69 protein-coding genes and 1 tRNA gene (1 of these 70 cut by a window edge) are annotated in these 52,543 nt (G+C 58.4%); 28 read left to right on the plus strand and 42 right to left on the minus strand.

The window, feature by feature from the left end:
* Positions 1 to 70: 70 nt before the first annotated feature.
* Positions 71 to 1,261, minus strand: coding sequence for an elongation factor Tu (gene tuf / locus D1224_RS00005; protein WP_119377896.1), 1,191 nt, complete (start codon positions 1,259 to 1,261; stop codon positions 71 to 73).
* A gap of 197 nt (positions 1,262 to 1,458) precedes the next feature.
* On the opposite strand from tuf, the gene pgl reads away from it, so the two are divergent.
* Both pgl and pgi read left to right on the plus strand, forming a co-directional pair.
* On the plus strand, positions 1,459 to 2,163 hold the full coding sequence (gene pgl, locus D1224_RS00010; RefSeq protein WP_182482102.1) for a 6-phosphogluconolactonase: 705 nt from the start codon (positions 1,459 to 1,461) through the stop codon (positions 2,161 to 2,163).
* Between the two features lie 14 nt (positions 2,164 to 2,177).
* Positions 2,178 to 3,725: a glucose-6-phosphate isomerase gene (pgi, locus tag D1224_RS00015; protein WP_119377898.1), complete on the plus strand. Its 1,548-nt coding sequence runs from the start codon at positions 2,178 to 2,180 to the stop codon at positions 3,723 to 3,725.
* A gap of 23 nt (positions 3,726 to 3,748) precedes the next feature.
* Here pgi and nusG read toward each other — a convergent pair whose 3' ends face one another.
* From nusG to D1224_RS00035, 4 genes are all read right to left on the minus strand, one after another.
* On the minus strand, positions 3,749 to 4,294 hold the full coding sequence (gene nusG, locus D1224_RS00020; RefSeq protein WP_119377899.1) for a transcription termination/antitermination protein NusG: 546 nt from the start codon (positions 4,292 to 4,294) through the stop codon (positions 3,749 to 3,751).
* A 24-nt stretch (positions 4,295 to 4,318) separates the two neighbouring features.
* The gene (secE, locus tag D1224_RS00025; RefSeq protein WP_119377900.1) at positions 4,319 to 4,534 is read right to left on the minus strand and encodes a preprotein translocase subunit SecE; all 216 of its coding nucleotides are present in this window, start codon (positions 4,532 to 4,534) and stop codon (positions 4,319 to 4,321) included.
* A gap of 138 nt (positions 4,535 to 4,672) precedes the next feature.
* A complete protein-coding gene (locus D1224_RS00030) occupies positions 4,673 to 5,548 on the minus strand; it encodes an SMP-30/gluconolactonase/LRE family protein (RefSeq protein ID WP_119377901.1) in 876 nt (291 codons plus the stop codon).
* A 124-nt stretch (positions 5,549 to 5,672) separates the two neighbouring features.
* Positions 5,673 to 5,846 carry a DUF1328 domain-containing protein gene (locus D1224_RS00035; protein WP_119377902.1) on the minus strand — a complete coding sequence of 58 codons (174 nt, stop codon included), beginning with the start codon at positions 5,844 to 5,846 and terminating at the stop codon, positions 5,673 to 5,675.
* A 144-nt stretch (positions 5,847 to 5,990) separates the two neighbouring features.
* On the opposite strand from D1224_RS00035, the gene D1224_RS00040 reads away from it, so the two are divergent.
* Positions 5,991 to 6,134: an entericidin A/B family lipoprotein gene (locus tag D1224_RS00040; protein WP_119377903.1), complete on the plus strand. Its 144-nt coding sequence runs from the start codon at positions 5,991 to 5,993 to the stop codon at positions 6,132 to 6,134.
* Positions 6,135 to 6,211: 77 nt separating this feature from the next.
* Here D1224_RS00040 and D1224_RS00045 read toward each other — a convergent pair whose 3' ends face one another.
* On the minus strand, positions 6,212 to 6,478 hold the full coding sequence (locus D1224_RS00045; RefSeq protein ID WP_119377904.1) for a hypothetical protein: 267 nt from the start codon (positions 6,476 to 6,478) through the stop codon (positions 6,212 to 6,214).
* 100 nt (positions 6,479 to 6,578) lie between these two features.
* Here D1224_RS00045 and D1224_RS00050 point away from each other — a divergent pair, with 100 nt between their 5' ends.
* Genes D1224_RS00050 through D1224_RS00060 form a run of 3 tightly spaced genes read left to right on the plus strand, consistent with a single transcriptional unit; the run spans position 6,579 to position 8,502 of the window.
* Positions 6,579 to 6,845 carry a DUF7218 family protein gene (locus D1224_RS00050; RefSeq protein WP_119377905.1) on the plus strand — a complete coding sequence of 89 codons (267 nt, stop codon included), beginning with the start codon at positions 6,579 to 6,581 and terminating at the stop codon, positions 6,843 to 6,845.
* Positions 6,842 to 7,696 (plus strand): diacylglycerol/lipid kinase family protein, encoded by an 855-nt coding sequence (locus D1224_RS00055; RefSeq protein ID WP_119377906.1) that lies wholly within the window; start codon positions 6,842 to 6,844, stop codon positions 7,694 to 7,696. The genes D1224_RS00050 and D1224_RS00055 overlap by 4 nt, the downstream gene beginning before the upstream one ends.
* Positions 7,696 to 8,502, plus strand: a complete 807-nt coding sequence (locus D1224_RS00060; RefSeq protein ID WP_119377907.1) for a metallophosphoesterase family protein — start codon at positions 7,696 to 7,698, stop codon at positions 8,500 to 8,502. Before D1224_RS00055 ends, D1224_RS00060 begins: the two co-directional genes overlap by 1 nt.
* Here D1224_RS00060 and D1224_RS00065 read toward each other — a convergent pair.
* The 3 genes from D1224_RS00065 to D1224_RS16365 form a co-directional block, all read right to left on the minus strand.
* A complete protein-coding gene (locus tag D1224_RS00065) occupies positions 8,499 to 10,130 on the minus strand; it encodes a sensor histidine kinase (protein WP_182482103.1) in 1,632 nt (543 codons plus the stop codon). The two genes, D1224_RS00060 and D1224_RS00065, sit on opposite strands and share 4 nt — an antisense overlap.
* 61 nt (positions 10,131 to 10,191) lie before the next feature.
* Positions 10,192 to 10,800, minus strand: coding sequence for a sigma-70 family RNA polymerase sigma factor (locus D1224_RS00070; RefSeq protein WP_119377909.1), 609 nt, complete (start codon positions 10,798 to 10,800; stop codon positions 10,192 to 10,194).
* A gap of 8 nt (positions 10,801 to 10,808) precedes the next feature.
* The gene (locus D1224_RS16365) at positions 10,809 to 11,006 is read right to left on the minus strand and encodes a NepR family anti-sigma factor (protein WP_119377910.1); all 198 of its coding nucleotides are present in this window, start codon (positions 11,004 to 11,006) and stop codon (positions 10,809 to 10,811) included.
* Between the two features lie 138 nt (positions 11,007 to 11,144).
* On the opposite strand from D1224_RS16365, the gene D1224_RS00080 reads away from it, so the two are divergent.
* Positions 11,145 to 11,933, plus strand: a complete 789-nt coding sequence (locus D1224_RS00080) for a response regulator (protein WP_119377911.1) — start codon at positions 11,145 to 11,147, stop codon at positions 11,931 to 11,933.
* A gap of 433 nt (positions 11,934 to 12,366) precedes the next feature.
* Here the strand turns inward: D1224_RS00080 and D1224_RS00085 are convergent, their stop codons facing one another.
* The gene (locus D1224_RS00085; protein WP_119377912.1) at positions 12,367 to 13,140 is read right to left on the minus strand and encodes a Crp/Fnr family transcriptional regulator; all 774 of its coding nucleotides are present in this window, start codon (positions 13,138 to 13,140) and stop codon (positions 12,367 to 12,369) included.
* 129 nt (positions 13,141 to 13,269) lie between these two features.
* Here D1224_RS00085 and D1224_RS00090 point away from each other — a divergent pair, with 129 nt between their 5' ends.
* The 4 genes from D1224_RS00090 to D1224_RS00105 all read left to right on the plus strand — a co-directional run bounded on the left by D1224_RS00090 (position 13,270) and on the right by D1224_RS00105 (position 15,173).
* Positions 13,270 to 13,614 (plus strand): DUF883 family protein, encoded by a 345-nt coding sequence (locus D1224_RS00090; RefSeq protein ID WP_119377913.1) that lies wholly within the window; start codon positions 13,270 to 13,272, stop codon positions 13,612 to 13,614.
* A gap of 12 nt (positions 13,615 to 13,626) precedes the next feature.
* Complete coding sequence (locus D1224_RS00095) at positions 13,627 to 14,025, plus strand: phage holin family protein (RefSeq protein ID WP_119377914.1); 399 nt, start codon at positions 13,627 to 13,629, stop codon at positions 14,023 to 14,025.
* Positions 14,026 to 14,084: 59 nt separating this feature from the next.
* Positions 14,085 to 14,741, plus strand: coding sequence for a hypothetical protein (locus tag D1224_RS00100; RefSeq protein ID WP_119377915.1), 657 nt, complete (start codon positions 14,085 to 14,087; stop codon positions 14,739 to 14,741).
* 102 nt (positions 14,742 to 14,843) lie between these two features.
* Positions 14,844 to 15,173 carry a hypothetical protein gene (locus tag D1224_RS00105; protein WP_147372291.1) on the plus strand — a complete coding sequence of 110 codons (330 nt, stop codon included), beginning with the start codon at positions 14,844 to 14,846 and terminating at the stop codon, positions 15,171 to 15,173.
* Between the two features lie 18 nt (positions 15,174 to 15,191).
* Here the strand turns inward: D1224_RS00105 and D1224_RS00110 are convergent.
* From D1224_RS00110 to D1224_RS00130, 5 genes are all read right to left on the minus strand, one after another.
* Positions 15,192 to 15,278 (minus strand) — tRNA-Leu (locus tag D1224_RS00110).
* A 69-nt stretch (positions 15,279 to 15,347) separates the two neighbouring features.
* On the minus strand, positions 15,348 to 16,562 hold the full coding sequence (locus D1224_RS00115; RefSeq protein WP_119377917.1) for an acetyl-CoA C-acetyltransferase: 1,215 nt from the start codon (positions 16,560 to 16,562) through the stop codon (positions 15,348 to 15,350).
* A gap of 96 nt (positions 16,563 to 16,658) precedes the next feature.
* Positions 16,659 to 17,207, minus strand: a complete 549-nt coding sequence (locus D1224_RS00120) for a hypothetical protein (RefSeq protein WP_119377918.1) — start codon at positions 17,205 to 17,207, stop codon at positions 16,659 to 16,661.
* Between the two features lie 36 nt (positions 17,208 to 17,243).
* A complete protein-coding gene (locus D1224_RS00125; protein WP_147372292.1) occupies positions 17,244 to 17,591 on the minus strand; it encodes a hypothetical protein in 348 nt (115 codons plus the stop codon).
* Positions 17,592 to 17,689: 98 nt separating this feature from the next.
* A complete protein-coding gene (locus D1224_RS00130) occupies positions 17,690 to 18,466 on the minus strand; it encodes an enoyl-CoA hydratase (protein WP_119377920.1) in 777 nt (258 codons plus the stop codon).
* Positions 18,467 to 18,547: 81 nt separating this feature from the next.
* On the opposite strand from D1224_RS00130, the gene D1224_RS00135 reads away from it, so the two are divergent.
* Positions 18,548 to 20,233, plus strand: coding sequence for an FAD-dependent oxidoreductase (locus D1224_RS00135; RefSeq protein ID WP_119377921.1), 1,686 nt, complete (start codon positions 18,548 to 18,550; stop codon positions 20,231 to 20,233).
* Here the strand turns inward: D1224_RS00135 and D1224_RS00140 are convergent.
* From D1224_RS00140 to D1224_RS00150, 3 genes are all read right to left on the minus strand, one after another.
* The gene (locus D1224_RS00140; protein WP_147372293.1) at positions 20,220 to 20,711 is read right to left on the minus strand and encodes a hypothetical protein; all 492 of its coding nucleotides are present in this window, start codon (positions 20,709 to 20,711) and stop codon (positions 20,220 to 20,222) included. The genes D1224_RS00135 and D1224_RS00140 overlap by 14 nt on opposite strands.
* Positions 20,708 to 21,475: a competence/damage-inducible protein A gene (locus D1224_RS00145; RefSeq protein ID WP_119377923.1), complete on the minus strand. Its 768-nt coding sequence runs from the start codon at positions 21,473 to 21,475 to the stop codon at positions 20,708 to 20,710. Before D1224_RS00145 ends, D1224_RS00140 begins: the two co-directional genes overlap by 4 nt.
* A 70-nt stretch (positions 21,476 to 21,545) precedes the next feature.
* Positions 21,546 to 22,901: a serine hydrolase domain-containing protein gene (locus D1224_RS00150; protein ID WP_147372294.1), complete on the minus strand. Its 1,356-nt coding sequence runs from the start codon at positions 22,899 to 22,901 to the stop codon at positions 21,546 to 21,548.
* A 155-nt stretch (positions 22,902 to 23,056) separates the two neighbouring features.
* Here D1224_RS00150 and D1224_RS00155 point away from each other — a divergent pair, with 155 nt between their 5' ends.
* Positions 23,057 to 23,491, plus strand: coding sequence for an OsmC family protein (locus tag D1224_RS00155; protein ID WP_119377925.1), 435 nt, complete (start codon positions 23,057 to 23,059; stop codon positions 23,489 to 23,491).
* Between the two features lie 53 nt (positions 23,492 to 23,544).
* Here the strand turns inward: D1224_RS00155 and D1224_RS00160 are convergent, their stop codons facing one another.
* Entirely contained in the window at positions 23,545 to 24,396 is an 852-nt protein-coding gene (locus tag D1224_RS00160; RefSeq protein WP_119377966.1) for a TauD/TfdA dioxygenase family protein, read from the minus strand.
* A gap of 119 nt (positions 24,397 to 24,515) precedes the next feature.
* On the opposite strand from D1224_RS00160, the gene D1224_RS00165 reads away from it, so the two are divergent.
* Together D1224_RS00165 and map are read left to right on the plus strand one after the other, a co-directional pair.
* A complete protein-coding gene (locus D1224_RS00165; protein ID WP_119377926.1) occupies positions 24,516 to 24,728 on the plus strand; it encodes a hypothetical protein in 213 nt (70 codons plus the stop codon).
* A 96-nt stretch (positions 24,729 to 24,824) separates the two neighbouring features.
* On the plus strand, positions 24,825 to 25,646 hold the full coding sequence (gene map / locus D1224_RS00170) for a type I methionyl aminopeptidase (RefSeq protein ID WP_119377927.1): 822 nt from the start codon (positions 24,825 to 24,827) through the stop codon (positions 25,644 to 25,646).
* A gap of 4 nt (positions 25,647 to 25,650) precedes the next feature.
* On the opposite strand, the gene D1224_RS00175 is transcribed toward map, so the two are convergent.
* Complete coding sequence (locus D1224_RS00175; protein WP_182482104.1) at positions 25,651 to 26,322, minus strand: cupin domain-containing protein; 672 nt, start codon at positions 26,320 to 26,322, stop codon at positions 25,651 to 25,653.
* A gap of 115 nt (positions 26,323 to 26,437) precedes the next feature.
* Between D1224_RS00175 and D1224_RS00180 the strand changes: the two genes are divergently transcribed.
* The 11 genes from D1224_RS00180 to rnhA all read left to right on the plus strand — a co-directional run bounded on the left by D1224_RS00180 (position 26,438) and on the right by rnhA (position 38,474).
* Positions 26,438 to 26,887 (plus strand): GIY-YIG nuclease family protein, encoded by a 450-nt coding sequence (locus D1224_RS00180; RefSeq protein ID WP_119377929.1) that lies wholly within the window; start codon positions 26,438 to 26,440, stop codon positions 26,885 to 26,887.
* Complete coding sequence (radC, locus tag D1224_RS00185) at positions 26,884 to 27,621, plus strand: RadC family protein (protein WP_119377930.1); 738 nt, start codon at positions 26,884 to 26,886, stop codon at positions 27,619 to 27,621. The genes D1224_RS00180 and radC overlap by 4 nt, the downstream gene beginning before the upstream one ends.
* Positions 27,622 to 27,773: 152 nt before the next feature.
* Positions 27,774 to 29,759, plus strand: coding sequence for a DEAD/DEAH box helicase (locus D1224_RS00190; protein WP_119377931.1), 1,986 nt, complete (start codon positions 27,774 to 27,776; stop codon positions 29,757 to 29,759).
* Positions 29,760 to 29,858: 99 nt separating this feature from the next.
* The gene (locus D1224_RS00195; protein ID WP_119377932.1) at positions 29,859 to 30,329 is read left to right on the plus strand and encodes a hypothetical protein; all 471 of its coding nucleotides are present in this window, start codon (positions 29,859 to 29,861) and stop codon (positions 30,327 to 30,329) included.
* A gap of 87 nt (positions 30,330 to 30,416) precedes the next feature.
* Positions 30,417 to 31,391, plus strand: coding sequence for a glutathione S-transferase family protein (locus D1224_RS00200; RefSeq protein ID WP_119377933.1), 975 nt, complete (start codon positions 30,417 to 30,419; stop codon positions 31,389 to 31,391).
* A gap of 77 nt (positions 31,392 to 31,468) precedes the next feature.
* Complete coding sequence (locus tag D1224_RS00205; protein ID WP_119377934.1) at positions 31,469 to 32,416, plus strand: cyclase family protein; 948 nt, start codon at positions 31,469 to 31,471, stop codon at positions 32,414 to 32,416.
* 132 nt (positions 32,417 to 32,548) lie between these two features.
* Complete coding sequence (locus tag D1224_RS00210) at positions 32,549 to 34,063, plus strand: spinster family MFS transporter (protein ID WP_119377935.1); 1,515 nt, start codon at positions 32,549 to 32,551, stop codon at positions 34,061 to 34,063.
* A gap of 192 nt (positions 34,064 to 34,255) precedes the next feature.
* The gene (locus D1224_RS00215) at positions 34,256 to 35,740 is read left to right on the plus strand and encodes a spinster family MFS transporter (protein ID WP_119377936.1); all 1,485 of its coding nucleotides are present in this window, start codon (positions 34,256 to 34,258) and stop codon (positions 35,738 to 35,740) included.
* A 10-nt stretch (positions 35,741 to 35,750) separates the two neighbouring features.
* Positions 35,751 to 36,716: a homoserine kinase gene (thrB, locus tag D1224_RS00220; RefSeq protein ID WP_119377937.1), complete on the plus strand. Its 966-nt coding sequence runs from the start codon at positions 35,751 to 35,753 to the stop codon at positions 36,714 to 36,716.
* Positions 36,717 to 36,805: 89 nt separating this feature from the next.
* The gene (locus D1224_RS00225; protein ID WP_119377938.1) at positions 36,806 to 37,390 is read left to right on the plus strand and encodes a hypothetical protein; all 585 of its coding nucleotides are present in this window, start codon (positions 36,806 to 36,808) and stop codon (positions 37,388 to 37,390) included.
* 631 nt (positions 37,391 to 38,021) lie between these two features.
* Positions 38,022 to 38,474 carry a ribonuclease HI gene (gene rnhA, locus D1224_RS00230; protein ID WP_119377939.1) on the plus strand — a complete coding sequence of 151 codons (453 nt, stop codon included), beginning with the start codon at positions 38,022 to 38,024 and terminating at the stop codon, positions 38,472 to 38,474.
* A 66-nt stretch (positions 38,475 to 38,540) separates the two neighbouring features.
* On the opposite strand, the gene D1224_RS00235 is transcribed toward rnhA, so the two are convergent.
* Positions 38,541 to 39,536 (minus strand): NAD(P)H-dependent flavin oxidoreductase, encoded by a 996-nt coding sequence (locus D1224_RS00235; RefSeq protein ID WP_119377940.1) that lies wholly within the window; start codon positions 39,534 to 39,536, stop codon positions 38,541 to 38,543.
* A 234-nt stretch (positions 39,537 to 39,770) separates the two neighbouring features.
* Here D1224_RS00235 and D1224_RS00240 point away from each other — a divergent pair, with 234 nt between their 5' ends.
* A complete protein-coding gene (locus D1224_RS00240) occupies positions 39,771 to 40,499 on the plus strand; it encodes an alpha/beta fold hydrolase (RefSeq protein ID WP_119377941.1) in 729 nt (242 codons plus the stop codon).
* A 69-nt stretch (positions 40,500 to 40,568) separates the two neighbouring features.
* Entirely contained in the window at positions 40,569 to 41,777 is a 1,209-nt protein-coding gene (locus D1224_RS00245) for an acyl-CoA dehydrogenase family protein (RefSeq protein WP_119377942.1), read from the plus strand.
* 78 nt (positions 41,778 to 41,855) lie between these two features.
* Here the strand turns inward: D1224_RS00245 and rplQ are convergent, their stop codons facing one another.
* From rplQ to rplV, 21 genes are all read right to left on the minus strand, one after another.
* On the minus strand, positions 41,856 to 42,284 hold the full coding sequence (gene rplQ / locus D1224_RS00250) for a 50S ribosomal protein L17 (protein ID WP_119377943.1): 429 nt from the start codon (positions 42,282 to 42,284) through the stop codon (positions 41,856 to 41,858).
* A gap of 36 nt (positions 42,285 to 42,320) precedes the next feature.
* Positions 42,321 to 43,340 carry a DNA-directed RNA polymerase subunit alpha gene (locus D1224_RS00255; protein ID WP_119377967.1) on the minus strand — a complete coding sequence of 340 codons (1,020 nt, stop codon included), beginning with the start codon at positions 43,338 to 43,340 and terminating at the stop codon, positions 42,321 to 42,323.
* 63 nt (positions 43,341 to 43,403) lie between these two features.
* Complete coding sequence (rpsK, locus tag D1224_RS00260) at positions 43,404 to 43,793, minus strand: 30S ribosomal protein S11 (protein ID WP_119377944.1); 390 nt, start codon at positions 43,791 to 43,793, stop codon at positions 43,404 to 43,406.
* A gap of 12 nt (positions 43,794 to 43,805) precedes the next feature.
* Positions 43,806 to 44,174: a 30S ribosomal protein S13 gene (gene rpsM, locus D1224_RS00265; protein ID WP_119377945.1), complete on the minus strand. Its 369-nt coding sequence runs from the start codon at positions 44,172 to 44,174 to the stop codon at positions 43,806 to 43,808.
* 137 nt (positions 44,175 to 44,311) lie between these two features.
* Positions 44,312 to 44,881, minus strand: coding sequence for an adenylate kinase (locus D1224_RS00270; protein ID WP_119377946.1), 570 nt, complete (start codon positions 44,879 to 44,881; stop codon positions 44,312 to 44,314).
* Positions 44,878 to 46,251, minus strand: coding sequence for a preprotein translocase subunit SecY (secY, locus tag D1224_RS00275; protein ID WP_182482106.1), 1,374 nt, complete (start codon positions 46,249 to 46,251; stop codon positions 44,878 to 44,880). Before secY ends, D1224_RS00270 begins: the two co-directional genes overlap by 4 nt.
* A gap of 86 nt (positions 46,252 to 46,337) precedes the next feature.
* The gene (gene rplO / locus D1224_RS00280) at positions 46,338 to 46,817 is read right to left on the minus strand and encodes a 50S ribosomal protein L15 (protein WP_119377948.1); all 480 of its coding nucleotides are present in this window, start codon (positions 46,815 to 46,817) and stop codon (positions 46,338 to 46,340) included.
* A gap of 44 nt (positions 46,818 to 46,861) precedes the next feature.
* Positions 46,862 to 47,059: a 50S ribosomal protein L30 gene (gene rpmD / locus D1224_RS00285; RefSeq protein WP_182482107.1), complete on the minus strand. Its 198-nt coding sequence runs from the start codon at positions 47,057 to 47,059 to the stop codon at positions 46,862 to 46,864.
* A 17-nt stretch (positions 47,060 to 47,076) separates the two neighbouring features.
* Positions 47,077 to 47,664 (minus strand): 30S ribosomal protein S5, encoded by a 588-nt coding sequence (gene rpsE / locus D1224_RS00290; RefSeq protein WP_119377949.1) that lies wholly within the window; start codon positions 47,662 to 47,664, stop codon positions 47,077 to 47,079.
* Between the two features lie 9 nt (positions 47,665 to 47,673).
* Positions 47,674 to 48,036, minus strand: coding sequence for a 50S ribosomal protein L18 (gene rplR / locus D1224_RS00295; protein WP_119377950.1), 363 nt, complete (start codon positions 48,034 to 48,036; stop codon positions 47,674 to 47,676).
* A 4-nt stretch (positions 48,037 to 48,040) separates the two neighbouring features.
* Positions 48,041 to 48,652, minus strand: coding sequence for a 50S ribosomal protein L6 (gene rplF / locus D1224_RS00300; protein ID WP_119377951.1), 612 nt, complete (start codon positions 48,650 to 48,652; stop codon positions 48,041 to 48,043).
* Positions 48,653 to 48,669: 17 nt separating this feature from the next.
* On the minus strand, positions 48,670 to 49,065 hold the full coding sequence (gene rpsH / locus D1224_RS00305; RefSeq protein WP_018146803.1) for a 30S ribosomal protein S8: 396 nt from the start codon (positions 49,063 to 49,065) through the stop codon (positions 48,670 to 48,672).
* 16 nt (positions 49,066 to 49,081) lie between these two features.
* A complete protein-coding gene (gene rpsN, locus D1224_RS00310) occupies positions 49,082 to 49,387 on the minus strand; it encodes a 30S ribosomal protein S14 (RefSeq protein WP_119377952.1) in 306 nt (101 codons plus the stop codon).
* A gap of 19 nt (positions 49,388 to 49,406) precedes the next feature.
* A complete protein-coding gene (rplE, locus tag D1224_RS00315) occupies positions 49,407 to 49,961 on the minus strand; it encodes a 50S ribosomal protein L5 (protein ID WP_119377953.1) in 555 nt (184 codons plus the stop codon).
* Positions 49,954 to 50,271, minus strand: a complete 318-nt coding sequence (gene rplX, locus D1224_RS00320; RefSeq protein ID WP_119377954.1) for a 50S ribosomal protein L24 — start codon at positions 50,269 to 50,271, stop codon at positions 49,954 to 49,956. Before rplX ends, rplE begins: the two co-directional genes overlap by 8 nt.
* 2 nt (positions 50,272 to 50,273) lie before the next feature.
* Positions 50,274 to 50,642, minus strand: coding sequence for a 50S ribosomal protein L14 (gene rplN, locus D1224_RS00325; RefSeq protein ID WP_018146799.1), 369 nt, complete (start codon positions 50,640 to 50,642; stop codon positions 50,274 to 50,276).
* Positions 50,639 to 50,884 (minus strand): 30S ribosomal protein S17, encoded by a 246-nt coding sequence (gene rpsQ / locus D1224_RS00330; protein WP_119377955.1) that lies wholly within the window; start codon positions 50,882 to 50,884, stop codon positions 50,639 to 50,641. Before rpsQ ends, rplN begins: the two co-directional genes overlap by 4 nt.
* Positions 50,885 to 50,894: 10 nt before the next feature.
* On the minus strand, positions 50,895 to 51,098 hold the full coding sequence (gene rpmC / locus D1224_RS00335) for a 50S ribosomal protein L29 (RefSeq protein ID WP_119377956.1): 204 nt from the start codon (positions 51,096 to 51,098) through the stop codon (positions 50,895 to 50,897).
* Positions 51,099 to 51,100: 2 nt separating this feature from the next.
* On the minus strand, positions 51,101 to 51,517 hold the full coding sequence (rplP, locus tag D1224_RS00340; protein ID WP_119377957.1) for a 50S ribosomal protein L16: 417 nt from the start codon (positions 51,515 to 51,517) through the stop codon (positions 51,101 to 51,103).
* 3 nt (positions 51,518 to 51,520) lie between these two features.
* Positions 51,521 to 52,255 carry a 30S ribosomal protein S3 gene (gene rpsC, locus D1224_RS00345; RefSeq protein ID WP_119377958.1) on the minus strand — a complete coding sequence of 245 codons (735 nt, stop codon included), beginning with the start codon at positions 52,253 to 52,255 and terminating at the stop codon, positions 51,521 to 51,523.
* Positions 52,255 to 52,543, minus strand: the 3' portion of a protein-coding gene (gene rplV / locus D1224_RS00350) for a 50S ribosomal protein L22 (protein WP_119377959.1). Its footprint extends 101 nt past the window's final position; the window shows 289 of its 390 coding nt (coding positions 102-390); its start codon lies off the right edge, out of view — the gene reads right to left on this strand; its stop codon occupies positions 52,255 to 52,257. The genes rpsC and rplV overlap by 1 nt, the downstream gene beginning before the upstream one ends.

The following is a 52,543-nucleotide window of genomic DNA, read 5'->3' on the forward strand; positions in this document are numbered from 1 at the left end:
AAAAAGGGCCGCCTCTTCCGAGACGGCCCTTCTTGTCTGTTTTCCAGCCTCTTCTGAGAGGCTAGAGGTCTTAGTTGGAGACGCTGGAGACGACGCCTGCACCGACGGTGCGGCCGCCTTCGCGGATCGCGAAGCGAAGACCCTGGTCCATGGCGATCGGTGCGATGAGCTCGACTTCCATTTTGACGTTGTCGCCCGGCAGGACCATTTCCTTGTCCGCTGGAAGCTTCACAACACCGGTGACATCAGTCGTACGGAAGTAAAACTGTGGACGGTAGTTGGTGAAGAATGGCGTGTGACGGCCACCCTCTTCCTTGGTCAGGATGTAGGCTTCTGCCTCGAACGTGGTGTGCGGGGTGATCGAACCTGGCTTACAGAGAACCTGGCCACGCTCAACGCCTTCACGGTCGATGCCGCGGATCAGTGCGCCAATGTTGTCGCCTGCCTGGCCCTGGTCGAGCAGCTTGCGGAACATCTCAACGCCCGTAACGGTCGTCTTCTGCGTGTCGCGGATACCGACAATCTCGACTTCCTCGCCAACCTTGACGATGCCCGTCTCGACGCGGCCGGTCACAACCGTACCACGGCCGGAGATCGAGAACACGTCCTCGACCGGCATCAGGAACGGCTTGTCCAGTGGACGGTCAGGGGTCGGGATGTACTCGTCGACAGCCTTCATCAGCTCGAGGATCTTCTCCTTGCCGATGTTCTCGTCGCGGCCTTCGACAGCTGCGAGCGCAGAACCGGAAACGATCGGAATGTCGTCGCCCGGGAAGTCGTAGGAGGACAGAAGCTCACGGACTTCCATCTCGACGAGCTCGAGGAGCTCTTCGTCGTCGACCTGGTCAACCTTGTTGAGGAACACGACAAGGGCAGGCACGCCAACCTGGCGGGCCAGCAGGATGTGCTCGCGGGTCTGCGGCATCGGGCCGTCAGCTGCGTTCACAACCAGGATCGCGCCGTCCATCTGGGCAGCACCGGTGATCATGTTCTTCACATAGTCAGCGTGGCCCGGGCAATCGACGTGCGCATAGTGACGGTCGTCCGTCTCATACTCGACGTGCGCGGTGTTGATGGTGATGCCGCGTGCTTTTTCTTCCGGCGCGTTGTCGATGTCCGCATAGGACTTCGCTGCACCGCCATAAACTTCTGCAAGCGTCATCGTGATCGCTGCCGTCAGCGTTGTCTTGCCATGGTCAACATGGCCGATCGTGCCGATGTTTACGTGCGGCTTGTTCCGCGCAAACTTCTCTTTGGCCATAACACGGCCTCCTCTCGCTACTGTCCGGCCCGCCGGACGGGGGTGATGCTTCCTTTTGCCAGCGGGCCTTTGATTCCCGTTGAAGCGGGCGACATACACATGCGCGCGCGCGCTTTCAAGCACCCATGACAATTCAAGCGCAGGAGCCTGGCTTTGGTCTTGACAGCCAGCGGCTCAGGCAGTCTCCCTTCCCGCATATGAGCCAGACAACAGCCTTTCACACATTCGGCACGGCAGAGACGCTTCACGTCGATGCGGCGCACTGGATCGAAACCCGGCTTGCAGACGCGCTTACCCGGCGCGGCAAGGCCAGTCTCATCTGTTCAGGCGGGTCAACGCCGGGGCCGGTCTATCGCGAACTCTCGGAGATTGACCTTGACTGGTCCAGGGTCAGCATTGGGCTGGCCGATGAGCGCTGGGTAGACGCCTCTCATGAGGCCTCCAACGAGAAACTGATCCGCGAAACATTGATCCAGAACAAAGCGGCGGACGCGACTTTTATTCCGATGAAGACCGACGCTCCTTCGCCTTTCGATGCTGTCGACGACGTCGATACGCTGTACCGCCCGATCACCTCACCTGTGGACATCATGGTGCTCGGCATGGGCACCGACGGCCACACACTTTCATGGTTTGCCGACGCAAAAGGTCTCGACGAGGCGATGTCGCCTGATACCAGCCGCAATGTGGCCGCAATCGAGGCCCCGAAATCCAAGACGACCGGCGATCACACTCTGCGCATGACTCTGACCTTGCCGGTTGTGGCGCGTGCCCGCTACGTTCTGCTCTTGATGAGCGGAGACAAGAAGCGCACCGTTTTCGAACGTCACAACAGCGCTCATCCCGTCACCCAGATGCGCAGGGCCGCAGGCGATGCGCTGACTATCTTTTCCTGCTCCTGACCCGAGGCTGACCAATGACACTGCATGACCACGCCGAACGGCTGAGGGCCCTGCCCTTCCGCACGATATTGAGCGTCAGGGCCGCCACCAAACCGCTTGCTGCGGCAGGCTGGAACGTCGATCTGTCGCGCCATTATCTCGACACTGACGCTAACGCTGCGCTCTTCGCCTTCGCTGATGACATGAAGTTGAAAACAGCCATCGATCAGCTTTTCGAAGGCGACATGGTTAACCCGTCTGAAGGCCGCGCTGCGCTTCACTGGGCCTTGCGCGCAAGCGAGCCGCAAGACGAGACAGTGCGCGAAGTTCGCCAGAGTGTCATCGACGCAGAAACCCTCGCACAGGAAATCGCCTGGTCCAGTCGCAAGGGCGCCACCGGAGAGCGCTTCAAGGCGGTCGTCCATATCGGTATAGGCGGCTCTGACTTCGGCCCCCGTCTCATCGCGGACGCGTTCGAGGACCGGCGCCGCGACGATATCGAGCTTCGCTATTGCGCCAATCTCGATCCGCTCGACCTCGACCTCGCGCTAAAGGGTCTCGATCCGGCGCACACGCTCATTGTCGGCGTTTCCAAATCCTTCGGCACCGAAGAAACCCTCTACAATCTCAGCCGCGCCCGCGCCTGGGTAAAGACATCAGTTCCAAAGGGTTGGAGCAAACACTTCGCGCTCATTACCGCAAATCGCGAACGTGCCATTGATTGGCTGGACGGGGCGGACGGCCTCATCCTTCACCTGCCCGAAACGATCGGCGGGCGCTTCTCGATCTGGTCAGCGGGTTCGCTCGCCTGCTCCATCGCGCTGCAGTCCGACGTCATGGAAGATTTCCGTGCAGGCGCAGAAGCCATGGATCAGCACGTTGCCACTGCCGAGGTGGCCGACAATCTGGCAATCCGGCTTGCCCTGCTCGACTACTGGAACGCGACAATCCTCGGCTTTGGCGCACGTGCGCTGCTCGCCTATTCGCGCCGCTTACGACTCCTGCCTGCCTATCTGCAGCAACTCGAAATGGAATCGAACGGAAAATCCGTTCGACCTGATGGCCGCCCTGTTGCTGGTCCGACCGCCCCACTCCTCTGGGGCGGCGAAGGCACGATCGGCCAGCATTCCTATCACCAGTGGCTACACCAGAGCCCGTCCATGGTGCCTGCAGAGTTTATCCTCGCTCCCGGCGAGACGTCTGATTCGGATGGCGTCACGGGTCTCACCGCGCACGCGCTTGCCCAGGCTGAAGTGCTGGCCAATGGCCGGTCGCTGGCTGATGTACAGGCTGACGAGCCGGACCTGCCGTTGGAGATCGCTGCGCAGAAGGTGCACGCAGGCGGGCGTCCATCGACCATTCTGCACGCACCGCGCCTGAACCCGTATCGTCTGGGCAGCCTGATCGCCCTGTTCGAGCACCGCACCTATCTGGCGGGCAAGCTCTGGGGCCTCAACAGCTTCGACCAGTGGGGCGTGGAGCGCGGCAAGACGATGGCCGGACGGCTGAAACCAGCCCTGCGGGGTGAACGTCAGGCAAGTGACGCCATCACGGCGAAGCTGATCGCCGCAATCCGTTCATAGAGCTAGTTGTACGGAGAAGTCCGTTAGTTGATCTTGTCGACCTGCGAGTATTCAAGGTCGACCGGCGTCGCGCGCCCGAAGATCGAGACCGACACTTTCAGGCGGCCAGCTGCTTCGTCGACTTCTTCCACACCGCCTTCAAAACCCTGGAACGCGCCTTCGTTGACGCGGACCTGTTCGCCGATCTCGAATGAGATTTGCGGACGCGGACGTTCAGCAGCCGGCTCATCTGCCGTGCCGAGAATACGGTCGACTTCGCGCTGTGGAACAGGAAGCGGACGTTTGCCGCCTTCCGCACCAAGAAAGCCTGAAACCTTCGGCGTGTCGCGAACGAGGTGATAGACATCATCCGTCAGGTTCGCTTTGAGCAGGACGTAGCCCGGGAAGTAGCGCTTCTCGACGGTCTTCTTCTTGCCGCGAACAACTTCGACGACTTCCTCGGTTGGAACTTCGATTTCTTCGATCAGCTCGGACAGGTTCTTGAGGTTCGCCTGGTCGCGAATGGTCTGGGCGACCTTCTTCTCAAAATTCGAGTAAGCGTGAACGATATACCATTTGGCCTCGGCCATGGGCGGGGCACTCCTTGAAAACTGTTAGGCGCCGAGACCGGTAATGAGGCCGATCAGGATAGCGATGACCTGGTCTGACAGGAACAGAAACAATGCCACGATGATCGACATGATCACGACCATGATGGTCGCCTGCACCGTTTCCTGCGGCGAAGTCCACGTCACCTTGCGGCCTTCCGCCTCAACCTGGCGGGCGAAGGTCACAGGGTCCACGCTTTTTTTCTTGTCCTTATCGGCCATCAAATACGTCCTGAAAGTCCGGGGAATTGTTACGGTCTCGACCGTATCGATGCACCGCCATACTCTTCCTTGCGCTGATTGTGAAGGCATGTGGGTGCAGGAAGTTCTGCGGACAAGTCCACAAGGCCCGCCGACAATCTATTCTCCACGCCAATTGGGGGTGTTCAGGCCCGGGCAGTCCGATCGCATGGCGAACAGTCCGCCCGCAAAGGGTTGGGTGTCCATCTGAAAGCCTGTGAGCCCTGTACGGGCCGTCGTAATGTAAAGTGTCTTGAGGTCGCTATCGCCGAAACAGAGGCCCGTCGGGCGCACGGTGGGAAGCGTGACTACCCTGTCGATTGCGCCATCCGGCCTGTATCGGACGATGCGAGCCCCGTCCCATTCTGCGTTCCAGACAAAGCCTTCCGCATCGACAGCGCAGCCGTCAGGATACCCCCCTGTACTCGTCGTCGCGAACACCCTGCGCCCCGCAAGCGCCCCATCAGCGCGTACATCAAAGGCGAGGATTTCCTGCTCCGTCGTGTCCGCGGTGTAGAAGACGCCGCCATCGGGAGAGAAACACCCAGTCGAGGGTATGACGACAGGTCTCGCGTCCAGCTTTTCCAGCTCGCGACTGCCGCGAAGCCTGTACCAGCAAGACTTTGCCTGCTGTTCGCCGCTATCCATGACAGCGAACCAGAAGCTGCCATCCGGCCCACAACCACCGCAATTTATTCGCAGGTCTGAGACGGCGCCATCAAGCTTGGTAATCTGACGATACTCTTCGGTCTCGATGTCGAAGAAGCCGACCTCAAGCCCGCCTGCCATGAGCAGCTGTCCACCAGCCAGCGCAAGGGCACTAGCCTTCAGCGGCAGGTCATAGCGGCGTGTATTGCCCGTTTTTGGCTTGAAACGGTGGAGCTTGGCCCGGTTCGGGTCGACCCAAAAGAGCAGCCCTTCACTGGCGCTCCAGATTGGGCTCTGGCCGAGAAGGCAGCTTGTGGGGGCAACGCATTGCGGATCAGCAGGCTTCATGCGTCGGCTGTAGCTGCGTTTGTGACGTTACAAAAGCCACTCCCTCGATTTCTGCAGCGCGCAAAAGAAAAGCGGCACCTGTTAAAGCGCCGCCTCTCATTGAATGTCATGTCTCTCTGACCGTCTACATCACACTTCGGCCACGGACTGCGCGGGCGATAAAGCTAATCACCAGCAGTGCGAGGAAAACGAAGAAAAGTATCTGCGCGATACCAGCGGATGCACCGGCAATACCACCGAAACCGAAAACTGCGGCGATAATCGCCAGAACGAAAAATGTAAGTGCCCAACCAAGCATGATTGATCTCCTTAGTTACGTGTTACGGCCCGATGCCGTTGTGGGGAAAACGGGCATTGGGCCGAACCGGTTCCGCAAATAAATTTTGGAACCCCGGCCGATAGACCTCGTTGAATCAAGTCCGCGACAAGAAAGGATACTGTAATGAAAAAGAACCCAATCATGATCGCAGGGATCAGCCTGGTGGCGCTTCTGGCGGCAGGTTGCAACACTGTCGAAGGCGCAGGCGAAGACGTGGAAGCGACTGGCGAAGAGATTGAAGAAACGGCGAACGAAGCCGGCGCCTAGTCAACCCTGAAACAAGAAATTTGAAGCCCGGCCAATCGCAATTGGCCGGGCTTTTTCTAACAGCAGATGATTTGTGCTCAAGCAGCTTCGGTCATTTGTTTCTCTGCTGGCATGTGGGCCAGCAAGTATACTGTCGGACGGATGGTCGCATTCATTGCTTTCGTCTTCCCCGTCCGAAGGCACGACCAGAAGGCAACACACGCGACCCCGATCATCGAGCAGACCACATCGAGTCTGGAGATCCCGCCCAGGCGGCGAAATACATAAGCGACATCACCAAGAGGCCCGATCGCCGGATCATAGGGTGTTGTTGCTGCTGGTTTTTGAACGGCTGCGTTTTCCATTCTCACTCTACGCTATGGGCCGAAGTCGGTTCCCGGCGGGAACGAAATTCCCCCGCTAACGTTCGAAATTTACGCAGTTATAAATGACTTCGAGGGCAAAATGGCAAAAGACCACGGATCATCCATCAAGGATGATGAAACCTATGAAGCGCTTCGGGACGATGGCTATTCGAAGTCCACAGCGGCGCGGATCGCCAATGCGAAGGCGAACTCTGATCAAGAGCCGTCCAAGAAAGGTGGGCAATCACCTGCATATGAAAAATGGAGTAAGGACGAGCTGTATGACCGTGCTCAGGAACTCGATATTGAAGGTCGCTCAGACATGAACAAGGACGAGCTGATCAAGGCGCTCTGGGAGAGCCGATGAGCAGGATCTCTGCGCTGGTCAATCCACACTCGGGTAGCGTACCGGAAGACGGCGCTGAAGTCCTGCGCGTCGCGCTCGAGGAGAGCGGCCACACTGCCGACATCGTAGAAATCGAGATCGACAATCTGGTCGATCAGATCAAAAATGCGATCGCGGACGCGCCCGACATTCTGATCGTCTGGAGTGGGGATGGGACGATTGCCTGCGCTTTTGAAAATGCCGGCCCCGATGGCCCGCTAATACTGCCCTTGCCCGGGGGCACCATGAATCTGTTTCACAAACAGATACATGGCGGCGCCTGCGACTGGCAGGATTGTCTCAATCGCGCTCTCACGGACGGAAAGGTGATTGATGTTCCCGCCGGCAAGGCCGGTGAACGGACTTTCTATGTCGCCGCAATGGCTGGCAACCTCACTGATCTTACCGGCCCGCGAGAGGCCATCCGCAAAGGTCATGTATTCAAGGCACTCGAGACCCTTTCAGGTAGCGATGTTCTCGACCTGCGAACCAACATGACCTTTCAGATCGAGAAAAGCGACGGCAAACCGGTGTCCGGTTTCGCGACAGCGGCGTCCATTTTCGTCGGCACACAGCAGGACGACACGCTTGAGTTTGCCTATATCGACCCAGACAATCCTCTTGAGCTTGCCGCGGCCGGCTTCGGCGCCCTTTTCGACGACTGGCGCAATGCCTCTGGTGTCAATTGCGAAGACATACGATCTGGAAAGCTCGAGCATGATCGCGGGCTCGACCTGAGGATAACACTCGATGGCGAACCGGTTCGTCTCAAGTCAGGCACGAAAATTACGAGGATCGCAAAAGCGGGACGCGCCCTTAGCGCGAATTTGTAATGTCAAAGATAATTCAAGTTGCAGACGTCCATTTCGGGACGGAAAACCCGCGCGCCATTTCGGCGTTCAAGGCCACGGTAGACGCACTCGAAGCCGATGCACTCGCCGTGTGCGGTGACCTTACCCAGCGCGGGAAACATGAAGAATTCGAAGCAGCCCGCAAATGGCTGGACACTTTTACAATCCCGAAGCTCGTTGTCGCCGGAAATCACGACACACCGCTTCTAAATCTGTACGAGCGCGTTGTGTCGCCGTTTGAGCGACATGACGATTACTTCGACGAATTCAGCGCGCCTGTCGAACTCGATAATGCAGTCCTTGCAGGCATTAACACGGCCCGTGGCTGGCAGACCCGCAAGAACTGGGCTGAAGGATCGGTCAATCTTGAGGATCTCGATAACGCGATTGCTACTGGCGATGGTGTGGGAAGGAAGACCGCGTTCCTGATCTGCCACCACCCTTTCCTGTCGCCGCCCGATGCCCCCATGCGGACATCCACGCGCCGCGGCCGGCGGGCGAGCCGGCGTCTCGCGCAAAGCGGTTTTCGCTATCTGCTGACGGGACACGTACACGTGCCATCCGTCACAGTCGTGGACCATGAGCAGGACGCGTATATCGCCGTATCCGCGGGTACGCTGTCGACCCGCCTGCGTGCCAGCCCGGCGAGCTTTAACCTGATTGATATCTCAGGTGAGAACTGCGCGGTGACGATATTCAATCTTCATGGTGACCGGTTCGTACCGCAGAAGCCGCATGTGCTGACACCTGACTTCGAGCTGAAAGAAACGCATCTCAGCGCAGACTAGAAGTCGGTCGCCTTCATCTCACGCTCAGACCGCGGCATTCTCAGCTCTACCGTATACCCTTCCCCGGGTTCCGAATGTGAGCTCATCTCGGCGCGCAACTGCTTGGCAAAAGCGGTCATCAACCTCGCGCCAAGCCCTGTCGACTTCGGCGCATCCTCCTGCTCTTGCTCGCCGACACCATCATCGATGACGGAGAGGACGATATCCTCGCCATCTTCCTGCAGCTTCACCAGTATTGTTCCGCCATTCTCATCGAAAGCGTACTTCATCGCATTGGTAACAGCTTCGAGGAGGAATAGTGCAATCGGAATTGCGTCATCGGCAGGCCTGTCAATGTCGGCGATATCCTGCTCAATCGTCACGCGGATCTCATCCATGCCGAGCGCCCCCGAGAGGTGCGACAAGAGTGCATCGAGAAATGGATGCATATGCACCGTTTCCAGTCGCTCGTGCTGGTAGAGTGTCTGGTGGACGATCGAGAGCGCATCGATCCTGTGGCGCGCTGCCGAAATGACATTTCGCGCGGCCGGGTCTGACACCTGGCGTCGCTGCAAATTCAGGAAGCTCGCGACGATCTGAAGATTGTTTTTGACCCGGTGATGAATTTCTTTGACCGCAGAATCGCGCGTCGCAATAGCGGTGCGAAGGGAGCTGTCGCGCTCCGCGATCCGGTTCGCCATCCGGTCGAACGTCCGCGCGAAGGATTGAATTTCATCAGGCGCGTTATCGAACTCATTGCCAATGCGAAAATTGTAGTGCCCCTCGCCGTAAATGAGCGCGAGCCGGCGCAACCTTGCCAGCCACTTCAGCACGAGACCATCTACGGCAAGCCACGCCGCGATGAGCGCCAGCGTAAATGAAAGAAGCGGAATGCCGATTGATTCCAGAGGCCGCAGTGTGAACTCACTAAAGAGGCCCGGCGAAGGCCTTGAAATGACTGCATAGATCCGATTGTCGACAATCGCCCGCACGACAACATCGACAGAGCCCTGATCATCGAGGTTCAGCACGAACAGTTCACCATCATCATCGCCGGTCGCGCTTGAAATCCAGTCGGGATCGACATTAGCGATACGTGCGCTACCGAAAACCTGCCCGCTGCTATCTGAAAGAGCCAGTTCGACATCCTCGGGCAAATTCGTCAGCCGGATCGTTCGGATGAGTTCATCGGTACGAAGAGGAAACGCGATCGCACCGCGGAAGGCTCCATCGGGCCCCTCCACGCGGCGCATCACTGAGAACAACCATGCTTGGCTCAGTGGTCCGAAAAAGGCGTCCGTACGCACTTTTGTTTGCCCCTGACGCAAGAGCTCAAAGGCTTCCACCTGAACGAGACGCGCCCCGGTCGCCTGCAAGGCAGAGCATTCTGCGCCGGCGTCTGAATTGAAGAATATGATATTGGAGAGCTGCGGTACGCGCGGCGAGAGGGTGGCAAATACGCCCCTGCAGTCGCCGTTCAGAATATCTGCCTCATAAATCTGCTGCAACGTATCAACAGTTGAGAGGATCTGCTCAACTTCATCGATTGCCCGGTCCGAGATTTCAACAAGGTTGTTTCGCCTCTCCGCGCGAGCATCCTGTGCGTTCAGATAGGACCGAAAACCAGCAAAGATCAGAATGGGAGTCAAAGCGGCTGCGATTGTGATCAACAATCGCAGCCTAAGTGAGCCCCGTTTGGAGGGCGCTCTACTAGTTTGTGGCGTCTGCGGTTGATCCACTGGAAAGCTCGTCAGCCTGTTTCATGATATCGTCGAATGCTTCCGAAGCGCGCAGCTTGCCATCACCGGAAAACCCGCCTTGGGTATTGTCGATAATTTCGGCGAGCGCCTTTCGAGCCCGGCTGACCCGGCTCTTGATCGTGCCTACAGCACATCCACAGATCTCAGCGGTCTCTTCATAGGAAAGACCGCCTGCACCCACCAGGATCAGGGCTTCGCGCTGATCTTCGGGCAGGAATGTAAGCCCTGTCCGCAACGCAAGCAGGTCCATCGCGGAAGATGGATCATCGTTCGCGATTAGCGTTGCCTCTGCAACTTCCGGGTCGAGTTGCTGACGGCGCCAGCTTCTGCGTTTCTCGGAATAGAAGAGGTTGCGAAGAATCGTGAAAGTCCACGCTTTCAGATTCGTACCGCTTTGATAGCTTGCGCGCGCTTTCCACGCCTTAAGCATGGCCTCTTGCGCAAGATCATCAGCTGCAGTGGCATTCCCGCAAAGACTGCGCGCAAATGCACGCAAATGTGGAATAAGTCCGGCGAGCTCTGCTTTGAACGCCTCATCATCGAGTGTCGGCTGGGTCAAAACAGTCTCTATTGCTTGTTCTTGGAATTGTCAGCCTGCTCGAGAAGATTCAAGAATTCCTCAGGAACAGATTCTTCGGTGACCTCATCGTAGAGGCGGCGGAGCTGATCGCCGATCCGTTTCTGACGCAACTTACGTGCACGGTCGTCGTCTGCGCTCCCTCCTGTCTGGTGGTCCATCGGTGTATGACTCGCTTTTTCGCTCATAAGTCCCCGGCGCTTATCTGAACAGCAGTAAAGCCTTCGGAAACGCAAAGTTCCATTCAACACAAACTTTTTTTCATTGGGTTGCAACTTTCTTGCTGAGCATAAGTTATAGACCGAACATAATGCGCGAGGGTTAGCATGAGTCTTGTTGAACAATTTGGTCCACACCTACCGTTTTTGCGCCGCTATGCGCGCGCACTCACTGGTAGTCAGGAAAGTGGCGATTCGTATATCCGCGCCTCTTTGACGGCGTTGGCCGAGGATCCAAGTCAGGTCAGTGACGAGCTGCCAGCACGTCAGGCGCTTTACCGCTTCTTCCACGTCATCTGGGGCTCTACTGGCGCACGACTGGAACGTCCAGGCGGCGCGATGACGCCAGAAACACGTCTGCAGGCGCTCGCGCCAATTGAGCGACAGGCTTTCCTTCTCACAGCACTGGAGGGATTTCAGGTCAGTGAAGCTGCGACGATCCTCGGAAAGACAGTCCAGCAGGTCGAGGAGCTGATCGCCAAAGCTCACACCGACATCGAAGATACGCTCTCGACCAAGGTGCTGATCATCGAAGACGAACCTGTCATTGCAGCCGATCTTGAGAGCCTTGTCGAAGAACTCGGCCACGAAGTGACCGGCAATGCGACCACGCATACTGAAGCGGTCGCCATGGCTCGTGCCAACCCACCTGGGCTGATCCTTTGCGATATTCAGCTGGCCGATAATTCTTCAGGTATTGAAGCCGCGCACGAGATCCTCGAAGAACTCGATGTGCCGATCATCTTCATCACCGCCTTCCCTGAGCGGCTGCTGACAGGTGAGCGTCCTGAACCGACGTACCTCATCCCGAAACCGTTCCAGGAAAATACGGTGAAGGCGGCAATTGGGCAGGCTCTGTTCTTCCACCCATCTTCGGAATCTGTGGCCGCAGAATAGCATCTGTCGCCAGACGAGTTCAGTCGCTCCAGCAAGGGTGACATATGACTGGCTTGCTTGAGTACGCGGTCCACCGACTGGACCGTGTCACAAGAATTGGTAAGGAGCTGACAGACATCTGTCGGCTCCTTCAATTTTCAGCTGAACTCGTTCACCTCAAGCCCGCCATCAGCCGGTTCAACGGCGAGACGGACTTTAGACGGGCCTGACCGCCTCGAACCTCGAACAGCTCGCTCACCGCAAAGGCGGCGAAGACAAGCGACATCAACACTTTGCGGCAGGACCGTCTGTCTGTCGCTGCCGGCTCGATGGTATTTCCAATTCAGGAATGCGAAGAAAACGGGCGCGACGCAGCTGTGCAATAAGCCCTGCCAGATCTCAACTCTTTAGCGAGCGGCGAGGCCCGTTGAAGACTTGAGACTTTGCCGACCAGTTAGTCCGCCAGCCCTCTCTGGGCTTCGCCTACTTCCAATAACCGCCGACCAGCACCGATCCGCAACTTTTTGAGGTGAAGATAGTCAGTGTCGAAATGTGACAGACGGGCGAGCTTGTTACGATCAACGATCGTGATTTCGCCGCCCTTTCCTTCCGTTATGAGGTCTGCCCGTCGCATTGCGGACATCGTTCGCGAAACATGTACTGGCGTCAGGCCAAGCGCATCTGCAATGTCGGCCCGAGTGAGGGGTACGGTGAGCCGCTCGGCGTCTATTCCCGTGGCACCTACGAACCGGCGCTGCAACTCGAGAAGAAGATGCCCAATACGTTCACGTGCCGATCGCCGACCGATCCTGACAATCTGTTCGCGGAGAATAGATTCTTCCTGCACTGCCGACCACCAGAAGGCAGAAGCAAGACGCGCAGAACACTGAAGCATGTCGACAAAGACGTCTGACGCGCACACGAGTACCTTGCATTCAGTGATAGCTGTTAGCGAATGGTCGGCCTTCAGATCGGCCAGTGACTGCAGGTCGAACACATCGCCTGGCAACATGAAATTGACAATCTGCCGGCGACCGTCCTCAAGCAGCCTGTAACGGATCGCCCAGCCTTCCATGACGATGAACACGTGGCGGATTGCATCCCCTGCTCGCACGATATCGTCACCCGCCAGAAAGACTTGTTCCTTCTGCTCGAGCGCATCGAACGGCCCCCACTCCCCATCGTCGAGGGTCACGTACTGTCCCAGCCGCTTCTTGAAAACGCTCATGAAAACAGCTTTCTCCCTAACAGTCTTGAAGCCCAGAAACTCAAACAGGCAAAATCCATGGGTCTCGGAACGTTTGCAAGGACTTGGCGTTGAATAAATGAGATTAATTAAAAATGCCGGGAGTTACCAATGGCTGGACGAACTGCAACTAAGGCAAATGGCGTAAAAGACGCAACCGCGGACGCTGCCGCCAAAGCGGCAGAATCTGACTTCGAATCCCTCAAGGAAGATGTGTCGAAGCTGCGCTCAGACATTCAATCGCTTGCTACGAATTCAGGCAAATATATCCGCGAACGCACATCCAAAGAATATGACCGCGGCGTGCAAGTGTCGAAAGAATACGCCGACAAAGCTGGTGGAGAGGCAGAAAAGGCGCGCGACTATATCGAAGAAAAAGTCCGCGCAAATCCGCTGGCCTCAATCGGCATTGCATTTGGTAGCGGCGTGCTGCTTGCCATGCTTAAGCGTAAGTAACACCTTACCTTCATGGATGTTGCAAAACTTAGAATAATCGCAGGCGCTGGCGCAGTCTTTTTCGGCTTCGCCGGCGTCACTACGTTGACGGTTGCCGCCGTCATCGCCCTTATGTCGGTCATAGGAATCCTATGGGCGACTGTGTGCGTCGCTAGCCTATTTCTATTCATCGCCTGTATTTGCACAGTCGTATTCCTTAAACCTGGCAAATCGACAGAAGAGGAGCTCGACCAGTTCGAGTCAGCGACCGCCGACATGCTGGCTGATCTGCCTTTCGACGCTATTGAGGCGTTGGTCGAGAAGCGCCCGGTTGTGGCAGCCACTGTAGCGCTCGCAGCAGGGTACTTTCTTATATCGAGCCCCGACAACGCGTCGAAAAGCTTGCAAAAACTGTTCGATCAACTGATCTAGCGGCCTATGGCCCGTCCCTTTCGAATTAAAATCAGGCCGCAATTCAGGTCCGCCCTCACATGTTGAGGACGGCCTTTCTTGTCGTGTCGGCACTTACGACAGGCGTAAGTCTGGGCCGCAAGGCGATTGGCGATGCTGTCAGCCGCAAGAAGCAGAAGCTTATTCGCCAAACTGCCATCGAAGCGCGCGAGCGGATCAGGAGCCATGCAGTTGCGTTCTTTCAGGAGAACCTGATCCACTTCGTGCAATCGGTGTTCATCAAGGCCCTGCTGCTCGTTCTGACATGGCTCGGCTTCCGTGTTGGTCTCTATTCCCACACGTTCATGTCGGTCGCGACGGTCCTGCTGTTGATGGTCTTCATTGTTCGCGATGCGATCGTCATTTTCCCGACCGCCAAGCTGGTGCTCAGCAAGTTGCACGAACACCACTGGCGCCCGAAACGGGCGCTGGGGGAGACCGTGGCCGCCCTTGTCTTTGAACAAGTTCTTGAAGAAGCCGACTCTTTCGATGCCAAACGTACGACAAAGATCATCCTGTCCCTGTCAGGGCACAAGATGGACAGCGTGACCCGCGAAATCGCGTCCGAAGTCGCTGATATTGCCCGCCAGACAAGCTGGCAGGATCTCCGCCCCTTCGTACTGGCGGCGGTTGGCAAGTTCGCGATCCTGTCCGCACTCTACTCGTTATTCGTCTTCATCCTGGTGAATACGGGTTAGCCGAACAGCAAATCTACACTTCCTATGGCCTGTTCGGCAGCCGGTGCGGAACCGCTCTCGCGCGGCGGCGTTTTTCTCTCATTAGAGGAAAGCGGACACATCATGCGCACACCCATCAGATCACTGGCAATCGTCGCAGCAACCGCGCTCTTCGCCGCACCTGCAATTGCAGACCGCGTGCATCTGACTGCCGGAGAAATGTCTGATGCGGAGACAGCATGCCGTTCAGGTTTGCCTATCATTCCGGTTGAAGTCGATTCGGGGGTGGAGACCGGCCAGTATGCGCTTCCGCTGAAAGGCGAAGGCGGCGAATTCAATTCTGCGCTCATCCTCGACGAAGAAACTCTCGACGCGCTTCCCGAATGCCGCGCACGTGTCGAGCAGGCTGACTTCCTGCCAGAGCGCCCGACGCGCCACACGGCGCTCTCCTAGACTTCGCAGTAAGGAATATGGTGCGGGCGGCCGGGCTTGAACCGGCAAGACCATACGGTCGAGGGATTTTAAGTCCCTTGCGTTTACCAATTTCGCCACGCCCGCGAGGCGCGTCTCAGCTGTTTAGTTTGCACCGGCAGCTTGAGGCAAGCACGCTTGCCCGTCAGCTACACTCTAGTCAGTGACGCGCTCAAAGATGGCAGCAAGCCCCTGCCCGCCGCCAATACACATTGTTTCAAGACCATAGCGCGCTTCACGGCGCTCCATCTCATACAGCATCGTGGTGAGAATGCGCACGCCTGTCGCGCCAACCGGGTGACCCAGCGAGATGCCGGATCCGTTCGGGTTGAGGCGCTCATAGTCTTCTTTCTCAAAGCCAAGTGCCTTGGTGCAGGCGAGGACCTGCGAGGCAAACGCTTCATTGAGTTCGATCACATCGAGATCAGAGATTTTCAGGCCCGCACGGTCCAGCGCCTTCTGGGTTGATGGCACAGGGCCGATACCCATAACTTCCGGACCAACACCAGCCACCGACCATGAGGTAAGGCGCGCCAGCGGCTTCAAGCCATACTTCTCAGCCGCCTCTCGCGTACACACGATGCAGGCCGCCGCGCCATCATTCTGACCAGAAGCATTGCCCGCCGTCACGGTCGCATCCGGGTCGACCTTGCCGCGTAGCGCGCGCAGCGTGGAGAGCTTCTCAATCGAGGAGTCGGCGCGAATATGCTCATCCTTCTCGACGACCGTGTCGCCCTTGCGACCCTTGACGGTGAACGGCACGATTTCCTGGTCGAACTTGCCAGATTTCTGCGCCGCCGCCGCCTTCATGTGAGAGTTGTAGGCAAACTCATCCTGCGCTTCGCGCGTGATGCCATAGTCGCGGCGCAGATTCTCGGCCGTCTCGATCATCCCGCCTTCAACCGGGTAGAACTTGCCGCCCGCCGTATAGCGCCCGCGTGTCAGGCCATCATGCAGCATCAGCCCATCGCCCTTGATCTGCCAGCGCATATGGGTGGAGAAGAACGGCGCATTCGACATGCTCTCTGCGCCGCCCGCGATCATCACATCGCTTGCGCCCGTCGCAATCTGCATGATCGCGTAGATGACGCCCTGCAGGCCCGAGCCACAACGACGGTCGATCTGGATGCCGCCAGTCCCTGTGGTGAGGCCAGCGTCCAGCGCAACCACGCGGCCAAGCGCAGGCGCTTCCATTGAAGGATAGCACTGCGCGAAAACACAATCGTCGACCGCTTCAGCCGGCACGTCATTGCGGCTCATCAGTTCGCGGACGAGAAAGGACGCAAGGTCGTGCGCCTGTTCTGATTTCAGGCTGCCGCCAAAGCCGCCGACAGGCAGGCGAAGGGGTGAACAGATGACGACATCACGCATGGTATTTCCTCCCGAAACTGGTTCCGCCATACAGCCAATCTCGGCTCTGCGTGCAACCCATGCCGTGGAGAAATGCGAGATTGAGGCTGCGCGTCGCTAGCCAGTGACGACCACACGTCCGCCTTCGACCTGGAACCGGTCGCGCGTTAGCTGGACAAGGTCCGTCGCTGTGCCGGTCGTGATACGCACCCAAACGGCGTCGATCTTGCCGTCGTCCGATTGGATCATTGCCACTGAACCCATGTCATCGCCATAGGTGTTCTCGACGCGCATTCCTGCCTTCGGTCCAGTTGCCTTGACAGGGGCGGCAACGCCGACCCTTTCCGCATCAGTTCCCGCATTTGCAAGCCGCAGCGCAGGGCGGATCGTTCCGGCCTCCGCTACCGCTGCCCCGCCGAAGCGCGGCTCGCCCGGCTTCGCCACAGGCCCGCCGAGCAGCTCGTCGGACGCCATGTATTGTTGTTCGAGATAGTTCGTCTGGCGTGCGCGGTCGCTATCGGCCCAGGTGCCAACTTCATAGTCGCTCGCATAGCGCCCATTCGCGACATAGGTCTGCGCATTCTGCGCCAGAACCGGGGTGGTAACAGCGAAACCGGCAATGAAGGCCAGCGTGATTTTAGTGAGACGGAAACGCGGAACAGACATGCCCGAACAACGGCATGCTGGTCGCCAGGGTTCCCTTTAGTCTTCGCCGCGCTCGACGTCGCTATCAGCGAGGTCTTCTTCAGTGATCGGATCCGGTAGACCGGTATCGATCAGCGTGCCGGTTTCCTCGGCGCTTTCAGTGTCGCGCATGCGCTGCTGACGTTGGCGCAGGCGCTCTTCGGCTTCGCGGTCGCGGTCAACATTGGCGCGCAGATCATCAAGCGCACTGCGCGGGCCGAAGCGGCTCTCGGACGTAAAGGACGAGTCGATATCGTTCGAATACGCGCCCGTCGCCCCATTCTCGTTGCTGGTCGCAATCTGACCGGTCGCCGCCAAAGACAGGGCGAGCGGAAGTGAAGCAAGAACAAAAATACGGGCGAGCATCTGTAACTCCGAAAAAGAACCTTCACGCAGGAACTGGAGCATTTGCAGCATTTTCCAAGACAAAGCCAGCAATTTTGCCCTGCCCGCCCGTTTGTGGCCTAGCCGTTCTGCCCGCGGCCGCGTTCGGTCACCGCCTTGCGTGCCTGCTCGACACTGTCAGCTGTGACCGACTGTGCATGCTCAGCAGAGCGTTTGACTTCCATCTTCATGGCGTCGCCAAACGTCGAGGCGAACCCGTCATCAATCAGCGCTTTGTACTTGCGCAGCAGTACGGCATCACAGCTCGCCATCTCGTGGCCCATCTTGATCGCCGCAGGCAGCAGCGCGTCAGCCTTGTAGACGCGGTTGACCAGCCCCCAGCGCTCCGCGGTCTCTGCATCGAGGAAGTTGCCGGTGAATGACAGTTCCTTGGCGCGGCTCATGCCGATCATGCGCGGCAGTTTCTGGCTAAGCCCCCAGCCTGGGACGATGCCAACGCGCGCATGCGTGTCGGCAAACTTTGCATTCTCTGATGCCAGTAGGACGTCACACATCAAGGCGAGCTCAAAGCCACCGGTAATTGCAAACCCGTTGATCGCGCCAATGATCGGCCACGGGAAGGCGGCAAGACCTTTTGAAAGGTCGATGTCGCCGCCATCAGCACCCAGCGCGAAGCCGGTCTGGCCCGCTTCCTTGAGATCGACGCCAGCGGTGAAGGCGCGGCCCTCCCCCGTCAGCACGGCCGCGCGGACGGTGTCGTCCTGGGCCAGCTCCGTGAACACTTTCACGAGCTCGGCGCGCAGCGCGCGGCTCAGCGCATTCAGTGCATCCGGCCGGTTCATCGTTACAATGGCCACTGGGCCGTCTCTCTCCACGCGCACGATATTCTCGGACATCTCGTTTCCTCTCCATGGTCTTTGTTCTGCTTCGTCGCTAGAGACTTAAACTGCCCCACCGACAAACGCCAAGGCCAGACCATGGGTAAGCCCCCTGCCGACATTAACTTCACCTTTTCGGACGAGGAACTCGAAGCGCTGAAGCCTTTTGGCGACGTGCGCAAACATGCAGCAGGCACGCCTCTGGTGGACGAGGGCGATGCAAATGTGGATTGCCTCATTACCCTCTCAGGTCACACCGACATCCTCGTCGAAACGCCAGACGGCGAGAAGCGTCTCGGCTGGATGGAACGCGGTCAGTTCGCTGGCGACATTTCGATTCTGACCGGTCAGGCCTCGCTGTCGCGCGTCGTCATGGGAAAGGATGGGGAGGTCCTGCACATCACGCATGACAGCTTTCAGCGTCTGCTGGTCGAGAACTCGCACTTTTCTGATATTTTTGTACGTACGCTGACGGCGCGGCGGATCTTCTCGCACAATGCCGCCCATGGCGCCGTCATCGTGATTGGAGATGCGCATGACCGCGATGTGTTCGTTGCCCGCGATACCCTTTCCAAACACATGATTGCGCATCGCTGGCTGGACCCGGACAAGGACCCGCTGGCAAAACGCATCATGGAGGCGCGGGACATCGAGGCGGCCGACCTGCCTGTCGTGATCCGGGGGCGTTCGCGTATCATGTCGCGTCCCGGCGTCAGTGAACTGTCCGAAGCTTTCGGCCTCGACCTGGTGCCCGATAATAGCTGCACAGACCTCGTCGTTGTTGGCGCCGGCCCCGCCGGACTTGCCGCATCTGTCTACGCTGCCTCTGAAGGCCTGACCGTCGTCACGCTCGACAGTGACGGCCCCGGCGGACAGGCGGGCACATCCTCCAAGATCGAGAACTATCTCGGTTTCCCGATGGGCGTGTCGGGCCGCGAGCTTGCTTCGCGCGCCTCCATCCAGGCGCAGAAATTTGGCGCACGCATCGCCTCGCCTGCTACGGCTGTCGACCTGGCCCGCGACGGCGACAATTACTGCCTGTCCATGAAGGACGGCCGCCGCCTGAAGGCCCGCGCTGTCGTTATAGCGACCGGCGCGCAGTACAGCCGCCTGCCGATCGAAAACCTCGAACGCTTTGAAGGGCGCGGCATCTATTACGGCGCAACGCCAATGGAGGCGCAACTCTGCGGCGGCCAGGATGTCTGCATCGTCGGTGCAGGCAATTCGGCTGGTCAGGGCGCAGTCTTTCTCAGCCAGGCCGCCCGTAATGTGCACGTCCTTTTCAGACGACCCAATATTCGCGACACCATGTCGGAATATCTCGTCCGCCGACTGGAAGAGACCCCCAACATCCACCTCCACGCGGAAACAGAAATCGATACACTTCACGGCACGGGCAGTGAAGATCAACTCAATGACCGGCTCACTCGTCTTAGCCTTCGTCACCGCGCGACAAAGAATGTGAGCGAGCACGATATCGGCTTTGTCTTCCTCTTCATCGGCGCCCAGCCTTTCACCGACTGGCTACCCCAGCATATGAGCTGCGATGAAAAAGGGTTCGTGAAGACGGGTCCGGACCTCTCCAATCTCGACCTTGTGCGCGCAGGCTGGACGCTCGACCGGATGCCGACCCGCTATGAAACCTCATGGCCGCGCGTCTACGCCGTCGGCGATGTTCGGATCGGATCGGTCAAACGGGTCGCTTCGGGGGTCGGTGAAGGCTCTGTCGTTGTCAGCGACATTCACAAAGCTCTTGCCGAAGCTACCCCGCCTAGCGGTTCCTGAGTGCGAACCGCGCAAGCGCAACAAGGCCAAGGACACCGGCAAGAAGGGCTGCAAAGGCGAACATGCCAAACTTCGCTGGCGTAAGGTAAGTCTTCAGCCAAAGGTAATTGCCTGCCTCCTGTAGCGCGACCATCTGGACCGTGTTTTCAGCAAGATCCAGAAGCACGATCAGGAAAGCCGGAATCATGGCGAGCCTCGAAAACCGCAGCGGTGCGAAACGCGCTGCCAGCCCGGCCAGAAATGCGCCATAGGCAAGCGGATACGCCGTATCGATGATCAGCGTCGTCCAGAAATGCGCCGTTCGGGCATCTGCGTCCATTTCGGCAAGGCGGGCTTCTGCCGCCGGGCCAGACCAGATCATGTCGAGAAGCTCACCATCGACAGCCGGCGCGACAAGGCTGAAACAAAAACCGATGGCGACCATGGCGATCCCCGACAGGATGATCACCGGCGTCCTTGAGAGAGTGGGCCTGCTCAACTTGCTTCTCCTTCTATGATTTCGCCGTCGCCGCCAACCGAGGCGGCAAGTTCGACAAGCTTTCGCGCAGCAGTGGTCAGCGCGGCTTCATCAGTAGAGCGAGCGATCAGCGACACACCATGATCGTTCACTGACCTGAACCAGGGATAGGACCCGAAGCTCACCTCTTCATAAGACTTGTCGAGGTCGCTGAGCGCCTCGGCGATATCGCCTTCGCGCGGGCCCGGCACACGGACCGTTCGCGCATGGACCACCCTGCCATGCTCAAGCCTGTGACCGACATCCTGGAGCATGCCCTGAACGATGGACGGTACACCCGCCAAGGTGAAGACATTCCCGGTCTGAAAGCCTGGCGCCCCCGATACCGGGTTCTTGATCAGGCTTGCGCCGTCGGGAATGCGTGCCATGCGCTGGCGTGCCTCGGTGAACTCGGTGCCGATCTCGTCATAGCGATCCTGTAACATCGCCATCACGTCGGGATGCTTGTCGATCCCGACGCCAAAGGCAGCAGCAATCGCATCCGCCGTAATATCGTCATGCGTCGGCCCGATACCGCCCGTCGTGAAGACATAAGCATAGCGTTCCCGAAGCGCATTAACTGCCTCGACGATGCGCGCCTGAACATCAGGTACGATCCGTACTTCTTCGACCGGAATGCCGAGCGGGCGCAGATATCCAGCAATCTGCTGGACGTTTATGTCTCGCGTGCGTCCTGAAAGAAGCTCGTCCCCGATGAGACAGATAGCGGCGGTAGGTGCTTTCATGGATATGTCCTGCAAAGGCTGCTGTTTCTCTCTGATGCATCACGGCGAGAGAACCAGCTGGATTGTAATACTATTCCTGCAAAGTCTGGTAGACCAGCGCCATCGACTGGGCACGCGGCTCGAACGGCATGCCGGGATTATCACCGAACCGCTGGATCATGCCAATAAAGTACAGATCGTTCACCGGGTCGATCCAGAACCATGTTCCGGCGGCCCCGCCCCAATAGTAGGTGCCAGCCCCTGCAGGGCTCGCCATAGCGTCAGGGTCTGAGATAACGCCCCAGCCCAGACCAAACTTGTGCGGCTCCGCCGTCATGGTCGCCCGCGCCGTACCGTTGAAACCAATGCCGAGATCTTTGGGCAACTGATCCCTCGTCATCAGGTCGACTGTCTCTGGCGAAATGATCTCTGCGCCATCGAGGCTCCCTCCATTCAGCATCATCTGGCTGAAGCGGGCATAGTCATCGATTGTCGAGACAAGTCCGTGCCCACCGGACTCGAACGGTACGGTCTCCTCGCGATAGAGGTATGGCAGTGCCCCCTGGCTATCACCGTCTTCGGGCACGGGCACGAACCGACCCGCTTCAGCCGACCAGACCATCAAATCTGCAAAGCGCTCATAATCACTGTCCGGAACAAAGAAGCCGGTGTCATTCATTCCCAGCGGGGAAAAGATCTTGGCGTCGAGATACTCGCCAAGGCCCATGCCCGAGAATTGCTCGATCAGGTATCCCTGAATATCGACGCTGACCGAGTACGACCATTGCTCACCAGGCTGAAACAGGAGTGGCACGTCGGCGACCTTGTCGACCAGCATATCGAGATCCTGCGATCGAAGGATGCCGGTCTCGCGGAACTGCCGGTTCGCATAGTCCTGCCCAAACAGGCCATAGGCGAACCCTGCCGTATGGCGCATAGCATCGCGAATAGTCGGCTCACGCTTGAGCGGCTCGAGGACAGGCGTGCCATCCTCATTCTCACCGGCAAGCACCTGCAGGTTCTCGAACTCGGGGATGTAATCGCTCAACGGGTCGTCGAGTTCGAACTTGCCGTCTTCATAAAGCTGCATCAGAGCCACGCTGGTGACCGGCTTCGTCATGGAATAGATACGCCAGATCGTGTCCTCTCCGAGAGGGGTCTGCTCTTCGACATCGCGCAGACCATGGGCAGCGGAATAGACGACCTCGCCATCCTGAACGAACAGGGCTTCGATGCCAGCCACCTGCCCTGCCTCAACATAGCCTGCGAGAAGCTCATCGAGCGCGGCGAGCCCCTCTTGGCTAAACGAAACGCCCGCTTCTGCGCTTGTCGGCGAGCTGGCAACTGTGTTTTCAGCAGGATCAGCTGCATTTGTGCAGGCCGCAGCTAGAAACACCGCCAGTACACCGCCCATGCACCGTGACTGCACCATGATTTCGTTCTTCACGACGAATTCCTCCCAAGGATTTTCCGACTGTACCAAGCGCTAGTTTCCGCCTGCAGGCAACCTCTTCGGTCGGCCCAACGTTTCAGACTTGATCCGACACCTCGCCGCTCAAGGTGAGAGGTATCAACAGCTTCCCCAAAGGAAAGGATTTCAGAATGAAACGTCACGCTACAGCCCATTGGTCAGGCCCCCTCAAGGATGGCAAAGGCAGCATCGACACCCAGAGCGGCGCGCTCTCAAGCCATGGTTATTCCTTCAAGGCACGCTTTGAGGACGACAGCGGCAAGGCCGGCACCAACCCGGAAGAGCTATTGGGTGCAGCCCATGCAGGCTGTTTCGCCATGCAACTTTCGGCTTTCCTCGCCATGAACGACACGCCGGCCGAAGACCTCGAAGCTAAATCCGTCGTCACGGTTGAAGAGGTCGATGGCGGCTTTGAAGTAAAGTCGTCCGCCCTGACCCTCACCGGCAAGGTGCCGGGGATCGAGGAGGCAAAATTCCAGGAGCTTGCAAACAAGGCCAAGGAAGAATGCCCACTGTCCAAGGCCCTTGGTGCCATTGAAGTTACGCTGGACGCCAAGCTCGCCTGATCCTTTTCCAGGGATAGTACAGCGGAAAGCGGGGCTCTTTGCGCCCCGTTTTCTTATGTCTCGAAGTATGGCCGGTCGCCCGCAATCGTCACGCGCTCCATGACGCGCACGTCCGGGAAATAGTCGCTCGCCGCATAGTGCTGGCAGGCCCGGTTATCCCAGAAAGCGATGGAGCCGACTTCCCAGCGAAAGCGGCATTGATACTCAGGCACCGCGGCCTGGCTGTAGAGGTGCTGAAGGAGCCAGTCGCTCTCCTTCTCGGACAAGTCCTTGATGTGACTGGTAAAAGCCGTGTTCACATAGATCAGGCGCTCACCCGTTTCAGGATGCGTACGGATCACCGGGTGCTCTTGCGGTGGGAACTTGGCGTGCAGCTCTTTCGGGTCTTTGCCGAGACGCTTTGCGAAGACGCGCGCAATGTCATGAACGGCCGTCAGGCCACAGCAGAAATCCTTCATCTTTTCTGACAATCCCTCATAGGCCAGCACCATGTCAGAAAACAGCGTGTCACCGCCGACCTGTGGAAGCTCGACGGCCCGCAGAACCGAGCCAAGCGAAGGCTCTGTCCGCCAGGTGACGTCAGAATGCCAGGCGTTTTCCTGGCCTTTGTTACTAGCGTTATGAGTGATGCGAAGGACCTCTGGATTGTCCTGGCCCTTCGGCGTCGCCGGGTGGATTTCGAGCTCTCCGAACTTCCGGGCAAAAGCGATATGCTGCTCGCGCGAGATATTCTGATCGCGGAAAAAGATCACCTTGTAGCGTAGCAGCGCCTTGCGGATATCGGCCACCAGCGCATCGTCCATTGGCTTGGTCAGGTCCACGCCGTGCAGCTCCGCGCCAATCGCGGGCGACAGGCGCCGCGCCTCGAAACGCGCAAACGCCTCCGCTCCAACATGTATATTCATTCCGCGTCCTCCCGGTTTTTTTGTTTCAGCCAGTCTACGCTCAAAGCGGCGAAAGCGGAAACGAGCGGAACGCGAAAGCCCCGCCAGCATTGTTTCCTGACACATACTGGAGACCAAAAATGGGTATCGAAATTCTGTATTTCATTGGCGCGATCATTCTGTTCGTCGTCCTGATCTGGGCCGTCACGCGGTCCAGGCTCAAATCACCAAAGGCGCGTGCAATTCGCGAAGAGGCCGCTCGCGAAGAGTACAACAATCCGGAACAATTCGAAAAGGACCGGGACAAGCTCGCCGCAAAAGCCGAGCAGGCAGAGAAAGAAGCACGCAGATAACGGCTACGTAGACGCTGCAGTCTGGCAACCCGGCGAGGTGGAAACTCGCGCGGAACACTGCCATATTGCGGGCCTAGTTAGTTTTGAGGCCGTACCATGTCCGAAGCAGACCTGATCACACCCGTGCGCAACGGCGAAATCCGCATCCATGATGAGGCGGGCTTTGAAGGCATGCGCAAGGCGGGGAGACTGGTCGCCGAGTGTCTCGACATGCTGGTGCCAGAGGTCAGACCGGGTGTTTCGACGGCCCGGCTTGACGATCTCATCCAGGAGTTCGTCTATGACAACGGCGCGCAGTCGGCAACGATTGGTTATCGCGGCTACCGTCACGCCTCATGCATCTCGCTCAACCACGTCATCTGTCACGGCATCCCGGGCGACCGCCCGCTGAAGGATGGCGACATCGCCAATATCGACGTAACGGTCATCGTAGACGGCTGGCATGGCGACCATTCACGCATGTACGCCGCTGGCGCGCCGAAGCGCAAAGCTGAGCGTCTGATGGATGTAACCTATGAGTCGCTCATGGCTGGCATCGCTGCCGTAAAGCCTGGCAATCGGTTTGGTGACATCGGCGCAGCCATTTCAAAAGTTGCTGCCAAAAATCGCCTGTCCGTTGTTGAGGACTTCTGCGGCCATGGCCTCGGCCAGCTCTTCCATGATGAACCAAACGTGGTCCATTCAGCCCGCGCAGGCACAGGCCCGGAGCTGAAGCCCGGCATGTTCTTCACGATTGAACCGATGCTCAATCTAGGCCGTAAGGATGCAGCAATCCTGCCTGATGGCTGGACCGCGGTGACACGCGACCGTCAGCTTTCGGCTCAATTTGAACACTCTGTTGGTGTCACTGAAAACGGCGTTGAAATCTTCACGAGCTCACCAAAGGGTTGGCACACTCCGCATACCGTAGAGCTTTAGAAACCTACTCCGGTTCGGGCGGGGCGTAATAAGGCGCTGCGGCCGCTGGCATCATGTCCATTGAAATCTCAATCCCGTGTTCAGCGGCCAGCTGTCCGATCACGGCTCCCGCCGCCTCAGGCGATGTCGGCTTTTCTTCAGCGAGGCGCGGGCTCACACTTTGCAGAAACTGCTCGAATGAGGCCCCGGTGGTGATCATGAGGAGCTGGGTCTCAGTGTCAGAGCCGTTCCAGAACATGTGAGCGTTGCCGCGCTTCAAAGCCGCAAAGTCACCGTCAGAGATGCGTTTGACAGAGCCGTCAGAGAGAATATCCAGCGTACCTTCAAGCACATAGAAGTACTCATCTTCCTGAGAATGCGTGTGCGGCGGAGACCCAGGACTTTGGGGTGGCAGGATGAACTCATAAATCGTCACTTCGCCCATGCTTTCTTCAGACGATAGCAGCAGACGCACTGGGTGAAACGGGTTCTCTACCGCCGCACCGGTTTCCGCCAGCACGAGCTTGTCCGTGTGGTGATGCTGATGATGGGCCGCGTGCCCTTCATGTTCACTGTGCTCGGCATGCTGGCTATGCGCGCCTTGCGGCTGGTGCTGAGCATGCGCGCTATGGTCCTGCGCTGCTGCGGACATGGTGGCCCCAAGCGTAAGCACACAGCCTAGAATGATCCTGAACATAACTCCCCCCTGTTTTTTTATAGTGCGCTCGGTTTTATCCGGCTTCCAAAACCAGACAAGCTTGACGAGTTGGTGCGATGGGAACATTATAAGAACAAACCAGAAGAGCGGGCAGATGGCTTTCTACGTCTACATCGTCACGAACCAGCGGAACGGCACGCTCTATATCGGCCATACCGACGATATCGAACGCCGTGCGCATGAACATCGAAATGGCGTTTTGCGCGGCTTTGCGAGCAAATATGGCTGCAGGCGCCTTGTCTGGTACGACACATTCGATACGAGGGACGCCGCGCTGACACGTGAGCGGCAGATGAAGGCCTGGCGCCGCGACTGGAAGATTTCCCTGATCGAGAAAGATAACCCGGGCTGGCGGAATCTGGCTGACGATTGGCACCCATTGGGCGCGCGTCACTATCGAATGCCTTATCACCCAGCCGCCATGGATCCTGACTTTCGTCAGAAGGGCGGCCAATCTAACACTCAATCCAAAACCATAACCGCCGCCCCAGCGAAAGCTGGGGCCCATGGCGGCTGGGGTGACACGCCAGAGGTGGCGAGATGAAACGCGTTGAGGAAGCCCCGCTATTCGGACTGACGGCGCCAGCCCGACCTTTCGTTTCCGACAAGCCGCACTGGCAAGGCCATCGTGACCGGCTGCGGACAAAGCTGATTGAGCGCGGCGCGATTGCGCTGGAGGATTATGAGCTTCTGGAAACGCTTCTTTTCGCTTTCATCCCTCGGCGGGACGTCAAACCGATATCGAAAGCACTGCTGGCGCGTTTCGGGTCGCTGAGCGCAGTGCTGTCCGCCAGGCCAGCGGACCTCATCAAGGTTTCGGGTGTCGGCGAAACCGTCGCTGCCTATCTCAAAGCTACTGCAGAGATTGGCGCGCGCGCTTCGCGGGAGACGCTGGCTTCACGAACCATAATTTCGAGCTGGTCCGCCTTGACCGACTATGTGAAGCGCGAGCTCCAGCATGAAGGCCGGGAGCAATTCCGTGTCCTCTTCCTCGACCGAAAGAACCAGCTGATCGTCGATGAGATCATGGGGCACGGAACGGTCGATCACGCCCCTGTCTACCCGCGCGAGATTGCGCGGCGGGCGCTGGAGATGCAGGCTTCAAGCCTGATACTTGTCCACAATCACCCGTCAGGCGACCCGACGCCATCGCGCGCAGATATCGACATGACCCGTGCAATCATCGATGCGCTCGACGCGCTGGAAATCACCGTTCATGACCATCTCATCGCCGCCAGGGGCGGCGTTACCAGCTTCAAGGCGCAGGGTCTAATCTAGAGCGCTTGCATCCATGCTGCTGCAAGGGATGGCTGTTGTTGCCAAAATCCGCTATGAGTGCCCATCGGCCCGTCATGTGCATAAGGTACTTTCGACTGCGGCCGGGCCGCAATTTGGTTGCGGCCGACGATATTGACCGAAAGCCCCCCTAAATGACCGACCAAACTGCCATTGTCCCTGCGCTGGGCCAGGCTCTTGCTGCGCGTGGATATGACCAGCTGACCCCTGTGCAATCTGCCATGCTCGATCCGGAGATCGCGGCGGCAGACCTACTCGTCTCCGCACAGACAGGTTCTGGCAAAACGGTGGCTTTCGGTATTGCCATGGCCCCATCCCTGCTGATGGGCGCCGAGAAGCTTCAACGTCCCGGGTCCCCGCTCGCACTGGTCGTTGCGCCGACACGCGAACTCGCCGTTCAGGTTCACCGGGAACTGAACTGGCTATATGCAGAGGCAGGCGCGCGTGTCGTGTCCTGCGTGGGTGGTATGGATCCGCGCGAAGAGCGTTCTGACCTGTCAAAGGGCGCCCATATCGTTGTTGGCACGCCTGGTCGCCTCGTCGACCATCTCAATCGCGGCAGTCTCGTGCTCGACGACATTCGCGTCGTTGCGATGGATGAAGCTGACGAGATGCTGGATCTTGGTTTTCGCGAGGAGCTGGAAACCCTTCTGAGCGCCGCGCCGGAAGATCGCCGCACGCTTCTTTTTTCGGCTACCGTTTCAAAGCCGATCGCGCGCCTCGCAGCGACGTTCCAGCGCGACGCGATCCGCATCAATACCATTTCAGATTCAGACCAGCACGCCGACATCGATTACCGCGCGCATGCCATCGCGCCATCCGATGTCGAGAATGCGATCATCAATGTGCTGCGCTTTCACGAAGCCAAGAACGCGCTCGTCTTCTGCAAGACCCGCGCAAATGTGAACCATCTTCTCGCGCGCTTTCATAACCGGGGTCTGAGCGTCGTTGCCCTGTCCGGTGAGCTGAGCCAGAGCGAGCGTACGCATGCCCTGCAGGCACTTCGCGACGGCCGCGCCAATGTCTGTGTCGCGACCGATGTGGCCGCACGTGGCCTGGACCTGCCAGACCTCGACCTCGTCATCCATGCAGACCTTCCAACCAATCGCGAAGCTCTTCTGCACCGTTCTGGCCGAACCGGACGCGCGGGCCGCAAGGGCGTCAGCGTCCTGATCGTCCCGTTCAAGGCCCGCCGCCGCATTGAGCGCCTCTTGCAGGACGCACGCGTTGATGCGAGCTGGACAGATGCGCCGGGCGCCGACGATATCCGCAAGCGCGATGATGAGCGTCTGCTCAATCACCCGTCGCTAACCGAAACAGCTAGCGCCAGCGACCATGAGATGGCGCGTATGTTGATCGACATTCACGGCGCCGAACAGATTGCCGCCGCCTTTGTCGCGCATCATCGCGCTCGCCGGTCTGCCCCGGAAGAGCTGATGGCCGTTCCCGAATACCGCCCTACTGACAAGCGCGACCGCCCGCCACGCGGTGAAGGACCACGCCGCGAGCGTACCGAACGCCGTGAACCGCGGGCCGAACGCAGCGATTTTCAGGACAGCGTCTGGGTCAATCTTTCCGTCGGTCGCAAATCAGGCGCAGACCCGCGCTGGCTGCTGCCAATGCTCTGCAAGGCTGGCGGCCTTCACCGCACCGATGTCGGCGCAATCCGGATTGAGGATGCCCATACACGCGTCGAGCTGAAGGCAGAAAGCGCGCAAGGCTTCCTCGAACGAGTTGGCCCTGATGGCCGTCTTGAAAAATCGATCTCTGCCTGGCGCGAAGGCGACAAGCCAGCCGGCTGGACTGAAGGCTCTGCCCCTGCTCGCAGGGAACGCCGTGACGATTCAGACCGACCGGCAAAAAAGCGCTCTGGCCCGCCATCCGGTCCGCGCTCAGACAAACGCCCCGGCGGAAAGTTTGTAGGTAAACCACGCACTGACGGAAAGCCTCGCGCTGAAGGCAAGCCGCCTCGCAAACCGCGGCCCGTCCCGCCGTCGCAACTCGAAGACCGCGCGCCTGAACGGCCAAAATCGAAAAAGCCCGGCAAGCCGAAAGCCCGCCGCTTTGATCCGACGGCTGAAAAGCCCCCGAAACGCCGCAAGCCAAAACAGGGCGACTGACGGGATCCCGCTGCCCGATTGGGCGGCGCCGCCTTTCTGTTGGCAGTGAGAAACGAACGGGCTCATAGTCGGGACTGACAGGAAAGCAGGACTGGGCACATGAACTGGACGTTGTTCGACTTTGTATTTGCTGGCATTCTTCTGGCGACCCTGGGCCTCGCGGTCGTTCTGCTCTTGCGACTAAAGCGTAGCCGCGCCTATCGCGCCGGGTTATTCCTGTTCATCGTCACCAGCGTGTTCCTCATCATCGCAAACGGCGCAGTCGGCGTCATCGGCGGATCGCATAATGATGCGAACATGCTTTATTTCACCGCCCTCGGTGCCGCCTGGCTCGGCGGTCTACTCATGCGGTTCCGATCCAGCTGGCTGTCACGCTTTTTGAGCGTGTTGGCCCTGGCCCATGTCTTTATCGCTGCGTCGGCGGTGATACTCCGCTGGGGTCAGGCGGGTGCCGCCTGGCCGTGGGATATTCTGATCGCAAGCGCCGTGTTTGCCGTTCTCTGGCAGGTCAGCGCCTGGCTGTTCGGCCTCGATGCGGAGATCCGCAGGTTAAAGGGTGTTCAAATCTGACGCCACGCTGGAAAACCGATTCTGACCCCATAGTATTCTGTACGAGACGCGCAGAATAGCGCGCCATATCGATGACAGGAGACACGAATGGGCCTGCTGAATAACGGCATCTGGCAAGACAAATGGTATGACACCGACAGCACGGGCGGACGCTTTGAGCGTCATGAGAGCCAGTTCCGCAACTGGATCACAGCGGACGGATCGGCCGGTCCGAATGGCAAGGCAGGCTTCAAGGCTGAGCCGGGCCGCTATCACCTATATGTCGCCTATGCCTGCCCGTGGGCCCACCGCGCACTGATCTTCCGCAAGCTCAAGGGCCTGGAGGACATGATCGATGTCTCCTGCACGCACTGGTTCATGGGCGAGAATGGCTGGACCTTCAAAGACGACCCGGACGGCATTGTCGGCGACAAACTGTTCGGCTCCGATTTCATGTACGAGGTCTATCTGAAGGCAGACTTGCACTATACCGGCCGCGTGACGGTGCCGACGCTGTGGGACAAGGAGCAGAATACGATCGTCAGCAATGAGTCGGCCGATATCATCCGCATGTTCAATTCAGCCTTTGATGGTGTTGGGGCGGCCAAGGGCGACTATTATCCCGCCGACAAACAAGCGGAGATCGACGACGTAAATGAGCGCGTCTATCACACTGTGAATAATGGTGTTTACAAGGCCGGCTTTGCGACGTCGCAAGACGCCTATGAAGAGGCAGTTATTCCTCTTTTCGAGTCGCTCGACTGGCTCGAAGACAAGCTGGGCACGTCGCGCTTCCTGACCGGTGACACGCCGACCGAAGCGGACTGGCGCCTCTGGACAACACTCTACCGTTTCGACCTCGTCTATCATGGGCATTTCAAGTGCAATATCCGGCGGCTCGTCGACTACCCCAATCTCTGGCCTTATGCGCGTGACCTCTATCAGTGGCCTGGCATCGCAGAGACGGTGAACCCGATGCATGCTCAGCGCCATTATTATGAGAGCCATGACATGGTGAACCCGACGCAGGTCGTACCTGTCGGTCCGGACATCGATTGGGAGGCGCCTCACGGACGCGGCTGACCCTGCGTTGTGCTGGACAGGTGGAAGGTCACTCGCCACACTTCCCGCCATATAAAACAGTCTTCCGGGAGGTTCTCATGAAATCTATCTGCCTGGCGCTTGGCGCCGTCGCCCTGTCAGCTCACCCTGCATTTGCTCAGGAGGCTCAATCAGATGCCGACTGGTATCCCTCAGAATATGGGGCGGATGACCGGCTTGGCGCAGTCGCAAATCTAAGCGCGGAAAAGACCGCCCGCGCCGCCCGGCTGATCGAGACCGGCAAGACCTATGCGCTCGGCCAGATCACAAGCCGCGAGACCCCCGCCTATGCGCCGCGCCGCTACGATGTCTATGTCATGCAGCCATCGGACGGATCGGGCGTGCCAATGGGCGAGAACAAGGCGGTCGGCAATGACGACCTCGTCCAGACCTTTGTCGGCATTGGCAGCCAGATCGACGGATTAGGCCATATGGGCATTGACCATCTCTACTATAATGGTGTGCACGTATCTGAGTTCGTGACGCCGGCTGGTCTGACCCAGATGGGCACGCAGGATATTCCACCGATTGCAACTCGCGGTGTGCTGCTCGACATGACCGCCATCTTCGGGGAAAGCCCTGTGCCGGACGGCACAGCGTTCAACCGCGCCGAAATCGAGCAGGCCGCTGAGCGCGCGGGCGTGACCATCGAAAAAGGCGATGTCGTACTGTTCCACACAGGCGCCATGGAAGCGCATGGTGATTCAACCGAGCTGATGGCAACACATCCCGGCCTCGGCGTAGAAGGCGCCAACTATCTCGCTGACCTTGGAGTTGTGGCCATCGGCGCTGACTCGACCGCGCTTGAAGCCATTCCGTTCGAGAATCCGGCGCGTCCGTTCGAGGTCCACCAGACGCTACTGGCCAAGCGGGGCGTCTATATCCTGGAGAATATGGTCACAACCGAGCTGGCGGTTGATGGCGTGACCGAGTTCTTCTTCTCGCTCGGTATTCCGCGCCTCAACGGCACCGTACAGGCCATAATCAACCCGGTCGCTATTCGATAGATAATGTCCATTTGCAATGCCTGCTGCTACGGCCATGACTTCGGCTCATGGTCCGGCGGCACTTGCATGCACGGTATAACTGCACGACAACACGAATGAAGCGTCCGCACAGAGGCGATACGGGAGGTCTATATGAGCGATACGACAGCAACGGCTGGCCAGGGCCACATTACGGGTTTTGGCACAAAGGGTTACAGGTCCTTCGTCCTGATCTCGCTGATGCTGGTCTATACGCTGAACTTTATCGACCGCACGCTGATCACCGTTGTCGCGCAGCCGATCATCAACGAGTTCAATCTGTCGGATACCCAGTGGGGTCTTCTTGCGGGGCCTCCATTCGCTTTCTTCTATGCCTTGATGGGTATTCCCATTGCGATGTGGGCCGACCGGTCCAACCGGGTCATGATCATCGTCATGTGCATCGTCATCTGGTCGCTGATGACGGCGCTTTGCGGTGTGGCAAGCGGATTCATCTGGCTGCTCATCTTCCGGGTGGGTGTCGCAGTCGGCGAGGCAGGCTGTACGCCTCCGGCCAACTCGATCATCACAGACTATTTTCCGCCCAAAAGCCGTGCCGGCGCGCTTGGCATTTATTCCATGGGCGTCACAATTGGCGGTGTGCTGGCCCAGCTTTTTGGCGGCACGATCGCGGGCATCTCCGGTGAGGACTTTGGCGCCTGGCTTGGATCGCTTGGCGTCGGCGGTCTCTTTTCCGGCATCGACTGGAGCACGGTCGGCGGCTGGCGCATCGCCTTTGTCGTCGTTGGTTTGCCAGGCGTCCTCATCGCGCTGATCCTGCTTTTCACCATTAAAGAGCCGCCTCGTGGCTATTCAGACCCACCTGCTGAAGTGGACACGACGAAAAAGGTCGGCTTCTTCGATGCCTTTCGCGAATTCGGCGTGAAACCCACCTTCTGGTGGCTTTCCATGGGGGCCGCACTCGTCGCTTTTGTCGGCTACGGTCTGATCAGCTTCCAGGCCCCATTCTTCCAGCGGGTCCATGGCATTGGTGTTCGGGACGCGGCCGTCCTCTATGGCGCCCCGCTCGCAGCTGTTGCCGCAGGTGGCACCTTTTTTGGCGGTTTCCTTTCCGAAAAACTGGAGGGTCGTTTTCCAAGCGCCGCAGCATGGGTGCCCGGCGTTGGGCTGCTGATCTCTGTGCCAACCTACGTTGGCGCTTTCTTCGCCCCGACAATTGGCCTGGCTTTCATGCTCTGGATTGTCGCCGCCATTGCTCACTACGCCTATCTCGGCGCGCAATACACGGTGGGTACAGGTATTGTGAGCCCGAAATCGCGCGCAACCACGATCGCTGTCCTGCTGCTCATCGTCAGCCTTATCGGTAACGGCATCGGGCCGCTTTTTGTGGGCTTGATGTCTGACTTCTTCATGTCGGGTCAGATCGCAGCGGCAGGTCTCAGCGATATGGCAGCTACCTTCAATCCGCGCCTTTGCGGAACCGACCCTACCGCTCTGGGGGAGAATGGCCCGGCGCTTTGTCAGGCCTATGCGGACGGTCTTCGCTACTCGATGGCTGCCACGGCCTGTTTCATGGCCCTGGCGGCGCTCTGCTACTTCATGGCCGCGCGTTACTTCGGAGGCGACCGATACAATCCTGCTGTACCTGCTGCCGGTATGCATACCTGAAGCTGGCTATCCAGATTCGGGCCGCCGGCCGGCATGCTGGCGGCCCGAAAAATGCTTCACCTGTGAAATTTCTTCAGCGACTTCTCCGAATCTTCTGGAATCCGGACGCCCATTTTGCTTTTGTGGCGCGAATCGAGAGCAGGCCTGTCCGTCTGAAAATGAGGGCAGCGATCAGCGATGAGGGAGAAAACAATGTCGACAGTTGACCAGGCGGCCGGCGCCGTGGACGTGCCTAATTCCGGTTATGGGACAAAGGGTTACCGATCCTTCGTTCTTGGTGCGTTGCTGCTTGTCTATGTTTTCAACTTCATCGACCGCTCAATTATCAACATCCTGACCGAGCCGATCAAGGCGTCCTTCGGCGTTGAGGACTGGCAGATGGGCCTTCTCGGCGGGCCAGCCTTTGCAATCTTGTACACCATGCTGGGTATTCCAATTGCACGCTTTGCTGAGCGCTTTCACCGGGTCTGGATCATCGCGGTCGCGGTCTTCATCTGGAGCCTGATGACGGCGCTTTGCGGCGTGGCGACATCATTCCTGGTGCTTTTCCTATTCCGCGTCGGGGTCAGCGTCGGCGAGGCTGGCTGTACGCCGCCTGCGCAGTCGCTCATCGCCGATTATTTCGTGCCCAAGAGCCGGGCGACAGCCGTGTCGATCTATGCGCTGGGCGTTCCACTTGGCGGCATGTTCGCCGCCGTCTTCGCGGGCTTCATCGTCGGCAATCTGGACGGTCCGTCACTTGCTGCCCTGTTTGAAGCGTGGGGCTGGAACTGGATGCTTGGTCTTCTCGACTGGCAATCAGTTGAAGGCTGGCGCGTGGCGTTCATTCTGGTCGGCATTCCCGGGATCATCCTTGCCTTCGTGGTGAAGTTGACAATCAAGGAGCCACCGCGCGGCTATACGGATCCGGCAAGCGTGCAGACGCTCGAAAAAGCCAGCATGAAGGATGTCTTCAAGATCCTGTCTGAGAAGCCGACCTTCTGGCACATCGTTGCCGGAGCAACGATCGCCTCATTCGTCGGCTATGGCGTGGCTCAGTTCACCACGTCCTTCCTCGTGCGGACCCATGGGTTGAGCCTCGAAACGGCAGCGATTCTATTCGGCGTGATCATTGGCCTGATGGCGGCGATCGGCGTCTTCCTGTCAGGCTATCTCGCTGACCAGATGGCTGTGCGCCACCCGCGCGCGCTCTGCTGGATGCCCGCGCTTGGCATGGGGCTTTCGGTGCCGCTCTATGCGATGGGGTATCTCGCCCCCACGGTCTGGCTCGCACTGCCTCCGCTTATGGCTGCCGCCACGCTCCATTATTTCTATCTCGGTCCAATGTACGCCATTGTCGGCGGCGTCGTGGATAGCCGGATGCGGGCGACGTCCGTTGCGGTCACACTCTTCATCGTCAACCTGCTTGGCTATGGTCTCGGACCGCCGCTGATCGGCATCCTGTCGACATTCCTCAAGAGCATTTTCCTGTCCGGTAACGACCTCGGCATGACACTCGAGACCTGCAAAGTTGTCACAGAGCTCTCTGCTGATGCAGTCGCGGCCTGTGCCTACGCAAACAGCGAAGGCCTGCGCTGGTCAATCATAGCGTTCTGTTCGCTCTATGGGTGGGCAGCGATCCACTATCTGCTGGCAGGCAAGACGCTCGTGCGTGACATGATGGCGAAGGAGCTCTAGCCAGCTTGCCATGGCGGTATACACCCAGGTCTCCGACGATGCACTTGAGGCTTTCCTGGACGGCTATGACATTGGCCGCCCAAGAAGCTTCAAGGGTATCGCGGAAGGGGTAGAGAACTCGAATTACTATCTCGAGACAGGTCAGGGGCGGTTTATCCTGACCCTGTTCGAAAGAAGGGCAGATCCAAAGGATCTGCCCTATTTCATTGCCCTGAAGCAGCACCTTGCGGCCCGCGGATTTCCCTGCCCGGCGCCGGTGCCAGCCCGAGATGGCGCGCCGCTTCAGACGCTTGAAGGGCGCCCTGCCCTTGTCGTTACCTTCCTTGACGGCCTGTCGCCCAAGCGTCCCAATGCGGCGCAATGCCGGTCCATGGGCGAGGCGCTTGCCCGCATGCATGCTGCCCTCTCTGATTTCGTTCAGGTGCGCGAGAACGCGCTCGGGCCTGCAAGCTGGCCGCTTCTCTGGGAAGGCCGCAGCCAGACCGCCGAAGAGCTTCAGCCCGGTCTCGCGGCACTTATTGAGGACGACCTGGCAGAGACCGCAAAGGCCCGGCCGCAGAGCCCGCATCTACCGCGCGGAACGATCCATGCCGATCTCTTCCCGGACAATGCCTTTTTTCTCGATGACAAATTCTCCGGCGCGATCGACTTCTATTTCGCGTGCACGGATGCCCTCGCTTATGATCTGGCGGTCTGTCTCAACTCATGGGCGTTCGAGGATGGACGCGAGTATAACTACTCCAAGGGCGCCGCGATGATCGCAGGCTATGAAAGCGTCCGCCCGCTAGAGGAAGCAGAGCGCGCCGTTCTGCCGCTTCTTTGCCGGGGCGCAGCGCTGCGTTTCTTCATGACCCGGCTTGTAGACTGGACCGACACACCCGCCGACGCCCTGGTGCGCCCAAAGAACCCGCTGGAGTATGCTGACCGTCTGGCGTTTCATCGCCAGGCGAAATCGGCTGCCGATTATGGTGGTTAGGCAAATCGCCCAGCCATCGGCCTGATTTCGCCATGCTTTGTGCTAAGCACGACATGAGGTGAAGTGAGACGGTCGCGAGGGACGGTGGGATGCCGAGTTTTGGTTCAAATGGCGCAGTGCTCCGCGAAACGAATGAAGCGACGACTCGCGATTATGGCACCGCGGCGCCGACCAAGATCAAGCGCGTGCTCCTTGGTGTCTTTCTTTGCGGGATCGCCGCGAGCCTTCTCGTTGCCCTTATTGCAGGTATCGCTCTCTTCGGGATCACCATCACCACCGAGATTGCTGGATCGACGACCTATGGCATGTCTTCAGGAGACGGCTTTCTTGCCGGCGCATTCCTTAGCCTCGCATTCTGTAGCCTCAACTGGTTCGTTTTCTACATCGTCGTCCCGGTGACGTGGATCCTGCTCGCTTTCTCCATAGGCCGGTTTCCGAGACGCGGGATTGGGCGGCCCGCCGCCTATGTGCGATGGAGCGCCATCTGGGGCGCTGCACTGGCGGGCGGCGTCTCGAGCCTGTTCACGCTCAACATTTCGCTCACTGCCTGGCTAGGCGCATTGATCACCGGAGGTAGCGTTGGAGCACTCGCCGGTATCATCTGCGGGTGGTTGTTTATTGCAATCGTCCGGCCCGCACGGCAGTTGGCCGACAGCACAGCGGATGTGTTCTAGCGCCACTAGCGGCAAACAAGCGAGTTACGACTTTTCGACATGAAGTTTACCTTTGGCTGATAGCCGCGCCGCCCTAGGTTAGCTAAGTTTATAAACCGATAGTTGAGGGTGGAAGAATGTTGAAATTTTGTTTCGTTGGTTTGGCAGGAATTTTAGTATCTGCCGGCACGCATGCTAATGCTCAAGCAGCTTGTTTTGGGCCTGCATGCCCGCCTTCTGAATCAGATGGACCAGGTGGAGAGGGGTTCTTCGAGACTTACCGCGATTATTGGCCCATGGATTTGTATCAAGCGCAGATACAATGGTCGCTTACGCAAACCACGTCGTTTCAAACACGAGAGCAGTGTGTGGAAGACTGCAAACAAGCTTACCTGGATGATCTTGGAATTTGCCGAAATACACACGGTGTGCCGACACCCAGCGAGGACCCAGGAATTTCTCAATCGAGGATCAATTGCGCTGATGCGATGCGTCAGCGGGAAATCCAATGTATTAGTCCCGCCTCGTTGTTGAATTGCCCTGTAAGTTAAGGAGGGGCGGAACAACACCAAAGCGTTCTGAATATTAGGATTGGCATGGGGTTGCGGCATCGTCTTGACGGACATGCACCGTTGAGAGTACCGCCTGCCCCATGTCAAAGCTCATCGAAATCTGGACAGACGGTGCCTGTAGCGGCAATCCCGGCCCTGGCGGTTGGGGCGCTCTGCTTAAATCTGGCGACCATGAAAAAGAGCTGATGGGCGGCGAATATGAGACCACCAATAACCGGATGGAGCTCATGGCCGCGATTGAAGGGCTCAAGGCGCTGAAACGTCCGTCCAAGGTCCGCCTGCACACTGATTCGACCTATGTAAAAGACGGCCTGACCAAATGGATCCATGGCTGGAAACGAAATGGCTGGAAAACGGCTTCGAAAAAGCCGGTCAAGAACAAGGACCTCTGGCAGGCTCTTGAGACAGCCTGTAGACCCCACGACATCGAGTGGATCTGGGTGAAGGGTCATGCAGGTGACGAGGGCAATGAGCGCGCCGATGAGCTGGCCCGCCTCGCCGCACGCCAGAAGAAAGACGCCACAGCGTTCTAAGGCCTAAAAAAAGAGAGGCGGCGCCGAGCGTCGGCACCGCCTCAAATCTGTTGGCGCTCAGGGCGATCAGGCGTTCGCAGACGCTTTCCTGCCAAGGTAACCGCGCAGGCGGTCTTCGATGATATCGTGGGCCTCCTGCATGATCCGGTCGATCAGTTCCTTACAGGTCGGGATGTCGTAGATCAGGCCCGCAACCATGCCGCATGACCACGCGCCGGCATCCATGTCGCCTTCCTTCATGATCTTCGGATAGACGCCAGCGACTTCCTCGATGATGTCTTCGAACTTGATGTCGGAGCCGAGGCGCTTTTCCTTCTCAAGGAGGCGCTCAACGCCAGCATTGTTCAGCACGCGCTCTGTGTTGCGCAGCGGGCGCATGACGAGGCGGGTGTCGAGCTCGGTTGCAGCGACGATGGCCTGCTTCACATTCTCATGCACAGGCGCTTCTTTCGTCGCGATGAAGCGGGTCCCCATATTCATGCCCTGCGCGCCCATGGCGAGCGAGGCAACCAGCGAACGGCCATCAGCCTGACCACCGGACGAGACGAACGGGATTTCCAGCTCATCTGCGGCGCGCGGCAGGAGGATCATGTTGGGCACATCGTCTTCGCCGGGGTGGCCGCCGCACTCGAAGCCGTCAACGCTGACAGCATCGCAGCCAATCGACTGCGCCTTCAGCGCGTGGCGGACTGCCGTGCATTTATGGATGACCTTGATGCCATTGTCCTTGAGGATCGGCAGGACCTGGGCAGGGTTATTGCCTGCCGTCTCAACCGCTTTGACGCCGCCCTCGATGATAGCCTTTATATAACCCGGATAATCGGGCGGATTGACCGATGGAAGGAAGGTGAGGTTCACGCCGAACGGCTTGTCGGTCATGTCCCTGCAGCGCGCGATCTCATTGGCGAGGTCGGCAGGCGTCTTCTGCGTCAGCGCAGTGATGATGCCGAGCCCACCGGCATTGGAAACGGCTGCCGCCATCTCGGCGAAACCGACATAGTGCATCCCGCCCTGGATGATGGGATGCTCGATGCCGAACATTTCGGTGATGGCTGTTTTCATGGGTGTATACCTCCGGCAAAAACTGGTCCTTGCAACCTGCCAAATAAGCACGGGCCGCGGCAAGCCTGCCGAAGGGGAAAGCGGCAAGAGACTGCTATTAACTGCAGCCCCCTCCCCGACCACGTCTTCGCTAGGCGTAAAGAGAGACTTCGAACCAGGAGAACGCGTATTGTCCACTCCGACTGGCGGAGATACTGATTGAGCAAAACGCCGCCAAGGCGAGGGTACAGAACCATGAAAACGATTCTCGTGCACGGCGTGCCTGACACGCCGCAGATGTGGCAGCCATTGATCGAAGCGCTTGCGGAGGATGGTCACACAAATCTGTCAGCCCCTGCCCTCCCCGGCTTCACATCTACTCCGCCCTCCGGATTCGATTGCAGCAAGGAGGCCTATGTCAGCTGGCTCATCTCCGAGATAGAAGGTGCCGGTGACCCGGTGAACCTTGTTGGGCATGACTGGGGTGCCCTTCTGGTCGTTCGTGCGGCTTCTCTGCGCCCGGACATGGTTTCTAGCTGGGCGGTCGCGAACGCCCTGCCGGAGCGCGATTACGAATGGCATCAAACCGCCCGCATCTGGCAAACGCCTGTACTGGGTGAGCTATTCATGGCGCTTACAGGTAAGGATAGACTGGCAAGGTCTCTCGAGGCTGCCGGGATGCCCCAAGCGCTCGCCAGGCATGAAGCCGATCACTGGTCGCCGCATATGCGCAAGTCCATCCTCCGCCTCTATCGCTCGGCGAAGAACATTGCCGAAGAGTGGACCCCTGATCTGGACAAGTTGCCGGAAAGAGGACTTGTCTTCTGGGGTGATGACGACCCTTTCGTTCCTGTCGAGACGGCTCAGCGCTTTTGCGCGACCACCGGAATACCCCTTCATAGGAATGCGAATACCGGCCATTGGTCTGTTGTGGAAAAGGCTGCGGCATTCGCTAAGCTTCTCAAGGCTCACTGGAAAGACTGACGCGCGGTCACGGCTTGCACCCCGGGGCCGCTTTGCGATGATGAATGCCATCCATGAGCGGAGGCCCAGATGCAGCTAACATTCAGCCCTGAAGAGGAAGCGTTTCGCCAGGAAGTCCGCGACTTCCTCGCTAACAAGCTGACGCCGGACCTCCGTCGATACGCCTCACGCATGACCAGTGTCTATGCCGACAAGGAAACAGCGCTCGCATGGCAAGCGATCCTGGTCGAGCAGGGTTGGGCTGCCCCATCCTGGCCTGTCGAATATGGCGGTTGCGACTGGAGTGTCGCCCAGCATTATATCTTCGACGTAGAGATGGCACGTGCAGGGGCACCGCCCCTCTCGCCCATGGGTATTGGTATGTGCGGCCCTGCCCTGATTGGCCATGGTTCGAAAGAGCAGAAGGACGACTACCTTCCTCGCATCCTTTCCGGCGAAGATTTCTGGTGCCAGGGTTATTCAGAACCCCATGCCGGTTCTGACCTGGCCGCGCTCACCATGAGTGCAGAGGATGATGGCGACGCCTTCATCTGTTCGGGGTCGAAAATCTGGACCACGCATGCCCACGAAGCGAACATGATGTTTTGCCTGGTGCGTACAGATGCGACGGGCAAACCGCAGACCGGTATCACCTTCGTGCTGATTGACATGAACGCGCCGGGTGTCACTGTTGATCTGATCATCATGCTGTCCGGCGAGCATATTCAGAACGCCGTCTTCTTCGACAATGTGCGTGTTCCGAAGGCCAATGTGGTCGGCGAGATCGACAAGGGTTGGACCGTCGCAAAATATCTGCTCGAGTTCGAACGGGGCGGCTCTTCCTATGGCCCGCGCCTTCTCCAGCGAATCTCCGGACTAAGACGGACAGCGCACGCTCTAGAACGAATGACACCGGACCTCGATGCGCACCTGACCCAGGCTGAGATAGATGCATCCACACTTGAGGCGGCCGAACTGATGATGATGGCGGATCTCGCAGGCGGCGGGACACCGGGTCTGAAGGCCTCAATGATGAAAGTGCGCGGCACCGAGCTTAGCCAGCGCCTGACAGAGATTGGCCTCGACCTCAGCGGCCTACATGTTCAGCCATTCCAGCCAGAACACACAGAGACTGGAGGGCCTGTTGTTACGTCAGCTCCCTCGAATCAGGGGCTGGTCGGACCCGAAGGTCTTGTCACTGTGTCTGCGAAATACCTCAACGACCGGGCTGGCTCTATCTATGCCGGCTCAAACGAGATCCAGAGAAACATCCTCTCCAAGGGACTGCTTGGCCTCTAACCACGGAGATACAATCCGCCAAAGAAAAACCCCGCTGGCGAACCGGCGGGGTTTTCGTATTCCAGGTGAACGAAAGACCTACTCGTAGTCTTCCATCGCCTCAAGCTCAGCCTCGTGGCGGGCGCGGTCTTCCTTGCCCTTGGCTTCCTCGTCGCGATCAACCAGTTCGATTACGGCAACCGGTGCATTGTCGCCGTGGCGGAAGCCGGCTTTAAGCACGCGCGTGTAGCCGCCATTGCGGTCTTTGTAGCGCTCACCGAAAACTTCGAAGAGCTTTGCGACAGCATCCTTGCTGCGAACCTGGGCAATCGCCCGCCGGCGCGAAGCAAGGTCGCCTTTCTTGGCAAGCGTCACGAGCTTGTCCATGATCGGCTTCAGCTCCTTAGCCTTGGGGAGCGTCGTCACAATCTGCTCATGCTGGATCAGCGAAGCCGCCATGTTCGCGAACATCGCCTTACGATGCGCGCTGGTGCGGTTCAGCTTGCGGTGTGCAATTGCGTGGGCCATTCAATTGGTCTCCTGCGCGCCCTCCCGGGCGGACGTTTAGAGGTGATCGTCGTATTTCTTGGCAAGTGCCTCAATGTCTTCTGGTGGCCAATCCGGCACTTCCATGCCGAGATGTAGCCCCATACCAGCGAGGACTTCCTTGATTTCGTTCAGCGACTTGCGGCCGAAGTTCGGCGTGCGAAGCATTTCGGCTTCCGACTTCTGGATGAGGTCGCCAATGTAAACAATATTATCGTTCTTCAGGCAGTTTGCCGAACGAACAGACAGCTCGAGCTCATCGACCTTCTTGAGAAGGACCGGGTTGAAACCAAGGTCGGTTTCTTCGCTCGAAGACGTGCTCTCGGTCTCAGGCTCATCAAAAGTGATGAAGAGCTGGAGCTGATCCTGAAGGATGCGGGCGGCATAGGCCACTGCGTCTTCCGGAGTAATCGCGCCATCTGTTTCAACTGAAAGCGAGAGCTTGTCATAGTCGAGCACGGTGCCTTCACGCGTGTCTTCGACGCTATAGCCAACGCGGCGAACCGGCGAATAGATCGCGTCAACCGGGATGAAACCGATCGGGGCGTCTTCAGGACGGCTCTGATCGGCAGGCACATAGCCTTTGCCGGTCGCAACCGTGAATTCCATGCGAACAGAAGCACCGTCGTCGAGCGTACAGATAACGAGATCCGGGTTTAGGATCTTCACGTCACCCGACGTTTCAATCTGGCCGGCCTTCACTTCACCCTTGCCGTCGGCCTTCAGGATCATGCGCTTCGGCGTATCCGAAACCATGTCGATGGCGATTTGCTTCAGGTTAAGAACGATCGTCGTGACGTCTTCGCGCACGCCCGGAATGGACGAAAACTCATGAACGACACCATCGATCTGGACACCGGTGATTGCGGCGCCCTGGAGCGACGAAAGAAGAACGCGGCGAAGCGCGTTACCGAGCGTCGTGCCGAAGCCGCGCTCGAGAGGCTCGATCACCAGCTTGCCGTGGCGGCGCGGGTCGCGGCCTGCCTCGACCTTCGGGCGGTTCGGGCGAATTAGTTCTTTCCAGTTACGGTCGTTCACACTGGTCGCAGTATCGGCCATTCATGGCCTCCTTGGTCTTGCTACAGGACGGTCGCTAAAGGCCTAGACGCGGCGGCGTTTAGGCGGGCGGCAGCCATTGTGCGGAATTGGAGTCGTATCGCGGATGGACGTAATGGTCAGGCCTGCAGCCTGCAGCGCACGGAGCGCGCTCTCACGGCCAGAACCTGGGCCACGAACGTTGACTTCAACAGTCTGGAGACCGTGTTCCTGCGCCTTCTTGGCAGCATCTTCAGCGGCAACCTGAGCAGCATAAGGGGTCGACTTACGCGAACCCTTAAAGCCCATCGTACCTGCTGAAGACCAGGAAATCGTGTTTCCCTGAGCATCGCTGATGGTGACCATCGTGTTGTTGAAGCTGGAGTTCACATGCACGACGCCCGAAGAAATGTTCTTACGGGCGCGGCGGCGAACGCGGGTCGTATCACGAGCCATATCGGTCCTGTCCTATTTCTTCTTGCCGGCAATCGGCTTTGCCGGGCCCTTGCGGGTGCGGGCATTGGTATGGGTGCGCTGGCCGCGGACCGGAAGGCGTTTGCGGTGGCGCAGGCCACGGTAGCAGCCGAGATCCATCAGGCGTTTGATGTTCATCGAAACTTCACGACGCAGATCACCTTCAACGATATAATCGCCGTCGATTGCCTCACGAATCTGGATGACTTCTGCGTCAGTCAGGTCAGCGACACGGCGATGCGATTCGATACCGATCTTGTCGGTAATTTCGCGTGCCTTCGCCGGACCGATGCCGTGAATGTAACGAAGCGCGATTTCGACACGCTTATTCGTCGGAATGTTTACGCCTGCAATACGGGCCATTGGGCCTCTCTCCTGAACTGCCGAAAGCGGGTCCGGCGCGAAACGAAAACAACGCTCCGCGCGCGCGAACCCGACCTCTTAACGAAGTGCGTCGTTATAGACGTGCAATTCCCCGCGTCAACTGGGGAATTGCGGCTTTATGCGGTCTCTTTCAGCGCCTTTTCTACGCCTTCCGTAACCGTCTCTATACTGGCCATTCCATCGACTTCCCGAAGGATTCCGCGCTCTGCATAGAAAGGCAGAAGCGGGGCCGTATCTTCATTGTATTTCTCGAGCCTGGCAGCAAACGTCGCCGGGTTATCGTCCTTGCGGCCCTGTTCTTCGAACCGCTTGGTTACACGGGCCGTCAGCTGGTCCTCATCGACCACAAGACGGATCACACGATCAAGCTGCGTGCCGCGCGAATCAAGAAGCTGATCGAGAGCCCTGGCCTGCCCGAGGGTCCGCGGGAACCCATCGAAGATGAAGCCCGCAGCATCCCTGTTCTGGCTAAGCTGATCATCAATCAGGTCGATGACGATCTCATCGGAAACCAGCCCGCCCTCGTCCATGATCTTCGCAACCCGGTTGCCGAGCTCTGAACCCGAGGCGCGAGCGGCGCGCAGCATGTCGCCAGTGGAAAGTTGTACATAGCCATGTTCCTCGACGAGGCGCTTGGCCTGGGTACCCTTGCCCGCAGCGGGTGGTCCGAAAAGAATGAGATTCATCGTCTGCGTTTGCCTCCCAGCCGCGATTTCTTGATCAGCCCCTCATATTGGTGCGCGATCAGGTGCGACTGTATCTGTGTCACTGTATCCATCGTCACCGATACAACGATCAGTAGCGACGTGCCACCGATGTAGAAAGGAATTTCCGGCATATATCGGCGAAGCACTTCAGGCAGCAGACAGACAAAGACGAGATAGATCGCACCGATCGTCGTCAGACGGGTCAGCACATAGTCAAAATAGGCTGCCGTGTTCTTGCCCGGGCGAATCCCGGGAACGAAACCGCCATACTTTCTCAGATTGTCCGCCGTCTCCTGCGGATTGAACATGATCGACGTGTAGAAGAAGCAGAAGAATGCCACCAGCACGCCGTAGGTGATGATGTAGGTCCAGCTGCCCGGCGAAAAATTGATCGCCAGCCACTGGAGGATGCCCGGATCCCCCGCAGCAACCATCTGACCATCCGGCCCTACACCGGTGTTGCCACCAACAAGACCGACTGCGGTCATTGGGAGCATCAGGATCGCGATGGCGAAGATCGGAGGGATAACACCGGATGTGTTGAGCTTCAGCGGCATGAAGGACGACTGGCCCTGGCTCATCTGGTTACCCTGCTGGCGCTTCGGATACTGGATCAGGATCCGGCGCTGCGAACGCTCGATGAAAACAATGAACAGGACGAGTGCGATAACAAGGACCAGAATGCCGAGCACGAAGACGACGTTAATTCCCTGCTCGCGGCCGCCTGAGAACAAGTTGAAGATGGCCTTCGGCATTTCAGCAATGATACCGGCAAAAATGATCAGCGAAATACCGTTACCGATGCCGCGTGCCGTAATCTGTTCACCCATCCACATCAGGAACATCGTCCCGCCCACAAAGGTCGAAACAGCTGTCAGAACAAAGAACCACTGGGCAATACCTTCATAGGCAACGCTGGAGAGCCCCATCGCGATGCCGAAGCCTTGGAAAAAAGCAAAACCAACGGTCAGATAGCGGGTGTACTGGTTGATCTGCTTGCGGCCCGACTCGCCTTCCTTCTTCAGCTTTTCGAGCGAAGGAATAGCCGAAGTCATCATCTGAACGATGATCGATGCTGTAATGTAGGGCATCACGTTGAGCGCGAACACGCTCATCCGCTCAACTGCTCCGCCCGCAAACATGTTGAGGGAGCCGAGCATACCGCCCGACTGTCTCTGAAAGAGTTGCTCAAACTGGGTAGGGTCGACGCCTGGCACGGGGATGTATGTACCGAGACGATAGAGGACCAGGATGAAAAGCGTGAACAGGATGCGCGCCTGGAGGTCCTTTGCCTTAGCAAAGGTACCGAAGTTCATATTGCGCGCCATTTGCTCTGCGGCTGTGGCCAAAGGACCCTCCTACCCGAAATGAAATCGCCGCCAACATTGGCGGCGAGATCGTGTTTGTGAAGGTGTATAGACGAAAAAGACCCGCCTTACTCAGCTTTTTCAGCAGCTACCGCTCCAGTTACCGTTACGGAGCCGCCCGCTTTTTCGATCGCTTCGATCGCTGCCTTGCTGGCGCCCGTGACGGTGATCTTCGCGTTCTTGGGTGCGTCACCCTTTGCAAGAAGACGGATACCATCTTTCGTGCGACGGACAACACCGGACGCAACCAGCGTCTCTTCGGTAATATCGTTCGCCTTGATCTTGCCGGCTTCGATCGCCTTGGTCAGACGACCGAGGTTGACCCAGGCATGCGTCTTGGAGTTGCGAGCCGTAAAGCCACGCTTTGGCAGACGCATATAGATCGGCATCTGGCCGCCTTCAAAGCCGTTGAGGGCGACGCCGGAGCGTGCCTTCTGACCTTTGACGCCACGTCCGCCAGTCTTGCCCTTGCCGGAGCCGACGCCGCGGCCAACGCGATGGCGGCTGTGGGTGGAGCCCGCATTTGGAGAGAGTTCGTTGAGTTTCATCGCTCTATTCCTGACTGGCGTTTGAAAGGGTCGCCCCTATACGCCTACTCTTCTACGACTTCAATAAGGTGTGACACCTTGGTGATCATGCCCTGAACGGCTGGTGTATTTACGAGCTCACGCTCGCGGCCGATCTTGTTAAGACCGAGGCCGATCAGCGTCGCGCGCTGCTCTGGCTTGCGGCGGATCGGGCTACCAACCTGGCGGACTTTGATCGTGTCTGCTTGCTTTTTGGCCATCATCAGATTCCTTCTCTAAATCAGGCGGTTTCGGAAATGCCGGCCTCGGACGCACCATCGGTGCGACGGCCAACAATGTCCTGAACCTTCAGACCGCGCTTCGAAGCGACGGAACGTGGGCTAGCCTGTTCCTTGAGCGCCTGGAAGGTTGCACGGACCATGTTGTACGGGTTCGACGAACCGTTCGACTTTGCAACGACGTCCTGGATGCCGAGCACTTCCATAACAGCGCGCATCGGGCCACCTGCGATCACCCCGGTACCTGGAGGCGCTGCGCGAAGGATCACCTTGCCTGCGCCCCAGCGGCCCTTGCCGTCATGGTGCAGGGTGCGGCCTTCACGAAGCGGAATGCGAACGAGGTTGCGTTTCGCATCCTCGGTTGCCTTGCGGATCGCTTCTGGAACTTCGCGAGCCTTGCCCTTGCCGAAACCGGCACGGCCCTTCTGGTCGCCTACAACGACCAGAGCTGCGAAGCCAAAATTCTTACCGCCTTTAACCGTTTTTGCGACACGGTTAATGCCGACGAGCTTGTCGGTAAGCTCGCTCTGCTCGTCCTGGCGGTCGTCTCTGCGCCCGCGTCCGCGGCCGCGTCCTCGTTCTTCTGCCATACTGGCCTCCTAGAACTTCAGGCCGCCCTCACGGGCGGCATCTGCCAAGGCTTTCACCCGGCCGTGGAACATATAGCCGCCGCGGTCGAAGACGACGTCTTCTACACCGGCCTGCTTGGCGCGCTCTGCGATGAGCTCGCCGATTTTCTGTGCCGCTGCAACGTCGCTCGTCGCTTTGAGCTGCTCACGCAGATCTTTCTCAAGCGTCGATGCTGCCGCAACAGTCAGACCCTTCTCATCATCGATGATCTGGGCAGAGATGTTCTTGTGCGAGCGGGCAACCGACAGACGCGGCTTGCCTTCTGCAACCTTGCGGAGCTTGGCACGAACGCGCTGGGCGCGGCGGAGTGTCTTTTCGCGTGTCGTCTTCATGGCGTTACTTCTTCTTGCCTTCCTTGCGGCGGACGTATTCGCCGGCATAGCGCACGCCCTTGCCCTTGAACGGCTCTGGCTTGCGGAACTGGCGGATCTCAGCGGCGGCCTGGCCGACGGCCTGCTTGTCTGCACCCGACACGATAACCTCGGTCGGTTTCGGCGCTTCAAGCTTGATGCCGTCTGGTGCCTTGAAGATCACATCGTGGGAATAGCCAAGCGACAGCTTCAGGTCGTTGCCCTGCATCTGTGCACGATAACCAACGCCGACGAGTTCAAGCGACTTGGTGAAGCCTTCGGCTGCGCCGTGGACGACGTTCGCAGCATTTGCGCGTGCCGTGCCCCACTGGGTGCGAACCTTGGGGTCTAGGGCCTCAGCAAAGGTCATCTTCTTGCGACCCTTGGCATCGTTTGCCTCGATACGCTCATTTGCTTCAGCGACATAATCTTCACGCGGCATGATCGACAGCTCACCGTCTTTCAGCTCTGCAGAAACCAGTTCGGAAACCGTGAACGCAAGGTGACCCTTCGGGCCCTTGGCTTCGATCTTGTTTCCGTCAACCGTAACGGTCGTACCGTTCGGGACGGGAATTGGGAGTTTTCCAATACGGGACATATCAGTTCATCCTCGTCCTAGAAGACCCGGCAAAGGATCTCGCCACCAACATTCTCATTACGTGCGACGGCGTCGGAGATGACACCCTTCGACGTGGAGAGAATGGAGATGCCCAGTCCGTTGCGGACCAGCGGCAGATCATTCACCGAAGAATAGACGCGACGACCAGGCTTCGAGACCCGACGGATCTCGGAGATGACTGGTGCGCCATCGAAATACTTAAGCTCGATCTCGACATTACGATGACCGTCTTTCTCGACTTCCGTGTAGCCACGGATGTAACCTTCGCTCTGCAGCACGTCGAGGACGCGCAGACGGAGTTTCGAGGACGGAGAGACAACCTTCGTCATGCCACGCATCTGCGCATTGCGGATGCGGGTCAGGAGATCGCCAAGGGGATCGGAAATATTCATCTTGGTTCCTCCTTTCCTACCAGCTTGACTTGACCAGGCCCGGCACCATGCCGAGCGAGCCAAGCTCACGCAGCGCGATACGGGACATTTTCATCTTGCGATAATAACCGCGCGGACGGCCTGTGACCTGGCAACGGTTACGAACGCGGTTCGGTGCCGAGTTGCGTGGAAGTTCCGCCAGCTTCAGGCGAGCTTTGAAGCGGTCTTCAAGCGGCAGATCCTCATCCATCGCCATTGCTTTGAGCTTCGCGCGACGGGCCGCATACTGGGCGACCATCTTGCGACGCTTCTCGTTCTTCTCGATTGCGCTTTTCTTAGCCATATCGTTTCGTCCTCAAGCGCTAGTTACGGAACGGGAAGCCACAATGCGCGAGCAGCGCCTTGGCTTCATCGTTCGTCTTGGCGGTGGTGCAGACAATGATGTCCATACCGCGAATGTCCTCGATGTCGTCATAGTTGATCTCGGGGAACACGATCTGTTCCTTGAGACCCATGGCATAGTTGCCGCGGCCATCGAAGCTCTTGCCGTTCAGACCACGGAAGTCCTTCACGCGTGGAAGAGCCATATTGGTCAGACGGTCCAGAAACTCGTACATACGGTCGCGGCGAAGCGTGACCTTTGCACCGATGATCATGCCTTCACGAAGCTTAAAGCCGGCAATCGACTTACGAGCCTTCGTTGGGACTGGCTTCTGGCCAGAGATCTTCTCAAGCTCAGCAAGGGCTGTCTTGATCTTTTTGGAATCAGCGACAGCTTCGCCAACACCCATATTGATCACAACCTTGTCGAGTTTCGGTACCATCATCTCGTTGGAGTACTTGAACTCCTCGAGAAGCTTCTCGCGAATCTGGTCACGATACTTCGTCTTGAGACGGGGTTCGTATTTATCAGACATCGATCGATTCCCCTGAACGCTTGGCATAGCGCGTCTTGCGCCCATGCTCGTCAGTCTTGAAGCCAACACGGGTAGCCTTGCCGTCGCGCGGGTCCACAATCGCCACATTGGAGATATGGATCGGCGCTTCAAACGTCTTGATGCCACCCGGGTCCATTTGCGACGGGCGCTGGTGACGCTTTACAACGTTCACGCCCTGGACAACGACACGGTTCTCAGCCGGGATCACCTTGAGCACTTCGCCCTTGGCACCCTTGTTACGGCCTGCCGTGATGATGACGCGATCACCTTTTTTCACTTTGGCAGCCATGACTACAGCACCTCCGGAGCCAGCGAGACGATCTTCATGTGGTTCTTTGCGCGAAGCTCGCGCGGAACCGGGCCGAAGATACGTGTCCCGATTGGTTCGCCATTATTGTTCACAAGCACCGCGGCATTCGTGTCAAACCGGATGACCGAGCCGTCACGGCGTTTGATGTCCTTGGCAACGCGGACCACGACAGCGCGGCGAACGTCACCCTTCTTCACGCGGCCGGTCGGAATTGCTTCCTTGATCGACACCACGATGATGTCACCGACAGACGCATAACGACGACCTGCGCCACCCAGCACCTTGATGCACTGGACACGGCGGGCGCCGGAATTGTCAGCCACGCGAAGGTTGGACTGCATCTGAATCATGAGTCAGCTCCTTCGCTAGCAACAACTTCCCACGTCTTCAGCTTCGAACGCGGCGGGCATTCACGGATCGTGATGCGCTCGCCCTCGACAGCGACGTTGCCCTCATCATGGGCGTGATACTTTTTTGAGCGGCGCACGATCTTCTTCAGAACAGGATGAAGAAAGGTGCGGTCGATGCGAACCACAGCCGTCTTGTCCTGTTTCGTGGACACCACAACGCCTTCCATTACGCGCTTTGGCATGTCTCTTCTCCTACGCCTCTGCTTCCGCTTTGGCCTGTTCGGCGAGAAGGGTCTTCACACGCGCGATATCGCGGCGGACTTCCTTCACCCGGGCCGTCTTTTCCAGCTGGCCAGTGGCCTGCTGAAAGCGGAGGTTGAACTGTTCCTTCTTCAGCTGAACAAGCTGCGCTTGTAGCTGCTCGGCACTCTTGGAACGCAAATCACCGGTTTTCATGACTAGATCCCCTCAATGCGTTTGATGATCTTGGTCTTGATCGGCAGCTTTGCCGCGCCGAGCTTCAGAGCCTGGATCGCAACGTCGTCTGGAACACCATCGATCTCGAACAGGATACGGCCAGGAGCCACCCGAGCAACCCAACGGTCGATCGAACCCTTACCCTTACCCATGCGAACCTCGATCGGTTTCGCCGAAACTGGGGTGTCCGGGAAAATGCGAATCCATACCTTGCCCTGACGCTTCATTTCACGCGTCACTGCACGGCGGGTCGCCTCAATCTGACGGGCGGTCACCCGCTCTGGCTCAAGCGCCTTCAGACCGAACGAGCCGAAGTTGAGGCTGTAGCCCCCCTTCGCAGTCCCGCTGATACGGCCTTTGAACGCCTTGCGGTATTTCGTACGTTTTGGCTGCAGCATGTTTTACGCTCCTGCGCCTTGCGGACCGGAAGCCGGGCCACGCTGATTGGTCGAACGCGCACGCGCCTGGCCTGAATCTTCGGCCTTGCGGTCTTGCGCCATCGGATCGTGTTCCATGATCTCGCCTTTGTAGATCCAGACCTTGATACCAATGATACCGTAGGTCGTCTCTGCTTCGGCAGTGCCATAGTCGATGTCGGCGCGGAGCGTGTGCAGCGGCACGGAACCTTCTGCATACTGCTCGGTCCGCGCGATTTCCGCACCGCCGAGACGGCCGGCAACCATGATACGCACACCGAGCGCACCAAGACGCATCGAATTCTGGATCGAACGCTTCATCGCACGGCGGAACGAGCCACGGCGCTCAAGCTGACGCGCAATGTCCTCGGCGACGAGCGTGGCGTCGATCTCCGGCTTGCGGATCTCGACGAGGTTCACGCGAACTTCGTCTTCGGTCATCTTAGACAGCTTCTTGCGAAGCACTTCGATGTCAGCACCCTTCTTGCCGATCACCAGACCCGGACGGGCCGTGTGGATCGTGACGATGCATTTCTTGTGAGGACGCTCAATCACAATGCGGGAGATGCCCGCCTGCTTGAGCTCTCGCTTGATCGTGTTGCGGATTTTCAGGTCTTCATGAACCAGACGGCCATAGTCTGCCGTGTCGGCATACCAGCGGCTGTCCCAGGTCCGATTGACACCTAGACGAAACCCGACGGGATTGATCTTCTGACCCATTACGCGGCCTCCGCTTCAGCTGATGTATCGCGCAGCACCACGGTGAGCTGCGAGAAAGGTTTCACGATACGCGCGGCACGGCCACGGGCGCGGGCACGAATGCGCTTCATGACCAGGTTTTTGCCAACATGCGCTTCAGCAACGACGAGACTATCGATATCGAGACCGTGATTGTTCTCAGCGTTCGACATCGCCGAATACAGGACCTTGTAGACGTCCTTAGCAGCGCGCTTGCGCGAGAACTGCATCTGGTCCATCGCCTTCTGCACCGGGAGACCGCGGATCTGC

The sequence above is a fragment of the Henriciella barbarensis genome (assembly GCF_003576345.1).
Lineage (GTDB): Bacteria > Pseudomonadota > Alphaproteobacteria > Caulobacterales > Hyphomonadaceae > Henriciella > Henriciella barbarensis.

What these genes read in the sequence shown, in the direction of transcription:
- tuf (WP_119377896.1), bottom strand. Translation starts at nt 1,261, where the DNA reads ATGGCCAAAGAGAAGTTTGCGCGGAACAAGCCGCACGTAAACATCGGC.
- pgl (WP_182482102.1), top strand. Translation starts at nt 1,459, where the DNA reads ATGAGCCAGACAACAGCCTTTCACACATTCGGCACGGCAGAGACGCTT.
- pgi (WP_119377898.1), top strand. Translation starts at nt 2,178, where the DNA reads ATGACACTGCATGACCACGCCGAACGGCTGAGGGCCCTGCCCTTCCGC.
- nusG (WP_119377899.1), bottom strand. Translation starts at nt 4,294, where the DNA reads ATGGCCGAGGCCAAATGGTATATCGTTCACGCTTACTCGAATTTTGAG.
- secE (WP_119377900.1), bottom strand. Translation starts at nt 4,534, where the DNA reads ATGGCCGATAAGGACAAGAAAAAAAGCGTGGACCCTGTGACCTTCGCC.
- D1224_RS00030 (WP_119377901.1), bottom strand. Translation starts at nt 5,548, where the DNA reads ATGAAGCCTGCTGATCCGCAATGCGTTGCCCCCACAAGCTGCCTTCTC.
- D1224_RS00035 (WP_119377902.1), bottom strand. Translation starts at nt 5,846, where the DNA reads ATGCTTGGTTGGGCACTTACATTTTTCGTTCTGGCGATTATCGCCGCA.
- D1224_RS00040 (WP_119377903.1), top strand. Translation starts at nt 5,991, where the DNA reads ATGAAAAAGAACCCAATCATGATCGCAGGGATCAGCCTGGTGGCGCTT.
- D1224_RS00045 (WP_119377904.1), bottom strand. Translation starts at nt 6,478, where the DNA reads ATGGAAAACGCAGCCGTTCAAAAACCAGCAGCAACAACACCCTATGAT.
- D1224_RS00050 (WP_119377905.1), top strand. Translation starts at nt 6,579, where the DNA reads ATGGCAAAAGACCACGGATCATCCATCAAGGATGATGAAACCTATGAA.
- D1224_RS00055 (WP_119377906.1), top strand. Translation starts at nt 6,842, where the DNA reads ATGAGCAGGATCTCTGCGCTGGTCAATCCACACTCGGGTAGCGTACCG.
- D1224_RS00060 (WP_119377907.1), top strand. Translation starts at nt 7,696, where the DNA reads ATGTCAAAGATAATTCAAGTTGCAGACGTCCATTTCGGGACGGAAAAC.
- D1224_RS16365 (WP_119377910.1), bottom strand. Translation starts at nt 11,006, where the DNA reads ATGAGCGAAAAAGCGAGTCATACACCGATGGACCACCAGACAGGAGGG.
- D1224_RS00080 (WP_119377911.1), top strand. Translation starts at nt 11,145, where the DNA reads ATGAGTCTTGTTGAACAATTTGGTCCACACCTACCGTTTTTGCGCCGC.
- D1224_RS00085 (WP_119377912.1), bottom strand. Translation starts at nt 13,140, where the DNA reads ATGAGCGTTTTCAAGAAGCGGCTGGGACAGTACGTGACCCTCGACGAT.
- D1224_RS00090 (WP_119377913.1), top strand. Translation starts at nt 13,270, where the DNA reads ATGGCTGGACGAACTGCAACTAAGGCAAATGGCGTAAAAGACGCAACC.
- D1224_RS00095 (WP_119377914.1), top strand. Translation starts at nt 13,627, where the DNA reads ATGGATGTTGCAAAACTTAGAATAATCGCAGGCGCTGGCGCAGTCTTT.
- D1224_RS00100 (WP_119377915.1), top strand. Translation starts at nt 14,085, where the DNA reads ATGTTGAGGACGGCCTTTCTTGTCGTGTCGGCACTTACGACAGGCGTA.
- D1224_RS00105 (WP_147372291.1), top strand. Translation starts at nt 14,844, where the DNA reads ATGCGCACACCCATCAGATCACTGGCAATCGTCGCAGCAACCGCGCTC.
- D1224_RS00115 (WP_119377917.1), bottom strand. Translation starts at nt 16,562, where the DNA reads ATGCGTGATGTCGTCATCTGTTCACCCCTTCGCCTGCCTGTCGGCGGC.
- D1224_RS00120 (WP_119377918.1), bottom strand. Translation starts at nt 17,207, where the DNA reads ATGTCTGTTCCGCGTTTCCGTCTCACTAAAATCACGCTGGCCTTCATT.
- D1224_RS00125 (WP_147372292.1), bottom strand. Translation starts at nt 17,591, where the DNA reads ATGCTCGCCCGTATTTTTGTTCTTGCTTCACTTCCGCTCGCCCTGTCT.
- D1224_RS00130 (WP_119377920.1), bottom strand. Translation starts at nt 18,466, where the DNA reads ATGTCCGAGAATATCGTGCGCGTGGAGAGAGACGGCCCAGTGGCCATT.
- D1224_RS00135 (WP_119377921.1), top strand. Translation starts at nt 18,548, where the DNA reads ATGGGTAAGCCCCCTGCCGACATTAACTTCACCTTTTCGGACGAGGAA.
- D1224_RS00145 (WP_119377923.1), bottom strand. Translation starts at nt 21,475, where the DNA reads ATGAAAGCACCTACCGCCGCTATCTGTCTCATCGGGGACGAGCTTCTT.
- D1224_RS00155 (WP_119377925.1), top strand. Translation starts at nt 23,057, where the DNA reads ATGAAACGTCACGCTACAGCCCATTGGTCAGGCCCCCTCAAGGATGGC.
- D1224_RS00160 (WP_119377966.1), bottom strand. Translation starts at nt 24,396, where the DNA reads ATGAATATACATGTTGGAGCGGAGGCGTTTGCGCGTTTCGAGGCGCGG.
- D1224_RS00165 (WP_119377926.1), top strand. Translation starts at nt 24,516, where the DNA reads ATGGGTATCGAAATTCTGTATTTCATTGGCGCGATCATTCTGTTCGTC.
- map (WP_119377927.1), top strand. Translation starts at nt 24,825, where the DNA reads ATGTCCGAAGCAGACCTGATCACACCCGTGCGCAACGGCGAAATCCGC.
- D1224_RS00175 (WP_182482104.1), bottom strand. Translation starts at nt 26,322, where the DNA reads ATGTTCAGGATCATTCTAGGCTGTGTGCTTACGCTTGGGGCCACCATG.
- D1224_RS00180 (WP_119377929.1), top strand. Translation starts at nt 26,438, where the DNA reads ATGGCTTTCTACGTCTACATCGTCACGAACCAGCGGAACGGCACGCTC.
- radC (WP_119377930.1), top strand. Translation starts at nt 26,884, where the DNA reads ATGAAACGCGTTGAGGAAGCCCCGCTATTCGGACTGACGGCGCCAGCC.
- D1224_RS00190 (WP_119377931.1), top strand. Translation starts at nt 27,774, where the DNA reads ATGACCGACCAAACTGCCATTGTCCCTGCGCTGGGCCAGGCTCTTGCT.
- D1224_RS00195 (WP_119377932.1), top strand. Translation starts at nt 29,859, where the DNA reads ATGAACTGGACGTTGTTCGACTTTGTATTTGCTGGCATTCTTCTGGCG.
- D1224_RS00200 (WP_119377933.1), top strand. Translation starts at nt 30,417, where the DNA reads ATGGGCCTGCTGAATAACGGCATCTGGCAAGACAAATGGTATGACACC.
- D1224_RS00205 (WP_119377934.1), top strand. Translation starts at nt 31,469, where the DNA reads ATGAAATCTATCTGCCTGGCGCTTGGCGCCGTCGCCCTGTCAGCTCAC.
- D1224_RS00210 (WP_119377935.1), top strand. Translation starts at nt 32,549, where the DNA reads ATGAGCGATACGACAGCAACGGCTGGCCAGGGCCACATTACGGGTTTT.
- D1224_RS00215 (WP_119377936.1), top strand. Translation starts at nt 34,256, where the DNA reads ATGTCGACAGTTGACCAGGCGGCCGGCGCCGTGGACGTGCCTAATTCC.
- thrB (WP_119377937.1), top strand. Translation starts at nt 35,751, where the DNA reads ATGGCGGTATACACCCAGGTCTCCGACGATGCACTTGAGGCTTTCCTG.
- D1224_RS00225 (WP_119377938.1), top strand. Translation starts at nt 36,806, where the DNA reads ATGCCGAGTTTTGGTTCAAATGGCGCAGTGCTCCGCGAAACGAATGAA.
- rnhA (WP_119377939.1), top strand. Translation starts at nt 38,022, where the DNA reads ATGTCAAAGCTCATCGAAATCTGGACAGACGGTGCCTGTAGCGGCAAT.
- D1224_RS00235 (WP_119377940.1), bottom strand. Translation starts at nt 39,536, where the DNA reads ATGAAAACAGCCATCACCGAAATGTTCGGCATCGAGCATCCCATCATC.
- D1224_RS00240 (WP_119377941.1), top strand. Translation starts at nt 39,771, where the DNA reads ATGAAAACGATTCTCGTGCACGGCGTGCCTGACACGCCGCAGATGTGG.
- D1224_RS00245 (WP_119377942.1), top strand. Translation starts at nt 40,569, where the DNA reads ATGCAGCTAACATTCAGCCCTGAAGAGGAAGCGTTTCGCCAGGAAGTC.
- rplQ (WP_119377943.1), bottom strand. Translation starts at nt 42,284, where the DNA reads ATGGCCCACGCAATTGCACACCGCAAGCTGAACCGCACCAGCGCGCAT.
- rpsK (WP_119377944.1), bottom strand. Translation starts at nt 43,793, where the DNA reads ATGGCTCGTGATACGACCCGCGTTCGCCGCCGCGCCCGTAAGAACATT.
- rpsM (WP_119377945.1), bottom strand. Translation starts at nt 44,174, where the DNA reads ATGGCCCGTATTGCAGGCGTAAACATTCCGACGAATAAGCGTGTCGAA.
- D1224_RS00270 (WP_119377946.1), bottom strand. Translation starts at nt 44,881, where the DNA reads ATGAATCTCATTCTTTTCGGACCACCCGCTGCGGGCAAGGGTACCCAG.
- rplO (WP_119377948.1), bottom strand. Translation starts at nt 46,817, where the DNA reads ATGAAACTCAACGAACTCTCTCCAAATGCGGGCTCCACCCACAGCCGC.
- rpmD (WP_182482107.1), bottom strand. Translation starts at nt 47,059, where the DNA reads ATGATGGCCAAAAAGCAAGCAGACACGATCAAAGTCCGCCAGGTTGGT.
- rpsE (WP_119377949.1), bottom strand. Translation starts at nt 47,664, where the DNA reads ATGGCAGAAGAACGAGGACGCGGCCGCGGACGCGGGCGCAGAGACGAC.
- rplR (WP_119377950.1), bottom strand. Translation starts at nt 48,036, where the DNA reads ATGAAGACGACACGCGAAAAGACACTCCGCCGCGCCCAGCGCGTTCGT.
- rplF (WP_119377951.1), bottom strand. Translation starts at nt 48,652, where the DNA reads ATGTCCCGTATTGGAAAACTCCCAATTCCCGTCCCGAACGGTACGACC.
- rpsH (WP_018146803.1), bottom strand. Translation starts at nt 49,065, where the DNA reads ATGAATATTTCCGATCCCCTTGGCGATCTCCTGACCCGCATCCGCAAT.
- rpsN (WP_119377952.1), bottom strand. Translation starts at nt 49,387, where the DNA reads ATGGCTAAGAAAAGCGCAATCGAGAAGAACGAGAAGCGTCGCAAGATG.
- rplE (WP_119377953.1), bottom strand. Translation starts at nt 49,961, where the DNA reads ATGTCTGATAAATACGAACCCCGTCTCAAGACGAAGTATCGTGACCAG.
- rplX (WP_119377954.1), bottom strand. Translation starts at nt 50,271, where the DNA reads ATGGCTGCCAAAGTGAAAAAAGGTGATCGCGTCATCATCACGGCAGGC.
- rplN (WP_018146799.1), bottom strand. Translation starts at nt 50,642, where the DNA reads ATGATTCAGATGCAGTCCAACCTTCGCGTGGCTGACAATTCCGGCGCC.
- rpsQ (WP_119377955.1), bottom strand. Translation starts at nt 50,884, where the DNA reads ATGCCAAAGCGCGTAATGGAAGGCGTTGTGGTGTCCACGAAACAGGAC.
- rpmC (WP_119377956.1), bottom strand. Translation starts at nt 51,098, where the DNA reads ATGAAAACCGGTGATTTGCGTTCCAAGAGTGCCGAGCAGCTACAAGCG.
- rplP (WP_119377957.1), bottom strand. Translation starts at nt 51,517, where the DNA reads ATGCTGCAGCCAAAACGTACGAAATACCGCAAGGCGTTCAAAGGCCGT.
- rpsC (WP_119377958.1), bottom strand. Translation starts at nt 52,255, where the DNA reads ATGGGTCAGAAGATCAATCCCGTCGGGTTTCGTCTAGGTGTCAATCGG.